Annotated in this window: 53 protein-coding genes and 2 pseudogenes (1 of these 55 running past the window's edge); 42 read left to right on the top strand and 13 right to left on the bottom strand. The window is 67.4% G+C overall.

Annotation, left to right across the window (positions count from 1 at the left end; genetic code table 11):
- Both LOZ83_RS13415 and LOZ83_RS13410 read left to right on the top strand, forming a co-directional pair.
- Window positions 1–107, top strand: the 3' portion of a protein-coding gene (locus LOZ83_RS13415; RefSeq protein ID WP_236790853.1) for a dihydrolipoamide acetyltransferase family protein. 1114 nt of this gene lie to the left of the window's left edge; the window shows 107 of its 1221 coding nt (coding positions 1115–1221); its start codon lies off the left edge, out of view; its stop codon occupies window positions 105–107.
- Between the two features lie 157 nt (window positions 108–264).
- Window positions 265–1248 (top strand): dipeptidase, encoded by a 984-nt coding sequence (locus LOZ83_RS13410; protein ID WP_236790852.1) that lies wholly within the window; start codon window positions 265–267, stop codon window positions 1246–1248.
- Between the two features lie 13 nt (window positions 1249–1261).
- Here the strand turns inward: LOZ83_RS13410 and LOZ83_RS13405 are convergent, their stop codons facing one another.
- Window positions 1262–2866, bottom strand: a complete 1605-nt coding sequence (locus LOZ83_RS13405; RefSeq protein ID WP_236790851.1) for a carboxylesterase/lipase family protein — start codon at window positions 2864–2866, stop codon at window positions 1262–1264.
- Window positions 2867–3016: 150 nt separating this feature from the next.
- On the bottom strand, window positions 3017–3913 hold the full coding sequence (locus LOZ83_RS13400) for a LysR family transcriptional regulator (protein ID WP_236790850.1): 897 nt from the start codon (window positions 3911–3913) through the stop codon (window positions 3017–3019).
- Window positions 3914–4203: 290 nt separating this feature from the next.
- On the opposite strand from LOZ83_RS13400, the gene LOZ83_RS13395 reads away from it, so the two are divergent.
- The 6 genes from LOZ83_RS13395 to LOZ83_RS13370 all read left to right on the top strand — a co-directional run bounded on the left by LOZ83_RS13395 (window position 4204) and on the right by LOZ83_RS13370 (window position 10720).
- A complete protein-coding gene (locus tag LOZ83_RS13395) occupies window positions 4204–5550 on the top strand; it encodes an amidohydrolase family protein (RefSeq protein ID WP_236790849.1) in 1347 nt (448 codons plus the stop codon).
- Window positions 5551–5586: 36 nt separating this feature from the next.
- Entirely contained in the window at window positions 5587–6102 is a 516-nt protein-coding gene (locus LOZ83_RS13390) for a cupin domain-containing protein (RefSeq protein WP_236790848.1), read from the top strand.
- Between the two features lie 25 nt (window positions 6103–6127).
- Window positions 6128–7498 (top strand): MFS transporter, encoded by a 1371-nt coding sequence (locus LOZ83_RS13385; RefSeq protein ID WP_236790847.1) that lies wholly within the window; start codon window positions 6128–6130, stop codon window positions 7496–7498.
- A gap of 28 nt (window positions 7499–7526) precedes the next feature.
- Entirely contained in the window at window positions 7527–8465 is a 939-nt protein-coding gene (locus LOZ83_RS13380; RefSeq protein ID WP_236790846.1) for a fumarylacetoacetate hydrolase family protein, read from the top strand.
- A 15-nt stretch (window positions 8466–8480) separates the two neighbouring features.
- Window positions 8481–9482 (top strand): amidohydrolase family protein, encoded by a 1002-nt coding sequence (locus LOZ83_RS13375; protein ID WP_236790845.1) that lies wholly within the window; start codon window positions 8481–8483, stop codon window positions 9480–9482.
- Window positions 9483–9598: 116 nt separating this feature from the next.
- Window positions 9599–10720, top strand: a complete 1122-nt coding sequence (locus LOZ83_RS13370) for a helix-turn-helix domain-containing protein (RefSeq protein WP_236790844.1) — start codon at window positions 9599–9601, stop codon at window positions 10718–10720.
- 20 nt (window positions 10721–10740) lie between these two features.
- On the opposite strand, the gene LOZ83_RS13365 is transcribed toward LOZ83_RS13370, so the two are convergent.
- Complete coding sequence (locus LOZ83_RS13365) at window positions 10741–11307, bottom strand: hypothetical protein (RefSeq protein WP_236790843.1); 567 nt, start codon at window positions 11305–11307, stop codon at window positions 10741–10743.
- A 544-nt stretch (window positions 11308–11851) separates the two neighbouring features.
- On the opposite strand from LOZ83_RS13365, the gene LOZ83_RS13360 reads away from it, so the two are divergent.
- From LOZ83_RS13360 to LOZ83_RS13330, 7 genes and pseudogenes are all read left to right on the top strand, one after another.
- Window positions 11852–12793, top strand: coding sequence for an ABC transporter substrate-binding protein (locus LOZ83_RS13360; protein ID WP_236790842.1), 942 nt, complete (start codon window positions 11852–11854; stop codon window positions 12791–12793).
- Between the two features lie 52 nt (window positions 12794–12845).
- Window positions 12846–13826, top strand: coding sequence for an alpha/beta hydrolase (locus tag LOZ83_RS13355; protein WP_236790841.1), 981 nt, complete (start codon window positions 12846–12848; stop codon window positions 13824–13826).
- A 102-nt stretch (window positions 13827–13928) separates the two neighbouring features.
- Entirely contained in the window at window positions 13929–14372 is a 444-nt protein-coding gene (locus LOZ83_RS13350) for a cupin domain-containing protein (protein WP_236790840.1), read from the top strand.
- Window positions 14369–15217 carry an ABC transporter ATP-binding protein gene (locus tag LOZ83_RS13345; protein WP_236790839.1) on the top strand — a complete coding sequence of 283 codons (849 nt, stop codon included), beginning with the start codon at window positions 14369–14371 and terminating at the stop codon, window positions 15215–15217. Before LOZ83_RS13350 ends, LOZ83_RS13345 begins: the two co-directional genes overlap by 4 nt.
- 74 nt (window positions 15218–15291) lie before the next feature.
- Window positions 15292–16011, top strand: coding sequence for an ABC transporter permease (locus LOZ83_RS13340; protein WP_236790838.1), 720 nt, complete (start codon window positions 15292–15294; stop codon window positions 16009–16011).
- On the top strand, window positions 16008–16793 hold the full coding sequence (locus tag LOZ83_RS13335; protein WP_236790837.1) for an ABC transporter permease: 786 nt from the start codon (window positions 16008–16010) through the stop codon (window positions 16791–16793). Before LOZ83_RS13340 ends, LOZ83_RS13335 begins: the two co-directional genes overlap by 4 nt.
- A gap of 33 nt (window positions 16794–16826) precedes the next feature.
- Window positions 16827–16995 (top strand): annotated as a pseudogene (locus LOZ83_RS13330) (cupin); the annotation flags it as partial.
- Window positions 16996–17190: 195 nt separating this feature from the next.
- Here the strand turns inward: LOZ83_RS13330 and LOZ83_RS13325 are convergent.
- Together LOZ83_RS13325 and LOZ83_RS13320 are read right to left on the bottom strand one after the other, a co-directional pair.
- Entirely contained in the window at window positions 17191–17964 is a 774-nt protein-coding gene (locus LOZ83_RS13325) for an IclR family transcriptional regulator (protein WP_236790836.1), read from the bottom strand.
- Window positions 17961–18410 (bottom strand): nuclear transport factor 2 family protein, encoded by a 450-nt coding sequence (locus LOZ83_RS13320; protein ID WP_236790835.1) that lies wholly within the window; start codon window positions 18408–18410, stop codon window positions 17961–17963. The genes LOZ83_RS13325 and LOZ83_RS13320 overlap by 4 nt, the downstream gene beginning before the upstream one ends.
- Before the next feature lie 227 nt (window positions 18411–18637).
- Here LOZ83_RS13320 and LOZ83_RS13315 point away from each other — a divergent pair, with 227 nt between their 5' ends.
- From LOZ83_RS13315 to pqqE, 23 genes are all read left to right on the top strand, one after another.
- Window positions 18638–20767 carry a hydantoinase/oxoprolinase family protein gene (locus LOZ83_RS13315; RefSeq protein WP_236790834.1) on the top strand — a complete coding sequence of 710 codons (2130 nt, stop codon included), beginning with the start codon at window positions 18638–18640 and terminating at the stop codon, window positions 20765–20767.
- A 7-nt stretch (window positions 20768–20774) separates the two neighbouring features.
- Window positions 20775–22934 carry a hydantoinase B/oxoprolinase family protein gene (locus tag LOZ83_RS13310; RefSeq protein ID WP_236790833.1) on the top strand — a complete coding sequence of 720 codons (2160 nt, stop codon included), beginning with the start codon at window positions 20775–20777 and terminating at the stop codon, window positions 22932–22934.
- Complete coding sequence (locus LOZ83_RS13305; RefSeq protein WP_236790832.1) at window positions 22931–24037, top strand: iron-containing alcohol dehydrogenase family protein; 1107 nt, start codon at window positions 22931–22933, stop codon at window positions 24035–24037. Before LOZ83_RS13310 ends, LOZ83_RS13305 begins: the two co-directional genes overlap by 4 nt.
- Before the next feature lie 12 nt (window positions 24038–24049).
- Complete coding sequence (locus LOZ83_RS13300) at window positions 24050–25504, top strand: aldehyde dehydrogenase family protein (RefSeq protein WP_236790831.1); 1455 nt, start codon at window positions 24050–24052, stop codon at window positions 25502–25504.
- Window positions 25505–25533: 29 nt separating this feature from the next.
- Window positions 25534–26394 (top strand): LLM class F420-dependent oxidoreductase, encoded by an 861-nt coding sequence (locus LOZ83_RS13295; RefSeq protein WP_236790830.1) that lies wholly within the window; start codon window positions 25534–25536, stop codon window positions 26392–26394.
- A 163-nt stretch (window positions 26395–26557) separates the two neighbouring features.
- On the top strand, window positions 26558–27028 hold the full coding sequence (locus LOZ83_RS13290; protein ID WP_236790829.1) for a nuclear transport factor 2 family protein: 471 nt from the start codon (window positions 26558–26560) through the stop codon (window positions 27026–27028).
- Window positions 27025–27405 carry an EthD domain-containing protein gene (locus tag LOZ83_RS13285; protein WP_236790828.1) on the top strand — a complete coding sequence of 127 codons (381 nt, stop codon included), beginning with the start codon at window positions 27025–27027 and terminating at the stop codon, window positions 27403–27405. Before LOZ83_RS13290 ends, LOZ83_RS13285 begins: the two co-directional genes overlap by 4 nt.
- A complete protein-coding gene (locus LOZ83_RS13280) occupies window positions 27405–28223 on the top strand; it encodes an ABC transporter ATP-binding protein (RefSeq protein WP_236790827.1) in 819 nt (272 codons plus the stop codon). The genes LOZ83_RS13285 and LOZ83_RS13280 overlap by 1 nt, the downstream gene beginning before the upstream one ends.
- On the top strand, window positions 28223–28936 hold the full coding sequence (locus LOZ83_RS13275) for an ABC transporter ATP-binding protein (RefSeq protein WP_236790826.1): 714 nt from the start codon (window positions 28223–28225) through the stop codon (window positions 28934–28936). The genes LOZ83_RS13280 and LOZ83_RS13275 overlap by 1 nt, the downstream gene beginning before the upstream one ends.
- 2 nt (window positions 28937–28938) lie before the next feature.
- Window positions 28939–29844 carry a branched-chain amino acid ABC transporter permease gene (locus LOZ83_RS13270; RefSeq protein WP_236790825.1) on the top strand — a complete coding sequence of 302 codons (906 nt, stop codon included), beginning with the start codon at window positions 28939–28941 and terminating at the stop codon, window positions 29842–29844.
- Complete coding sequence (locus LOZ83_RS13265; RefSeq protein ID WP_236790824.1) at window positions 29841–30899, top strand: branched-chain amino acid ABC transporter permease; 1059 nt, start codon at window positions 29841–29843, stop codon at window positions 30897–30899. Before LOZ83_RS13270 ends, LOZ83_RS13265 begins: the two co-directional genes overlap by 4 nt.
- 57 nt (window positions 30900–30956) lie before the next feature.
- Entirely contained in the window at window positions 30957–31787 is an 831-nt protein-coding gene (locus tag LOZ83_RS13260; protein WP_236790823.1) for a patatin-like phospholipase family protein, read from the top strand.
- 48 nt (window positions 31788–31835) lie between these two features.
- Window positions 31836–33164 (top strand): ABC transporter substrate-binding protein, encoded by a 1329-nt coding sequence (locus LOZ83_RS13255; RefSeq protein ID WP_236790822.1) that lies wholly within the window; start codon window positions 31836–31838, stop codon window positions 33162–33164.
- Between the two features lie 17 nt (window positions 33165–33181).
- A complete protein-coding gene (locus LOZ83_RS13250) occupies window positions 33182–33985 on the top strand; it encodes an SDR family NAD(P)-dependent oxidoreductase (protein WP_236790821.1) in 804 nt (267 codons plus the stop codon).
- 173 nt (window positions 33986–34158) lie between these two features.
- Window positions 34159–35550, top strand: a complete 1392-nt coding sequence (locus tag LOZ83_RS13245; protein ID WP_236790820.1) for a DNA-binding protein — start codon at window positions 34159–34161, stop codon at window positions 35548–35550.
- Window positions 35551–35584: 34 nt separating this feature from the next.
- On the top strand, window positions 35585–37753 hold the full coding sequence (gene katG / locus LOZ83_RS13240) for a catalase/peroxidase HPI (RefSeq protein ID WP_236790819.1): 2169 nt from the start codon (window positions 35585–35587) through the stop codon (window positions 37751–37753).
- A 153-nt stretch (window positions 37754–37906) separates the two neighbouring features.
- Entirely contained in the window at window positions 37907–38368 is a 462-nt protein-coding gene (locus LOZ83_RS13235; protein WP_236790818.1) for an MSMEG_3727 family PQQ-associated protein, read from the top strand.
- 12 nt (window positions 38369–38380) lie between these two features.
- On the top strand, window positions 38381–40075 hold the full coding sequence (locus LOZ83_RS13230) for a PQQ-dependent dehydrogenase, methanol/ethanol family (RefSeq protein ID WP_236790817.1): 1695 nt from the start codon (window positions 38381–38383) through the stop codon (window positions 40073–40075).
- Window positions 40076–40118: 43 nt separating this feature from the next.
- Window positions 40119–40214 carry a pyrroloquinoline quinone precursor peptide PqqA gene (gene pqqA, locus LOZ83_RS13225; RefSeq protein WP_112273585.1) on the top strand — a complete coding sequence of 32 codons (96 nt, stop codon included), beginning with the start codon at window positions 40119–40121 and terminating at the stop codon, window positions 40212–40214.
- A gap of 77 nt (window positions 40215–40291) precedes the next feature.
- Entirely contained in the window at window positions 40292–41179 is an 888-nt protein-coding gene (pqqB, locus tag LOZ83_RS13220; RefSeq protein ID WP_236790816.1) for a pyrroloquinoline quinone biosynthesis protein PqqB, read from the top strand.
- Window positions 41180–41182: 3 nt separating this feature from the next.
- Window positions 41183–41869, top strand: a complete 687-nt coding sequence (pqqC, locus tag LOZ83_RS13215) for a pyrroloquinoline-quinone synthase PqqC (RefSeq protein ID WP_236790815.1) — start codon at window positions 41183–41185, stop codon at window positions 41867–41869.
- A 5-nt stretch (window positions 41870–41874) separates the two neighbouring features.
- On the top strand, window positions 41875–42168 hold the full coding sequence (gene pqqD, locus LOZ83_RS13210; protein ID WP_236790814.1) for a pyrroloquinoline quinone biosynthesis peptide chaperone PqqD: 294 nt from the start codon (window positions 41875–41877) through the stop codon (window positions 42166–42168).
- Window positions 42161–43294 (top strand): pyrroloquinoline quinone biosynthesis protein PqqE, encoded by a 1134-nt coding sequence (gene pqqE / locus LOZ83_RS13205; protein WP_236790813.1) that lies wholly within the window; start codon window positions 42161–42163, stop codon window positions 43292–43294. The genes pqqD and pqqE overlap by 8 nt, the downstream gene beginning before the upstream one ends.
- Here pqqE and LOZ83_RS13200 read toward each other — a convergent pair.
- Complete coding sequence (locus tag LOZ83_RS13200; RefSeq protein ID WP_236790812.1) at window positions 43240–44295, bottom strand: sodium:calcium antiporter; 1056 nt, start codon at window positions 44293–44295, stop codon at window positions 43240–43242. The genes pqqE and LOZ83_RS13200 overlap by 55 nt on opposite strands.
- Window positions 44296–44508: 213 nt before the next feature.
- Between LOZ83_RS13200 and LOZ83_RS13195 the strand changes: the two genes are divergently transcribed.
- From LOZ83_RS13195 to LOZ83_RS13185, 3 genes are read left to right on the top strand one after another with little or no spacing between them, the layout of a single operon-like run.
- Window positions 44509–45861 carry an iron-containing alcohol dehydrogenase gene (locus tag LOZ83_RS13195; RefSeq protein ID WP_236790811.1) on the top strand — a complete coding sequence of 451 codons (1353 nt, stop codon included), beginning with the start codon at window positions 44509–44511 and terminating at the stop codon, window positions 45859–45861.
- Window positions 45862–47199, top strand: a complete 1338-nt coding sequence (locus LOZ83_RS13190; RefSeq protein WP_236790810.1) for a sensor histidine kinase — start codon at window positions 45862–45864, stop codon at window positions 47197–47199.
- Complete coding sequence (locus LOZ83_RS13185) at window positions 47193–47843, top strand: response regulator transcription factor (protein WP_308190212.1); 651 nt, start codon at window positions 47193–47195, stop codon at window positions 47841–47843. The genes LOZ83_RS13190 and LOZ83_RS13185 overlap by 7 nt, the downstream gene beginning before the upstream one ends.
- A gap of 155 nt (window positions 47844–47998) precedes the next feature.
- On the opposite strand, the gene mftM is transcribed toward LOZ83_RS13185, so the two are convergent.
- From mftM to LOZ83_RS13150, 7 genes are all read right to left on the bottom strand, one after another.
- On the bottom strand, window positions 47999–48859 hold the full coding sequence (gene mftM, locus LOZ83_RS13180; RefSeq protein WP_236790809.1) for a mycofactocin oligosaccharide methyltransferase MftM: 861 nt from the start codon (window positions 48857–48859) through the stop codon (window positions 47999–48001).
- On the bottom strand, window positions 48856–50352 hold the full coding sequence (locus LOZ83_RS13175) for a VWA domain-containing protein (RefSeq protein WP_236790808.1): 1497 nt from the start codon (window positions 50350–50352) through the stop codon (window positions 48856–48858). The genes mftM and LOZ83_RS13175 overlap by 4 nt, the downstream gene beginning before the upstream one ends.
- Before the next feature lie 2 nt (window positions 50353–50354).
- The gene (locus LOZ83_RS13170; RefSeq protein ID WP_236790807.1) at window positions 50355–51374 is read right to left on the bottom strand and encodes a MoxR family ATPase; all 1020 of its coding nucleotides are present in this window, start codon (window positions 51372–51374) and stop codon (window positions 50355–50357) included.
- A gap of 56 nt (window positions 51375–51430) precedes the next feature.
- Entirely contained in the window at window positions 51431–52723 is a 1293-nt protein-coding gene (gene mdo, locus LOZ83_RS13165) for an NDMA-dependent methanol dehydrogenase (protein WP_236790806.1), read from the bottom strand.
- Window positions 52724–52905: 182 nt separating this feature from the next.
- Window positions 52906–53265, bottom strand: a complete 360-nt coding sequence (locus tag LOZ83_RS13160; RefSeq protein WP_236790805.1) for a DUF779 domain-containing protein — start codon at window positions 53263–53265, stop codon at window positions 52906–52908.
- A complete protein-coding gene (gene adh / locus LOZ83_RS13155; RefSeq protein WP_236790804.1) occupies window positions 53265–54782 on the bottom strand; it encodes an aldehyde dehydrogenase in 1518 nt (505 codons plus the stop codon). The genes LOZ83_RS13160 and adh overlap by 1 nt, the downstream gene beginning before the upstream one ends.
- A gap of 77 nt (window positions 54783–54859) precedes the next feature.
- Complete coding sequence (locus LOZ83_RS13150) at window positions 54860–56086, bottom strand: GAF domain-containing protein (RefSeq protein WP_236790803.1); 1227 nt, start codon at window positions 56084–56086, stop codon at window positions 54860–54862.
- Window positions 56087–56185: 99 nt separating this feature from the next.
- Here LOZ83_RS13150 and LOZ83_RS13145 point away from each other — a divergent pair.
- Window positions 56186–56957: pseudogene (locus LOZ83_RS13145) on the top strand (AMP-binding protein); the annotation flags it as partial.

Raw genomic sequence — 56957 nt, 5'->3', positions numbered from 1 at the left:
CGCTGGTGTTCGACCACCGTGTCTGTGACGGCGGCACCGCCGGCGGTTTCCTCCGTTTCGTCGCCGACGCGATCGAAGCCCCGATGTCCGCGATGGCCGAGCTTTGATGGGGACGCCGAAGCGACTTCCCGATGCGGTCGCCTGGGTGTATGGCCGCAAGCGACTATCGTCGCGACGGGTGTGGCGTTCGTTCGACGGTTGATGCTCGCAGCCCGGTCGTGCCGTTGGATACCGTCTTCTCGCCGAGAGTAGGAGCACGCGACGATGAGCGTTGAACTCGATACCCAGCAGACCGAGATGCTGGTGTGGGAACAGCATTGCTGCCTTCCGCTGGACCCGGACACCGACGTCGACGAGCTGTGGCGTTACGCCGAGGCGGGGGCGTCATTCGTGTCGGTGAACGTCGGTTACGCGCCGCACGATATCGCCGACACGATCCGAGTGCTGTCCGCGTTCCGCCGGCACGTGCTCACGAACCCTGATCGGTACCTCATGGTCAACTCGGCCGAAGATGTGCTGACGGCGCAGGCGACCGGGCGTCTCGCGGTCGCGTTCGACCTGGAGGACACGCGTCCGCTGGGTGGCCGCGTCGACACCGTGCAGACCTACTACGACCTCGGCGTCCGCACCATGCTGCTCACCTACAACCAGCGAAATGCCGCTGGTTCGGGCTGTTACGACGACCCTGACGGTGGTCTGACGGAATTCGGCCGGGAAGTCGTGGCGGAGATGAACCGGGTGGGCATGGTGGTCGACGCGACTCACTGTTCCTATCGCACGTCGATGGACATCTTCGCCGCCTCGACGGCGCCCGTGGTGCTTTCCCATTCCGCGACGCGGGCGGTCCATGACGACCAGCGCAATGTGTGGGACGACCAGATCAAGGCCTGCGCCGAGACCGGTGGCGTCATCGGGATCAACGGCGTTGGGGTCTTCCTGGGCGCGAACGATGCGAGCACCGAAGCGCTCATGCGCCACCTCGATCACGCCGTCGATCTCGTCGGCTGGGAGCATGTGGGACTCGGCCTCGACTTCTGTTTCGATGCCGATGATCTCAACGAGGAGCTGGCCCGGAACCCCGACTTGTTCCCGGCGAGCTACGCGCGATGGGATCGCATCGAGTTCATCGAGCCCGAGCGACTGCCGGCCATCGCCGCCGCATTGGTGGATCGCGAGTATCCGCCCGAAGCCATCCGGGGGATCCTCGGTGAGAACTTCCTTCGCGTGGCCCAGAACGTGTGGCACTGATCGACTGCGCGACTCACCCGGCCGCACCCGAGACATCGTCCCAGAACGTGGCGTGGTGCCGGTCGCCGAAGTTCTCGATCTCCCGGGATTCCGGGACGGTCAACAGCATCGCGTTGTCGCGCACCGCGTCATAGCGATTCCAGGCCGGGTACTGCGACGCCGGCGAATTCGGGGTTCCGTGACGCGCGAACGTGGACCAGTAGTGGACCATGGTCGAGGCCAGTCGAAGATCCTCGCCCTCCAGGGGAACGGGAGCTCCACTCGCACCCCGGAATCCGGGGAACAGGTATTGGAGATCCTTGGTGTGGGCCGAACCGTAGGGAAAGGACACCGGCGGCCACGGGGTCGCCGTGTGCGGGGCGTCGAACTCGTAGGAGTAGACGTCCTCGACGAACCGGCGAAGGACCCGGTTGACCCGCTGGTTCCCCAGGCTGATGACACCGCAGTCGCCGATCGCGGCGGACATGGCTTCGCTCGCGGAACCGTAGTCCTCCGGACGGTAGGTCTTGGCCACATCCTCGAACCGATCCGGGCTGACGGAGCGCCCGAGCAGCATGTCGGGCAGGGTGGTGAGCGCCTGCGACAAGATGGGGCCGTACGACTCCGCCGGAACGGGTTGCCCCGTGCTGAGTTCGAGCATTCCCTGGAACCAGTGGAATTCCGTTCTGGTCGTCCCGTTGATCACGGGTACCTGATGGAACCTCCCACTGGTGAACAGATCGGCCATCGGTTCGGGGAGCACACTGCCATCGACGGTGTGGCCGATCTCGTACTTGCCGGCGCCGAAGGTGCCCTCGGGCAGCAGATTCGCCGCCAGCAGGTCGGAGGTCTGCAGCGCGCGCAGTTCCTCGCTCGTGTGGCGAGTCGCGCCGGCGTCCCGGGCGAGGTCGAGTCCCGTCTGCTCGAAGTCGCGGGTCCCTCGCGTCGCCACCAGCGGTGAAGCACCTCCACTTTGGACGATCGCCTTGTGGAAGAGTCCCGCTGAGGCGGGCGACATCAGATGACACCACACGCTGATGGCGCCCGCGGACTGACCGAAGATCGTCACATTGGCCGGGTCTCCACCGAAACCGGCGATGTTGTCCCGGACCCATCGCAGAGCCGCCTGCTGGTCCATGATGCCGTAGTTGCCGATCTCGTGGTCCTCGGCATTGATGGCCGGGTGGGAGAAGAAGCCGAAGACGTTGATCCGGTAGTTGAACGAGACGAAGACCACCCGGCCGTCCTTGACCAGGGCCGACGGATCGTGGTCGTTGCTTCCGCCGATGAAGAGCCCACCGCCGGGGATCCACACCATGACGGGAAGTTTCGCACCCGCATCGACCCCTTCGGGAGCGTAGACGTTGAGGTACAGGCAGTCCTCGGTATTGCTCGAGAACCCGAACCCTGGATACGAAATGTTGTTCTGGGCGCAGACACTTCCATAGGCGAACGCGTCGCGCGGCAGCCGCCAGCCCTCCTGCGGAGCCGGTGGACGCCACCGGTGGGCGCCGACGGGGGCTGCCGCGTACGGGATGCCCAGGAAGCGGTGCATGCCGTCCAGGACCAAGCCGCGAACGGGTCCGCTCGTCGTCGGCACCGTCGATTTCGGTGCCATTTCCCAATAGGTGTGTCCCATGACCGTCTCCTCGTTGATTCGGCTTGCCGGGTGCCCGCGACGAGAGCGCGGGAGGGCAGCGCATGGCTCATTCGGTGGAGGAGATTGCGCGCGGCGGCGACCGCGACGACGCTACCGGCCCGAAAGCGGTCTGTCGAGGACGGGCCGTCGTCAGTGTGCCAGCTCGGCGAGCCGGGCCCGGGCCACGTCGACGATCGCGGTGACCGCGGCGGCGGGACGGCGCCCGGCGCGGGTAGCCGCGACGAGGTGCCGGTTCAGCCGAGGTGTGAAGGCGACGGCGTCGAGCAGACCGGCCGACAGGTCGTCGCGGATGAAGGTAAACGGCAGTACCGACAAATACTCGCCTCGCACGGCCAAATCCCTTATCGCGTGTATCGAGTCGATCTCGAGTCCGAGCGAATGCGAGGTCTCGTCCAGGCCCAGCCGGTGCTGCACGAGATAACGAAATCCAGGGGTCAGCGCGAGCCGGAAAGAACGGATGTCATTCGCTTCGACGGCATCGCCCAGGTCGCTCGGCAGCGCACCCTTGGCCGCGACGAGCAGCATTTCATCCAATGCGATATCGACGACGTTCAGGCGCGGTTTTTCGCCGGTCTGCGGTGAGCGGGTGAATATTCCGACGTCCAGCCGGCCCAGGTCCAGCCATTCACTCAGGAACATCGGCAGTGCTTCCACGATCTCGATCCGGAGCTTGGGGTGCTCGGCCGCGAACCGCGCGCTCAGGTACTCGGCCAGTGCGGGCACGAGCGACGGGGAGAGGCCGATCGTGACGGTTCCGAGCAGTTCGGAGGCGGCTTTGCGGACAGCCGGCCCGATGTCGTCGACATAGTTCAGCAGGAAATGGGACATCTCGTCGAGGCGCTGGCCCGCCTCGGTGGGGCGGATGCCTTCCGGGACTCGCACCAGAAGCTCGACGCCCAGTTCGTGTTCGAGCGCTCGAATCTGCTTGCTCAGGGCGGGCTGACCGATGTGCAGTTTGCGTGCCGCCTGACTGAAGCCGCCCTCGCGGACGATCGCGACGAAATACTGGAGCTGCCGGATCTCCATGACGCCGCTCCATTCCGGGCCGTATTCACCCGATTCGGTTCGAGAAATTATACCACTGTCTATTCCTGTGCGGAATAGCCGGTATCGCGAATGGGCATTTGGGGCGGCCTGCGCATGGTGCTAACCTCAGTTCGGTTGCTGGTTCGAGTGGCGGCGAAACTCAACTTCATTCCTCATCATGCAGCGTCGCGCGAAAGGAATCGAACTTCATGGGTAGTGGCTCCGACGATTCAGCTATGAGCGGCCGCCTGCGGGCACTCGTCGACCGGCATGCTTCGTCCGGTCCGGCCGTGGACGGCGATCAGCAGATCCTGCTCAAAGGCGGCACCATCCTGTCGATGGACCCGGCGGTGGGCGATTTCGCCGTGGGCGACGTCCTGATCATCGGTGACCACGTCGCCGAGGTCGGCGAAGCCATCTCCGCTCCAGCGGCCACCGTCATCGACGCGCGGGACCGCATCGTGATGCCCGGGTTCTGCGATCCGCACATCCACTGCTGGGAAGGCGTACTGGGGCGGATCATCCCGGAAAACGTGCCACAGACCACCGAGGACCCGGTCGGTGGGGCTCCCATGTCGAGCCGCAGCTACATGTATGCGGCACATCGGCTGTTCGGCCCGGCCTGCCGGCCCGAGGACATCTACGCCGGGACGCTCATCTCGTTGCTGAACGCCCTCAACGGCGGCATCACCACTGTCGTCGACAACATGCACAATGCCCGCTCCCCGGAACATTCCGACGCCGGCGTGGCGGCCCTGTTCGATGCCGGCCTGCGCGGTGTCCACGCCGTCGGGCGTCCTACGTCCGGCAAGTGGGCCGGGACGTTCCCGGCCGACGTGTACCGGTTGCGCGATCAGTATTTCTCCAGTGACGACCAGTTGTGCTCGATGCGCCTGTACGCGCCCGGTAGTGACGATCTCACCGAGCTCATACCGGTCCGGAAGGAACTCGATCTCTGGTTCTCGTTCGACAGTGGAATCGGCCGCCAGCCTCTCGAGCAACTGTACGAGGATGGCTCTTTCGACGGGCGAGAGGCGATCAACCATGGCAACTTCGTGTCTCCCGAACAACGGAAGCTGATCGTCGGCAACGGCTCGCAGGTCAATGTCTGCCCCCGAATCGAATCGCAGTTCCGCTACGGCCGGATTCCGTACAACGAGTGGGTGGAGTCGGGTCTGCGCCCGGGGATCAGCAACGACAACCCGATGACGTACGGGATCGACATGTTCAGTGAGATGCGGGCGCTGTATCTGTTGCAACGCGTGGACGAGCACCGGGACGGCGCGCAGTCGGCGTCGCTGCGGGAAATCATCCTGTCCGCCACCCAGCAGGGGGCGGACAACTGCGGTGTGGGTGCCGTCGCGGGTTCGCTGACTCCGGGGAAGAAGGCCGATATCGTCCTTCTCGATGTCGGAAGGACTCAGCTCTTCCCGCGCAACAACATCCTGTGCTCGGTCGTCCAGGGGGCGGATATCGGGTGCGTGGACGCGGTTCTGGTCAATGGCCGTCTGGTCAAATGGGACGGTCAATTGCTCGGTGTCGATCTCGAAAATATTCGAAACGTGGTGCAGGAGTCTCACGACTATCTGCTGAGCGCCGTCGACTGGCCACACCAGGCAACCGACTTCGACGACTGACGGCGCGGTGAAATCTCACCCAGGAAAGGTGTGTTGATGGCGTTCAAGTTCAGGCGCGTCGTGACGGGGCATGACTCCGCGGGCAAGGCTGTCGTCAGGTCGGACGACCTCGTCGACTCGGAACCGCGGCTGCCCGGCTACGAGGCGAAGGTGGCTTGGTGCACCAATCAGTTCCCACCGAGCAACGACGGGGAACCGCTCGGCAACAGTGATCCCGGCCCGTGGGGCACGCGCGTTCTTTTCCGGGTGGCGGAAATGATTCCCGGGGAAGCGGCGGGGACCAACATGCACCGCACGGAGACCCAGGACGTCGCCGTAGTGATCTCCGGTGAGCTCGAGATGGTTCTGGACAGCGGGGAGGTCGTGGAACGTCTCACCCCGGGCGACGTCGTGGTCCAGCGGGGCACCATGCATTCCTGGGTCGCTCGCGGGGAGGAGCCGGTGCGGATCCTGTTCGTCCTCATGGACGCGCCGCCCGCGCGGGTCGGTGACGATGTCCTCCACGAGGATCTTTCCGTCTTCGACGGACAGCTGCGCCCGATGCCCCAGTGAATTCACGTTGAAGGAAGTTGTTGCAATGACGCAATCATCTTCGGCCGAGTCGGCTCGGCTCGCCAAACGGAACATCCGCTTGGGCTCACTCGGCGCGGCGCTCGAATACTACGATTTCGTCGCTTACCTGTACGTGGCGACGCTGATCGGAAAAGCCTTTTTCCCGGCCGGCACCTCGGACACCCTCAGGCTCGTCCAGACCCTCGGGGTCTATTCGATCGGCCTGGCGATCAGGCCGATCGCGGGAATCCTCATCGCCCGGGTCGCGGACCGGGTGGGCCGGAAGCGGATGTTCATCCTGACCGTCATCCTGATGTCGGCGGCCACCCTGGCCATCGGGTTGCTGCCCACCTACGAGCAAGTGGGCTGGCCGGCGCCGGCTCTGCTCATCCTCACGCGGGTCGCCCAGGGGTGCGCCGTGGGTGGCGAACTTCCCGCGGCCGCTGTCTTCGTCACCGAGCACGCACGTCGTGACGGTGTGGCGAGGGCCGGCGCCTTCCAGCAGATGACCGCATACAGCGGGTTCCTGCTCGGCGCCGCCGCGGCGTTCCTGTCCGGTCTGGTCGCAACGCATCTGGTACCGGGTATGCCGTCGCTGGCGTGGCGGCTTCCCTTTGTCGTCGGTGGTGTGCTGGGACTGGTGACCGCCTATCTTCGCCGCAAACTCGACGAAACCCCGCTGTTCAAACAACAAGTCGCGGACGAGCATCGCCGGCCCTCCTCACCGGTGGGCGAGGTGGTGCGCAACCATCGCAGGCCCGCGTTGTTCGCCGCTTTGATCGTCGTCGCCCTGACGCTCACGAACGGAACGTACTTCACGTTCTGGCCCACCTATCTCCAGGCATCGCTCCATCTGCCGGCGACGACGGCGCTGATCGCGAGTCTCATCGCGATCGCGGGCGCGATGGTGTCGATGCCCATCTGGGGCCTGATCGCCGATAAGTACGGGTGGCGCCGGGAATTGCTCCTGGCGGCGATATCGACGGCGTTGACCACGCTTCTTCTGCTCGCCGTCCTACCATCGCTGCCCAAGGGATCCGGTCTCGTCATCTGGATTCAGCTGCCCGCCGCGCTCGCGGCCGGGGGAATCGTGTGCGCTGTCCCCGGTCTTGTGTCGGCGATCTTCCCGACCGAAATCCGGCAGACCGGCTATTCGGTGTGCTACAACCTCGTTGTCGCCCTCCTCGGCGGCTTCATTACGGTGATACTGGTGGAGCTGGTGTCGAGCCTCGGTCTTGCCGCGCCGATGTACGTCGTGCTCGTCGCTTGCGCCTTGACTCTTGGTGCGGCCCTTGCCGTTTCGCGCATTCCCTTGTATCTCGGCCGTGGCTCCCAGCCGGGTATCGCCACGAGCGGCGATCCCGCGGGGGCCAGTGACCCGGCGGTCGCCGGATGACTTTCGTTTCCCTGAGGAGAGATGAACCATGCGTTTCGTGACCTACACCGACGGTCCGTCCGATCGGCTCGGCGTGCTCAGCGGTGACCAGATCCACGCGCTGCCACCGGGACTGACCCTGCGCGCGCTGCTCGGCGATGACGGCGAACGCCTGCACGAGGCCGGCGAGCAGGCCCTTCGTGACCCGCACGATGTGGTGTCCCTCGACGGCGTCCGGCTGCGAGCCCCGATTCCCGACCCGCCCACCGTCCGGGACTTCATGACGTTCGAGCAGCACGTCGCGGGTGCGGTCAAACTCGCCGGCCCGGACGTCGTGGTCCCGCAGCGGTGGTATGCCGCGCCGACGTTCTACTTCACCAATCCCTACGCGGTCATCGGCCCACATGACGACGTCCCGGTGCCGCCCGGCAGCTCCCTGTTCGATCTCGAACTGGAGGTCGCCGCGGTGATCGGGCGCGGCGGCCGCGATATCGCCGCCGACGACGCGGAGCGCCACATCGCCGGGTACTGCGTGCTCAACGACTGGAGCGCGCGCGATCTGCAGTTCGCCGAGATGGAGGTCCGGCTCGGGCCGGCCAAGGGAAAGGACACGGCGCTGACTCTCGGGCCGATGCTCGTCACCCCGGACGAGCTGGCGCCGTACCGCTCGGGCACCGCCTTCGATCTGGAGATGACAGCCGCGATCAACGGCGAAGTCCTCGGCACCGACCGCTGGAACGCGATGCATTTCTCTTATGCGCAGATGATCGAGTACGCGAGCCGCGGCACCGAAGTGCGTCCCGGCGACGTCCTCGGCTCGGGGACCTGCGGCGGCGGCAGCCTCGCCGAGCTGTGGGGCAACAAGGGTTTGGACGCCCATCCGCCACTGCGGCCCGGTGACACCGTCACGGTCTCGGTCGACCAGCTCGGCAGCATTACGTCGAGGATCGTCGCCTACCCGGGTTCGCCCGCCGGTCTCGCCGGCTGAGAGGAGGCATTGCCCATGACGGAACCAAGTATCGCCGGGGCCCCGGTCACGGCGGTGGACGTGCACGCCCACTATCTCGCGACGGAGATGCCCGAGCTGCCGGGCGCTCCTCGTATCGTCCTGGACGAGTCGGGAGACGGCCGGATCGTCCGGGGAGACACCGTCCTCCAGCCTTTTCCGTCCACAATGTACGACCTCGCGGCGCGCCTGCGTGAGATGGACGGGGCAGGGGTATCGCACCAGGTCCTCTCACCGCCGCCGGTGATCATGGTGCACGCCTGGTCCGCGGATCCCGCGTACGCGCGTGCCGTCAATGACTCGATCGGAGCCGCCTGTGCGTCGTCGGGCGGCCGGCTGCTGGGGCTCGGGTGTGTGTCCGGGGCCGACCCGGCCGGTGAGGTGAGCCGGTGCCGGGAGATGGGTCTGCGCGGCATCGAAATCGGTACCCGGCAGGGAGAATTCGATCTGGACGCGCCTGAGCTGAAGCCCCTGTGGGCGGCTTGTGAGGACGCCGGATTGGGTGTCTTCGTGCACCCGATCGCCCAAGGCCGGGGGGTTCTGCGCCGGGCCGGCCGGCTGGTGGAACTGGGCATAGGGATGCTCGCGGACACCGCCATCGCGGCGTCGGCGCTCGTCCTCGGTGGTGTCCTGGAACGCCATCCCCGGCTGCGTGTCGCCCTCGCACACGGCTGTGGCGCCTTTCCGTGGACCTATCCGCGGTTGCGGATGGGTGCGGAGTTCGCCGGCGAGGGCCGTCCCGCGAGCTGGGAGGCGCTTGTCCGCCGGCTCTACGCGGACACGCTGGTGTTCGACCCGGAACACCTGCGCCTGCTCGTGCACCGGCTCGGCGCGAACAGGGTGCTGCTCGGCAGCGACACCCCCTACGTGGCCGATCAGCTCGCCGGGCAGGTGCGCACCGTCGACGAGGCGCTGGCGTCCGGTGCCTTGCCCGCGGGGTCCCGCCGAGACGTGTTGGTGCACAACGCCCTCGAATACCTCGGGCTGCCACGGACGTGACCACATAGGACACTGTTCCGATAAAGCACGATCACGTGGCGTAGTCGCAGTCGGCGGAACCCGTCACTGTCGGTTCGGAACTGCCATCGTGGCGTCAGATCGCATACAATGATCGGATGCAGGCACTGCTCCTTCGGCTCTCGGAAACGGATGGGGCAGCGTCGGCGATGCGGGTGATCGCCTTCTTCGACATGCTGCTGGAACGCAGAGCCAGCCCGCGCGCATTGGTGCAAGCGACCGCCGGTCTCGCGCAATGCGTCGTGGGATGGCGCAGAAGCAACGGGACCGTCATCCGATTGGCGCCCAGTGCGGCCGAAAGCCGGCAGATCAACTTTCCGCCGTGTCCTTCCGCCGAGCTCGAGCTCGGCGACCACGGAGTCGTCTGGCTCGAGCGTGTGGGCGCCCCCGAGCCGTTCGACGAGCTCGTCCTCGAGCGGCTGGCGCTGGTGGCCGGAGCCTTGAGTTCCGGCCCGTCTCCTCGTGCTGGCGACCGTGAAGAGGTCGACGCGACGCGATTGCTGCTGGACTCGACGCGCTCCGAGGACGCGCGCGCGGCGGCTGCGCGTGCCCTCGGTCTGCGCGTCGGTCGCCCGGTCATTGTCGTCGCCGTACGGCACTGCACGAAGCGCGATCCGTCGGTCTGGGCGCGTGATCTCGCCGAACAGTGCTGGCCGGCGGACCGCGTGCACGTGACGAGCCAGGACGGGCTCGCCGCCGTGGTCGTGCAACAGGTCGTGACGTACGACACAGTGGAAAACAGTTTGACCGAGCACATCACCCGCAGGACACCGGCCGAATCCGGGCTGGAACCGGATCTGCGTGCGGGAACCGGCACGCCGCGGCCGGCGACCCAGGCTCACCTGTCGTGGGAAGAAGCCAAGACAGCCTTGCGATTCGCCGGCGCGACGCGGGCGGACGTCGTCGTGTCGTACGAACGTCTCGGATCGCTGAGCCTGCTCGCCCGGATCCCGACAGCCGTGCTGTGCGAGGACCCGGGAGTGCGGGCCATCGCCGAGTTGCGGGCCAAACCGAGTGGGGCTGACCAGTTGGGGGTGTTGCAGGCGTTCTGCCGGACGGGCTCACTGCGCCAGGCCTCGGCCGAGCTGCACCTGCATCACAGCACGGTCGCCAGTCACCTGACGCGCATCGGCGCCAAGGTGAACTGGGACCTGCACACACCCCTCGGACGCCTTTCGGCGCTCACGGCGCTCTACGCCGAGCACCTCTGCAATTTCTAGCGGGCGCCGATCGAAACCGCCTACCAACCGCCGCCGTCAGCAGGCTTCGTGCCCGCGGGAAGTTCGATGTAGACCGATTCGGACGGATAGTAGTACTGGCGGATCGGCTGGAGAGCGCCCGGAATGATGTTCATGACCGTGGTGTCCTTGAGTGCGCGCAGGCCGTGGATATCGTGGGGCGGTTCGGGAAGGACACTCACGTCGCCGTCGGTCATCAGCCGCTCCTCCCGAAGTGACAGCTGCGCCACATTGGGGATGTCGCCGTTGTCCAGCCGGTTGTAGGTCCGGTACAGAATGCTGCCGCTGTACACACCGACCACCTCGGGGAGGCCGTGATTGTGAATGGGAATGATCGTCCCGCTCTTCACGGTATTGAAGACAACCCCGAGCGACCCGTCGTAGTACAGGACACGGGACCCTTCCGTGTGCGCGCTTTTCCGGAAGTAGGTCACCAGCGCCGGGTCCTCGTCGGCCAGGATGGGGCGAAGCGCTGTCATGCACGTTTGCATGGCCTCGGCCACGGCATCGCCGTATCCACCGTGCTTCTTGGCGACGTCGACCAGCGCGAGCACCACATCGTCATACATCACGAAACTCCCTTGTAGTCGTACCGTATGTGCGCTGCCGGATTACCTCGATCCGCCCGGCGACGCGCCGGGCGGCCATCGGCTCATGTCGTCCATCGTGCCTCGCCGGCCTGCCGGGCAGCACCCGACGATCGTCGTCGATCTGCCGCGTCAACGGCGACGACCGTGCGTGCCACGGCGCTGGTGTCCGGCGGTCCGCACAGTCGTCGGTCTGCGATCCCCGGATCACCGACATGCGTCGGGTACTCACCATCGGCCACCTGATGCAATTCTTACTGCGGGCCGCGCGAAGATCTGCGACCGGTCATTCTCTTCAGGCCTGCCGGCCGACAACACCGCATGCCAACGACGTCAGAAGTGTGGAGTGAGAGAACCGATGATGCGAAAATTTGGACGGAGGCCGGGTATCCGATCGGCCCGGCGAGCCGCGACAGCGTGTGTCGCGCTCGTGGCATTGACTGTCAGCGGGTGTGCGAGTTCTGGTAGTGGAACGGCTCCTGGCACGGTCCGCGTAGGCCTGTCCCAGGGCTTCATCCTCAACCAGATGACGACGATGCTGGCGCAGGGACTCGGCTACTATCGCGAGGTCGAGGACAAGTTCCACACCAAGATCGATCTGGAAGTGCAGGCCACCAACACGATCGGCCAGTCCGCCTTCTTCGGCAACAGTATCGACTTCTATCAGGGCAGTATCGCCGGGCTGCTTCCGCCGGCCTCCAAGGGCCAGGACGTCTCCAGCATCTTCACCCACTACACGGGTACCGCGACGATCATGATCGGCGCCACGAAGTACAAGGACAGTCGCGGCACGAACGTGAGTGCCTACAACGGAAGCCACTGGTGCTTCACCACCCTCGGCAGCAACAGTGACCTCACCTCCCGGTACGTCGCCAAGGATGCCGGCCTGGACTGGTCCAAGCAGTCGGCCATTTCCGTCGGCAACACCGGCGCGCTGCTGCCGACGATGCAGGTCGGCCGATGCGATATCGCCGCGATGGACACGAACTCCGCGGCCGCGGCCATCGCCCAAGGAGTGGGCTACCTCGTCCAGAATCCGCTTTCGCCGGCGAATCAACAGCGCATCTTCGGCGGATTGGTACCCGGACTGGTCACGTGGGCATCCGACAAGTTCACCTCGCGCTATCCGGAATTGACCCAGGCGATCGTCGACGCCCAGCTGCGCGCCGTGCTGTTCCAGCAGCAACATGAGGCCGACCCGGCCCAGATCTACGCCGCGCTTCCCAAGAGTTTCACGGAGAAGACCAGTGCGGAAGAGTTCGCCGCCGGGTGGGGTCTCTTCGCCCCTGGAATCGACTCGAACACGGGTGGCGCCGAACCGTCGCAGGTCGAAACCTCGATCGCGCTCGGGAACGCGGTGGGCGCGGACGTCAAATCGGTTCCGGAAAAGACGTTCGACAACAAGTTCGTGCGGCAGGCGTATCTGGATCTGAAGGTTCAGGTGCCTCCTTCGCTCGCGGACAAGTAGCCTGCGGATCGACTGTCGAGGCTTGTCCGACTACTGATCAGAAGGGATTTGGATGAACCGGCGCTTCGACGGTGATCTCGCCGCCGCGATGAGCTACAAGCTCGACGCGGAACTCGCGGCAGGATTGAGCTACATCGCTGAGCTGGACTTCAACGACATACCCGCCGCGCGGATAATGGAAGCCAAAATCATGGCTGTCATGCCGCCTGTCGACACGACCGGCGTATCCGTTCGCGATGTCGAGATCCCGGTGGACAACGGTGGCAGCACCATGAAACTCCGGCTGACGACGCCGATCGACGCCCACTGGCCGATGCCGGTGATCTACAACCTGCACGGCGGCGGATTCTGCTGCGGCAACATCGACGCCGAGCACGGCAGGGACGTCGAATTGGCCAAAGAGGTGGGTGCGATCGTGGCGACCGCCGCCTACCGCCTGGCGCCGGAAAATCCGTACCCGACCTCATTGGAGGACTGCTACGCGGGCCTTTGCTGGCTCGCCGAGCACGCCGGTGAGATCGGCGCGGATGCCGACCGGGTCGCGCTCCACGGCCGGTCGGCCGGTGGTGGGCTCGCGGCGGCGCTGACGCTGCTGGCGCGAGACCGCGGCGGGCCCGGGATCTGCTACCAGTTCCTCAGCGTCCCCGAACTCGACGACCGGTTGGACACGCCGAGTATGAGACGGTTCGTCGACACACCCCGATGGAACCGGACGAAGGCCATCCTCAGCTGGAAGTACTACCTGGGCGACCTCGCCGAACCGGGATCCGCTGATGTTCCCGCTTACGCGGCACCGGCGCGGGAAACGAACTTCGCGGGACTGCCCCCGGCCTACATCTCGGTGATGCAGTTCGATCCGCTGCGCGACGAAGGCATCAGGTACGCGCAGAAGCTGCTGGAAGCGGACGTTGTCGTCGAGTTGCATCTGTACCCGGCCACGTTCCACGCCTCCTCCATTATCGCCGCCGCGGAAGTGTCGCAACGCGAGCTGGCCGAGGAGGTCGCGGTGCTTTCGCGCGCGTTGAACGGATAGTGGCTTCGATATCAGCTTCTGAGCACGGTAGGAAGAGTGGAAATGCCGACATATTGGAACAACTCTCAGAACGATGTCCGGCCCGACGGGACGAGTTTTCGGATGGCCGTCGGAAATGAATGCGCGCTCTACGTCATCCGCCGGGATCCCGGGTATCACACGCGGCCGCACGCACACGACTACGAGCAGATCAGCTACATCGTCGAGGGTGAGATGTGGACCTTCGTGGGCGAGCAGCCCTATCACCTGAAGGCGGGTGACTTCCACCGGGTTCCCCGTAACGCGATCCATTGGTCGTGGAACCGCGGCAGCGTGCCCTGCCTGACCATGGAGGCGGCGAGCCCGCCGCCGCCGGCCGAGATGCTCGACAATCAGGAACTCGGTGAACAACTCGGGCTGCGTTGCACGCGGCTCCACGGCGAGAGCGAGATCGCGGCGGTACGGCCGTCGAACGGGCTCTTTCAGATCGACGCGGCACGGCACGGCATCGACGTCGCGGCCGTCGAAACCCTGCCTCCCGTCAACCGGACAGGAGATGGCGCATGACGCCAAGAAGTGACGCCGGCAACGGTGCCGGCCGTTCGCTGGAACTTGATCGCGTGACGCAGCGCTACCCGTCATCCACGAACGACACCACTGAGTTCGTTGCCATGCAGGACATTTCGCTGGAGATCCCCGCCGGCCAGTTCGTCTCGGTCGTGGGGCCGACCGGCTGCGGGAAATCGACCATGCTCTCGGCGATCTCCGGCCTGCGCCCCGCCTCCGATGGGCAGGTGAGAATCGGGGGAGAGGTGGTCACGGGGATCCGCAGTGATGTCGGGTTCATCTTCCAGCAGGACGCGCTCCTTCCGTGGCGGACCGCACTGCAGAATGTCGAGCTGAGCCTGAGGTTCCGCGGCCGGCCGAAATCCGAATCGCGCGAACGGGCTCGTGAATGGCTGGCCCGGGTCGGTTTGCTGGATTTCGCGGACCGGTATCCGCATCAACTGTCCGGTGGTATGCGCAAGCGGGTCGCCGTCGCCTCGACGTTGGTCTATGAGCCGGACATCTTGCTCATGGACGAGCCTTTCAGCGCCCTCGACATCCAGACGCGGACATTGATGGAGAACGATCTGCTGCACGTGTGGGACGAGGCGGGGAAGAACACCGTACTGTTCGTCACCCACGATCTCGAAGAAGCGATCGGCATGTCCGATCGGATTCTGGTGCTGACCGCGAGTCCCGGCCGGCTTCTCGGCGACTACAAGATCGACCTGCCCCGGCCGCGGGATCTGCTCGAGGTGAAAATGACGGAAGAGTTCACGGAACTCTACCGTGCTATCTGGAAAGACCTCGAAGGCGAGGTTCTTGCGGCGAACAAGCTACGGATTCCGGATGCCGTCGGCAACTGAGACGATGAAGTCGAAAGAGGGACGGACGAATGCGGAAAAGATGGCTGAATCGTTCAGCCACGTTGGTGCTGGTTGTGGCGTTTTTCGTGGTATGGCAGTACGCCGGTCAGGCCAACGTCGCCAACAAACTGACGATCGGCACTCCGGCCGAGGTATTCCGCTGGATCGGTGATTGGTCCAGTGGCACGTACACGGACGGCTGGTCCGACCTGTGGACCACGCTGCAGGAGGCGCTTCTGGGATACCTGCTCGGCACTGTGGTCGGGGTGTCCCTGGCCGTGCTGATCGCCGGGGTTGATGTGCTCGCCCGGCTGGTGATGCCGTTCGTGGCGGCCGCGAATGCCGTTCCGAAGATCGCCATGGCGCCGTTGTTCGTCCTGGCCTTCGGCACCACCGTCGCGTGCAAGGCGTACTTCGTGTCGAGTCTCGTGGTCTTCATCAGCTTCTTCGCGGTGTTCAACGGCCTGCGTTCCATCAACCGGCGCTATCTGGATCACGTGCAGATCCTGGGTGCGAGCCGGTGGTGGACGGTCCGGGAGGTGTACGTCCCGGCGATCGTGGGCTGGCTCATCACCAGTCTCCGGCTCAGCTGGTCATGGTCACTCGCCGCGGCCGTGTTCGTCGAATATCTCAGCTCCAACGAAGGTATGGGTCACATCGTCCAGAGTGGACAGGAGAGCTTGGACGCGGCGACCGTCATCGGCGCTCTGATGATCATCGCCGTCGTCGCGGTGTGCGTCGACGCGGGCCTTGTTCTCGTCGAGCGGCGTGCTAAGGAATGGAGGCCCGCATGAGCACCACTCGTCTCAATCGTGTCGGAAGTGGCTGGGCGCTACTGCTCGCGCGGACGGCATTGGTCGTTGTCGTGGTGGCCCTGTGGCAAGTCGCCGCCGACCAGGAATGGGTCAACGCGAACTTTTTCTCGTCGCCGAGCGACGTGTGGCATTCACTGGGCTCGCTGTCGGCGAGCGGCGACCTGTGGCGTGCCTTGGAGAGCACTGTCGTGGTACTGGCGATCGGCTGGGTTCTCGGGGAACTGGCAGGTCTTGCCTTGGGTATCGCGATCGGTCTGTCGAAAAGGCTGAACGATATCATTGGACCGATCATCGTTTTCGCGAACGCGGTTCCGCGTATTTTGCTCCTGCCGATCTTCGTGGTGTGGTACGGATTCGGCTACGAGCCCAAGGTTTTGCTCGTGGTCGCGGTGATGGTCGTCTTCGTGGCCCTCAACGTGGCGGCCGGCGTTCGCGAAGTGGACGGCCTGCTCGTCCAGAACATGCGTGTGCACGGCGCGAATGCCTTCGACCTGCTGCGGCACGTGTTCTTCCCGGCCGTGTCGCTGTGGGTGACGAGCAGTGCGCGGGTGACCGTCGGTTACGCGCTGCAGGCAACGATTGGATCGGAGCTACTGGGCGCGGAGTCCGGCCTGGGTTCCCTGATCTCGCATGGCCAGGTGTCGTTCAGATCGGACCAGATCATCGCGGTGCTGTTGGTCGCGGCGGCACTCGCGGTGTCCGTCGACCTGCTGCTGGCGACCCTGGAACGGCGGGCAGTCCGGTGGATGCCCAAGACGTAACTTGGGCGTTTCTGTTCTACAGAATCTGGCGTTCTGTGGCGGTGGCAACGGTTGCGTGGCTTGGCGGCGCAGGCCGTGATCTGGTGCCGGGGGGCGTGGGGGTGAGCGGCGGGCGATCGCGCTTGCGAACCCGAGTCTGGGTGGGCGGCCGTTCGCGACGCCGACGTTGTGGGCGGTGATCCAGTATTTGATGCCGGGGGAGGTCGAGTTGGCGGTGGTCATCGGCCAGCCCGTGCGGCGCACCCGGGAGTGGTTGACCATTGTGCGGAACCCCCGGCGGGGTCGGCCACACCCGCGACCCGAAACGCTACCTCCTCGGCGGAGAAACCGTCACCGCGGAAATCGATGGCCTCGGCCAACTCCGCAACCAAAGACGCCTGGATCGGCTTCGCTGTAGTCAGAGTGCTCCGGCGATCTGTCGCGCCGCCCACGCGAGACTTTCGGAGATGACGATCATGTGCTTTCGCGGCATCCTGGAACGCGGTCCGGAGGCAGCCATCGCGGCCAGCGCACGGCCGGAGGAGTTCCGGATCGCGACGGCGACGGCCGCGACATCGGGCTCACCCTCACCGAGGGACATGGCGTAGCCCGCCCGCCGAACCTTGGTCAGTTCGGCTTCCAGTTCGGTCAGGTTCGTGATCGAGTGCTGCGTCCGCGACGGCAGATGCGAATCGCGGTGGAGCGCCCGGAACTCAGCCGGTTCCAGGTCCGCCAGAAGCACCTTTCCGCCGGAAGAGCAATGCGCGGGCATCGACAATCCGACGCGGGAGGTGGTTCGCAATGCCTGCGTACACTCGGCCGCCGCGATGAACTTGACATTCTTGCCCTGCAGCACCAGAAGTTGCGTGGTCTCGCGCAGTTCACGGCTCAGGCGCTCGAGATACGGACGGGTTACCGCGAGTACGTCGGCGTCGCCGAGCCCGCCGAAGCAGGCTCGCCCGGCCGTCCCGCCCGAGTAGGCATGGGTTGTGGGGTCCTTCTCCGCGAATTTCCGGTAGACGAGCGCGGAGAGCAGCCGGTGCGCGGTCGATACGGAGATGCCGAGTTGACTGGCCACATCGGACACCCGCACCGATGAATGCTGGCCCAGCATCATGACGATCCTCAGCGCGTTGTCGACCGACGTCATCGGCGGGCCGCTTTCGCGCGAGATATCAGCCCGGCCGGTCATGAACGGGTCGCCTTCGTGACCGCCACCGGATCGAGGTAGAAGACCGTCCAATCGCGGATCAGTCCGTCGTCGAAGAGGATGAGGTGCCCGACCCGCGAGTCCACCTGGCGGCCCGTCGCCCGGGCGATCGCCCGCAACCGCAGGCGGATCGCCAGGCCCTCGTCGCCCGTGAAATACCGGATCTCACGCAGATCGATCGACCGGAAGGTCTGTGAGAAGGCGGCGAAGAAGCGCTCGATCCCGTGGACGCCGACCCAGTCACCGGGAAAGGGGACCCGCGGCCCCTGATGCATGACGACCTCGGGATGCAGGTGCGCCGCCATCTCTCCGAAATCGGCGCCCACCTCGGCGCCGCCGGCTGCCACGTACCGGGTCTCGGCCGCGAAGAAACTGTCGAGGGTGGCCCTGAATCGCTGACCGTCGGAGCGATCTTCGTGATGGCTCATGGCATCTTCCCTCGTTCCTCCGCCCGGGCATCGTCGCCCGGGCCACAGCAAGGCGGTCGATCGGAGTGTAACCACGCCCTTCCGGCCACCGGCAGGCCATTTTCCTCATAACGGAAAAGAATATCGACACCCCGGAATGGCTGCGGTTAGCTGCGATCTCGGACCCTCCACCACACGGTCGCGCGCGACAGCGACGCACACAAGTGACCCGCATCAGGGAGCGCAGTATGGACCCAGCCAGCGAGCAGCTGTATGTCGGCGTCGACACCGGCGGCACCTTCACCGACCTGGTCGTGATGGATGCCGCCGGGCGCATCCACACGAACAAGGCGCCGACCACACCCCATGCCCTAGAGGAGGGCGTCTTCACCGCGCTCGAACTCGTCGCCGCGGACCGGGGCGAGACCGTCGAGGAGATGCTCGGCAAGGTCGAGAGCTTCGGCCACGGCACGACGCAGGCGACGAACGCGCTGATCGAGCGGAACGGCACCGCGACCGGGCTGATCACCACCCAGGGGTTCGGGGACACGCTGATCATCCAGCGCCTGATGGGCTTCACCGCCGGGATGCCCACCGAGACCCTCAGCCAGTTCAAGAGCAGGAGCTACCCCCTGCCGATCACCCCGCGGCAGTTGATCGCCGAGGTGCCGGAGCGGGTCGACCAGGCGGGGAACGTCCTCGTCCCCCTCGATGAGCCGGCCGTCCGTGCCGCCGTCGAGCAACTCGGCCACAACGGCGCCAAGTCCTTCGCCGTGTGCTTCCTGTGGTCGTTCCGGCATCCCGAGCACGAGCGACGCGTTCGCGAGATCATCCGCGACATCGCGGGCGATGGCGCCTACATCAGTCTTTCCAGCGAGGTCAGCCCGGTGCTCGGCGAATACGAGCGCACGGCGACGACCGTGCTGAACAGCTACCTCGGGCCGACCGTGGCGAAATATCTGGAGCGGCTGGAAAGTAGTCTCCAGGCGCGCGGGCTGCGGGGCCGGTTCAGCGTGCTCAACAGCATCGGCGGTGTGATGAGCGCCCGCGATGCCGCGTCACGTGCCGTTCTCCTGCTCGCCAGCGGGCCGACGGGCGGTGTGATCGGCTCGCGGTATCTCGCGTCCGAACTGGGGCACGCCAACGTCATCACCACCGACATGGGCGGAACGAGCTTCGATGTGGGGCTGATCGTCGACGGTCGCCCGGTGATCTCGGGGGTGACCGAGGTCGGCAAGTACCACGTGTCGGCCCCGATGGTCGACATCACCGCGATCGGCGCCGGAGGCGGATCCATCGCCCAGGTCGCCGGCGGGAAGCTGCTGGTCGGGCCGGAGAGCGCCGGTGCCTTCCCCGGTCCGGTCGCCTATCGCCGCGGGGGCACCCGTGTCACGGTCACCGATGCCGACCTGGTGCTGGGCATCATCGACCCCACGACGTTCCTCGGCGGCCGGATGAGCCTCGACCCCGAGGCGGCCGAGGCCGCGATCCGCGAGCAGATCGCCGAACCGCTCGGTTTGAGCACCTTCGAGGCGGCCGCCGGCATCCGCCGGATCGTCGACGCGAAGATGGCGGACACCCTGCGCGAGCTCACCGTCGGGCGGGGCATGGATCCCCGCGATTTCGTGCTCTACGCCTATGGTGGCGCCGGTCCGATGCACTGCGCCGGGTTCGGGGCGGAGCTGGGCGTCCGGCAGATTCTGGTGCCGGCGACCTCGATGGCGCACTCGGCCTACGGGGCGCTCGCTTCGGACATCCACCATTCCGCCGAGATCTCTCAGTTGGTCCGGACCACTCCGGGCAACGCGGAGCCGTGGCTCGACCTCGACAGCGCTCACATCGCCGCGGTCTTCGCGGAACTCGAGCGTGGCTGCCGGTCCAAGCTGAGCGAGAACGGCGTGCCGGACGATCAGATGGTCATCCAGCGAAGTGCCGACGTCCGCTACCGGAGCCAGACGCACGAGCTGATCATCCCGATCGGCGACGGCCCGTTCGACGATGCCGCCACGCAGACGCTCATCGGGGATTTCGAAGAGACCTATGAGCAGACCTACGGCCGTGGGGCGGCGTTCCGCGAGGCGGGCATCGAGCTCACGACCTTCCGGGTGGAGGCCGTCGGTCACACCCCGAGCCCTGCCTTCGCGGTGCACGCGCCCGAGTATCACGCCGAAGTCGAGCGGGCGACCCGGCCGGTCTACGACGTCGTCAGCGGCGGCTGGCTCAAGGCGACGATCGTGCCCTGGCCGGCACTGCGCACCGGCGACCGCATCCCCGGCCCGGCCGTCGTCGAGCACCCGACAACGACGGTCTACGTCGACGCGAACCAATGGGTCTCGATCGACGCCGTCGGCAATCTCCTGATCACCCTGGCGATGTGAGGTTCCCATGCAGACGAATGCTGCCGGAAGCAGCGTGGAGATCGACCCGATCACGTTCGAGGTCGTCCGCCACCGACTGTCCGCTATCACCGAAGAGCAGGCGATCACGCTGCAGGCGGTTTCCGGATCGCCCGTCGTCACCGACGCCACAGACTTCAATGTCGGCACCTATCTGGCCGACGGCTCGATCGTGACGATGGGCCCGCAGGTGTTGTTCCACTCCGGCTCGATGGCCAGTGTGGTCCGGAACATCGTCAAGGACTTCTCCGAAAACCCGGGGATTCGCGAGGGCGACATGTTCGTCCTCAACGACCCCTATCGGGGTGCCCTGCACCAGCCCGACGTCTCCGTGGTGGCTCCCGTTTTCCACGAGGGGGTCCACGTCGCCTGGGTGGGATGTTGCGCGCACCAGCTCGACATCGGCGGCATGAACTTCGGCAGCTGGTCGATCAAGGCGCGGGACATCCAGCAGGAGGCGATGCTGCTGCCGGGCGTGAAGCTCGTCGAGGGCGGTCTGATCCGCGAGGACCTCTGGCAGATGATCATGGGCATGACCCGGCTGCCGATGGCGGTCGGGCTCGACCTCAAGGCGATGATCGCCGCGAACACGGTCGCGGGCCGCCGGCTCGTCGAGTTGTGCGACCGCTACGGGGTCGACCGGGTCCTGCGAGTCATGGAAATGGAGATCGACCACTCCGAAGAGCAGCTGCGCGACCGGCTCCGGACCCTGCCCGACGGCACCTTCCGCGCCATCGACTACCTCGAGCACGACGGTCACGAGAACCGGCTGTACGAGTACCACCTCGCGCTCACCAAGTCGGGCGATGAGCTGATCTTCGACTTCGCGGGCACTTCGCCGCAGGCGCCCGGATTCATCAACGCCACCTATTCCGGTCTGGTCGGCGGCGTCTTCACCGCTGTGCTGCCCATCCTCGGGTCGGGCCTGCGCTGGAACGAGGGGCTGCTGCGCCCGTTGACCATCCGCGCCCCGAAGGGAAGCGTCGTCAACGCCAATTGGCCCGCGCCGGTGTCCTCGGCGACGATCGGGTCGATCTGGGTGGTCACCAATGTCAGCGTCGCGGCCCTGTCCCGGCTCGCCGTCGTGTCGGCGGAATCGGCATCCGACGCGACCGCGGTGACGAAGGGTTCGATGACCGCGCTGGTGCTCTCGGGCAGCAATCGGGACGGCCAGCCATATGGCAACTTCTTCCTCGATTCGACCGCGGGGGGCGGCGGGGCGTACCACGATCACGACGGACTGAACGCCTCCGGCGACTTCTGCGTGCCCCGGCCGGCGATCACCAATGTGGAGAGCCACGAGGCGACCGGCCCGGTGCTGTACCTCTATCGCGCGCTCATCGCGGACTCCGGGGGACCGGGGCGCCAGCGGGGCGGCGCGACGGTGGGTCTGGCGTTCACCCCGCACGACGTGGACAGCCTGGAGACCATGATCGTCGGCCACGGCGTCGAGGTGCCCAACAGCGTCGGGCTGTTCGGGGGTTACGAAGGTTCCTGCAACCGCAACGAGGTCCTGAAGAGGGTCGACGGGCTGTCCCCGGTCGGCAGGGTCACCACGTTCGCCGAGCATGACGGGTGGCAGGGGGAGCGGGTGTCCCTGGGCGCGAAGCCGGGCTTCTTCACCTTGAACCGCGGGGACGTGCTCGCCTACAGCTTCCAGGGCGGAGGCGGGTTCGGCGACCCGATCGACCGGGACCCGAAGGACGTGGCGGCCGACGTCGTCGACGGCTATGTCAGCGTCGGGCACGCGGAGGACGTCTACGGGGTGGTCGTGGACCGCTCCGGTGCGATCGACGCATCGGCGACCACCGCACGGCGCTCCGCGATCCGGGCAGCGCGCATTGGGCGAGTGCCGGCCGCGACGGCGTCCGACGAACCCGTTCCGGGGACCCGGACGCTGACCCCGTCGCTCTTGCTGAGCGATGACGGCGATGTCGTATGCCGGTGCCGCCATTCGTTCGGGCCTGGCTTCGACTGGACGGCGCGAGCGGTGCGGCGCACGGTCGAACCCGAAGCGCACGGGCCGTATGTCCGGCTGCATGCCGAGCTCGAACTCCGTGAGTTCGTGTGCCCGTCGTGCGGGACCCTCCTCGGGTGCGAGGTCGCCCGGATCGGCGCGCCGGACCTGACGACTGTCGAGCTGCGATGACCGGTCGGACTTTCCGCGTCGGGACACGCATCGTGACCGGCGTCGGGTCCGTGGCCACGCTTGCCGACGAGATCGCCGCGTTCGGGCCGGAACGCGTCGTGGTCGTCGCGGACCGGGGGCTGTCGACCACCGGCACGCTGGACCTGGTCTTCGACGCCGCCGAGCAGTTGCGGGCGGCGCCGACCATCCTCGTCGATCCGGACCCCAGCCTGGACGACGCCGAGCGGTTGGCCGCCGAGGCGCTCGAGTACAACGCCGGCGCCGTGGTCGCGGTCGGTGGCGGCAGCGCGCTGTGCGCCGCGAAGGCGGTGGCGATCCGGCTGACCAACCCCGGGCCCCTCCTCTGTTACGAGGGAACCGGCCGGGTGCCGCGGCTTCCCGCGCCGACGATCGCCATCCCCACAACGGCCGGCAGCGGAAGCGAGGTGTCGAACGCGCTGGTCCTGCACCAGCGTGGCCGCACGCGCGAAATCGTCATCCGCGGGCCCGGCTGCGAGCCCACTGTGGCGCTGCTGGACGGGAATCTGGTTGTGGGGCTGCCCGACAAGCCGCTGCTGTACGCGGCACTCGACGCGCTGTCGCATGCGATGGAGGCATTGTGGACCCGCGGGCGGACGTTCTTCACCGACTCATTGGCCGAGTTCGCCGTGGAAACGATCCTGGAGGATCTCCCGCGTGCCCTGAAAAAGAGGGACCCGGAAGTCCTGCAGCGGTTGCTCGAGGCGAGCTGTGCCGCCAATCTCGCGTGCGGCAACACGGGCCTCGGGCTCATTCACGCGCTCGACTGCGCGCCGTCGGTGCACCTGCAGCACGGCTACCAGAACGGTGCGCTGCTGCTGCACGTCGGGATGTTCAACCGGGCGGTGATGAACGCCCGGCACCTGCCCTATCTCGACGCGGTCGAGGCGCTTTTCACGGAGATCGGCTTCGCCGGGCGCTTCCAGCCCGGCGATCTCGATCGCGACCACGGCGCCGCCATGGTCGCTGCCAGTGAGGGGCATCCGTTCCGGGCGAACAACGCGCTGGCGGCGACCGATGAGGACCTCATCGGGATCCTGACCGCCGCGGGCGTGCCATCCGATCTCGGCATTCGCCGTAGCTGACCTGGAGTGATCGTGACAGACACCATCGAAACCCGCCCGATGCTCATCGGGGGCCGGTTCCGGCTCGCGTCCGATGGCGCGGCCATCGACGCGGTCAACCCGGCGAACGGCACGGTGATCGCCAAGATCCCGCACGCCACGGCCGAGGACGTCAATGACGCCGTCTCCGCCGCCAAGGACGCCTACCCCCTGTGGCGGCGGCTCGAGCCGCCGCAGCGGGCGAGCGCGCTGATCAAGCTCGCGGCCGCGATCGAGGCCAGCGCCGAGGAGTTCGCCCTGCTCGACGTCGCGGACAACGGCAGCCCTATTCGCGAGATGCGCAACGACGCGGCTGTCGCGTGCGCCCAGCTGAGGTACTACGCCGGCTTGGTTCTGCACACGCGGGGAGAGACCATCCCGACCTCGTTCGACCGGCTCGACTTCACCACACGTGAGCCGTACGGCGTCGTGGCGCGGATCATCCCGTTCAACCACCCGCTGATGTTCGCGGCGTCCAAGATCGCCGCACCACTCGCCGCGGGCAACACGGTGATCGTGAAGCCGAGCGAACACACCAGCCTCTCCGCGCTCCGGCTCGCCGAGCTCGCCAGTGAGATCTTCCCGGCCGGGGTCGTCAATGTCGTGACCGGTGAAGGCGCCACCACCGGTGACGCGCTGGTCACCCACCCGGACATCCGCCGGCTCGCGTTCATCGGCGCGGCCGAAACGGGCCGGGCGATCCTGGCGCGAGCGGCGAGCGTCGCGGTCAAGACGGTGTCGCTCGAACTCGGCGGCAAGAACCCCCTCGTCATCTTTCCCGACGCCGATCTCGACGTCGCTGTGGACGCCGCGGTCCGCGGCATGAACTTCACCTGGCAGGGGCAGTCCTGTGGCTCGACGTCGCGGCTTCTCGTGCACCGGGACGTCTATCGCCCGCTACTCGACAAGCTCGCGACCACAATGGACGGTCTGCGCTCGGGCGTGCCCGACGACCCCGAAACCGAGACCGGCGCCATTGTGAACACTCGCCAGCTGGAGAAGGTGCGTCGCTACATTCAGCTGGGCCGCGACGAGAACGCCGAACTCCTCGTCGGGGGAACCACGCTGACAGAGGGAGAATTCGCCGGGGGCAACTACCTCCGGCCGGCCCTGTTCGCCGACGTCCGGCCGGATTCCCGGCTCGCCCAGGAGGAGATCTTCGGCCCGGTGCTCGCCGCGATGCCGTTCGAGACCTACGAAGAGGCCGTCGCGATCGCCAACAGCGTCCGCTACGGCCTCACCGCCGGCGTGTTCACCCGCGAGCTGGCCACGGGACTGCGCTTCGCGCGCGATGTGGAAGCGGGATACGTCTGGGTCAACGACGTGTCACGGCATACGCCGGGGACGCCGTTCGGGGGCTTCAAGGACAGCGGTCTCGGCCGCGAGGAGGACATCGAGGAACTCCTCGCGTACACACAGGTCAAGAACGTCCACGTCAGCTTCGCATGACCGAGGCCATTCGCGAGAGGCAAGAGAAAATGGAACTCGGTCTGCACATCGGGGACTTCACGTGGCTCGGCGGTCCGGCGGAACTCGGGCCGCGCCTTGCCCGGCATGCCCGTGACGCGGAGGCCGCCGGGCTCACCCGGATCACCGTCATGGATCACTTCTGGCAGATCCGGGGCGTCGGCCCCGAGGAGAACGAGATGCTCGAGGCGTACGCGACCCTCGGCTTCCTCGTCGCCCACACCGAGAAAGTGCGGCTCCACTCGCTCGTCACGGCTGTCGTCTTCCGCGAGCCGGCGCTGCTCGCGAAGCAGGTCTCCACACTGGACGTCCTTTCCGGAGGGCGGGTGGGGCTCGGCATTGGCGCCGCGTGGAACGAACAGGAGTCCCGGGGACTCGGCTTCCCCTTCCCCGGCGTCCCCGAGCGGTTCGGCCGGCTGGAGGAGGCCATCCAGATCTGCTTGCAGCTGTGGTCGGACTCCGAGGAGCCCTACGAGGGCACGTACTACCACCTCGGACGGACGCTGAGCGCTCCGCGCAGCCTCGCCCGGCCACGCCCGTACCTCATGATCGGGGGCAGCGGGGAGCGCCGGACACTGCGGCTCGTGGCGACGTACGCGGACGCGTGCAACATCAGCATCGCCGCGGATCCCGCACGCAAGCTGGACGTGCTGCGCGCACATTGTGAGGCGGCCGGGCGGGACTACGACGAGATCGAGAAGACGACTCTGATCCCGATAGGACCGGAGACGACGACGGACGAAATTGTGCGCCAGGCGGCCGAAATGGGGAAGCTCGGGTTCACCGTGGCCTATGTGATCGCGAGCGGAATTCCCGAGCCCGGCCGGATCATCGACCTGCTGGCAGCCGCGATCCCGCAGGTCACAGGCTGAGGTGAGGCTGACACCGGCGGTGAGTGCGTCTCGCGCAGAACGCGAAAACAACGCGGTGCCTTTCCTCTATGCGGGAAGCCTTGATGTCTTCCCGTTGCCGATTGCTTAGCATCGACCGGATCGCAGAACTGCTCACGACGAAGTGATTAGCCCGGAGGATTCCATGCGCCCAGGCCCCGCTCCCGGAACCGAACGCGTAGCCCCCACCGCGGTGCTCGACAAGTTCTACGACGCCGAGATGCGCTACATCGCGGCCGGAGGCGCCCGCGGTGGCGCGTCGTTCGACGAGATGGCCGCCTGCCTGCATCCCCAGGCCGTCATGCACATGGGCCCCTCCGTGCCGTTTCCCGGTGACTGGGCGGGGATCGACGGAGTCGAGCGATTCTTCGCCGTCCTCTCCGAAACCTGGTCCTCAATGGTCATCACCGACGTGACCTACTTCAGCCGCGAGGACGGGGTGGCCATCAGCATGCGGGTGGCGCTCACCTCGCGGGCCACCGGCCAGACCGCGCACGCACGACTGGCCCAGTTCATCACGTTCGATGCCGGGCTCATCCGTGACTTCACCGTCTTCTACCTGGACCCGTTGCGGCTCAACGAAGTCGTCGGCGCGACCGAGGGGGTGCGGCAGTGATCAAAGTGGTCTGCCTGTTCAAGAAGCGAGCCGGGATGTCCACAGCGGAGTTCCGGGACTACTACGAGAACCACCACATCAGGATTTTCGACGGGCTCATGAAGAACCCGGGAATCAAACGCTATGTGCGCCGGTACCTGACGCCGATCGCGGACCCGACCACCGGCACCGTCCACTCGTCGGGATTCGACGTGATCATGGAGTTGTGGATCAGTGATCGCGAACTCTTCGAGTCCCAGTTCCAGAGCGCGCAGGAATCGGAGTTCCGCACCCTCGTCGCGGCGGACGAGGCGCGGCTGTTCGACCGCACGGAGATGTACTCCCACATCGTCGACGAGGTGGAGAGCGACCTGAGCCAATTGAGGGGAGGTGCGTGATGTCCATGGTGGTGCCTGCCCGGCCGAAGATCGAGGCGACCGTGGAGAACGCCGTCTTCGTCGTGGACGACGTCCATCTCTCGTTCGGCGGGATCGTCGCCCTCAATGCGCTCACCTTCAGCGTCACGAAGGGCGAACTGTGCGCGGTGATCGGCCCGAACGGCGCGGGCAAGAGTTCGCTGTTCAATGTCATCAGCGGTGTGTACAAGCCGAGCCACGGCAGCGTGCGCTACCGGGGTGAAGAGATACTCGGCAGGGCTCCTCATCAGATCGCCGCACTGGGCGTCGGCCGCACGTTCCAGAACCTGGCCGTCGTGCCTGCCATGACCGTGCTGGACAACGTCCTTCTCGGCGGCCATCTTCGCTACCGCGGCCCGCTGACCGTGCTCGGCGGAGTCCTCCGGCTGCGCGGTGAGGTCAAGGCGGAACGGCGGTTACGGACCGACGCGCACGAGCTTCTGGAGCGGATCGGGCTCGCCCACCTTGCCGGCGAGGAAGTTTCGAGCCTGTCCTACGGATGGCAGAAGCGCGTCGAGATCGCCCGGGCGATGATGTCGAAGCCTTCGCTACTGCTGGTCGACGAACCGGCCGGCGGGCTGACGCAGGACGAGGTGCACGAGCTCGGGGCGCTGCTCCGGGGCGTGCGGGACGAGTTCGAGCTCACGATGCTCCTCGTCGAGCACCACATGGGCCTGGTCACCTCGTTCGCCGATCGCTGTGTCGTGATGAGCGCCGGCGCCCTCATCGCCGACGGGCGGCCCGCCGAGGTCGTCCGCGATCCGGTGGTCGTCGCCGCTTACCTCGGAGAGGACGACTGATGGCCGCCATCCTCGACGTCACGAACATGCGTGCCGGCTACGGCTCGATCCGCGTCATCCACGGGATCTCCTTCCACGTCGATCCCGGCGAGATCGTCGTGATCCTCGGGGCCAACGGTGCCGGCAAGACGACGATGATGAAAGCGGTTTCCGGCATCATCCCGGCCCAGGGCGACATCACGTTCGACGGGACCGCCTTCACCCGCCGGACCTCGACGGACAAACGCGCGGGCCTGGGCATCGCGCATGTTCCGGAAGGCCGCGGCACCCTCACCGACCTCAGCGTCATCGACAACCTGCGCGTGGGCGGATACACCCGTCCACGCGCGGAGGTCGCCGAGTCCATCGAGCGCTGGTTCGACGTCTTCCCGCGCCTGCGGGAACGCCGCGATCAGGCGGCAGGGAGCCTGAGCGGTGGCGAGCAGCAGATGCTCGCCGTGGCTCGCGCGCTGATGGGCAAGCCGAAGCTCGTCCTGCTCGACGAACCCTCCATGGGCCTCGCCCCGCTGATCACCGCCGAGCTCTTCGCGGAACTGCGGAAGATCAATCAGGAGACGGGCACCGCGCTGCTCGTCGTGGAGCAGAACGCGAAGCGTGCCCTCGCGATCGCGGACCGGGCCTACGTCATCTCGACGGGCCAGCTCGTGATCGAGGGCGACGCCGATGAATTGGCCTCCGACGACGGTGTCCGCGCGGCCTACTTGGGAGTCTAGACATGGAACTGCTGCTTCAGCGCATCATCGACGGAGTCGGCGACGGGATGATCTACGGCGCGATCGCGCTCGCCCTCGTTCTCATCTACCGCGTGACGGGACTCGTCAACTTCGCCCAGGGCGAGATGGCGATGTTCGCCACCTTCATCGTCTGGTGGATCACGCGACCGGACCGTTTCCTCGGATTCATCGGCGACCCGCAATTGCGCATGGCGGTCGGCATTTTCCTCGGGCTGGGAATCGGATTCGTCATCGGCGTGGTCTGCGAACGGTTCATCATGCGTCCGTTCGAGAAACGCCCGTACATCGACCAGGCGATGGTCACGATGGGCATGTATCTCGGGCTGAGCGCGCTCGCCGCCTACATCTTCAGCGTTCAGCCCGTCGCGATGGAGTCGGTCTTCAGTGCGGGCGGGATTCCCCTCGGCGGCGCGAACCTGACGTGGTCGACCATCGGCCTGATCGTCGTCTTCACGTCCCTGAGCCTGTTGCTGCGCCTGCTGTTCACCCGGACGCGATTCGGTCTGGCGATGCGGGCCACGACGAACAACGCGGTCTCGGCGCAGCTGAGCGGTATCAACGTCAAACGCACCCTGATGCTCGGCTGGGGGCTGGCCAGCGCGGTCGGCGGGGTGGCCGGCGCGATGCTCGCACCCAAACTGTTCCTGAGCCCGTTCATGATGCAATCGGTGCTGCTGTATGCGTTCGCCGCGGCCATCCTCGGCGGCCTCGACAGTGTGCCCGGCGCGATCGTCGGCGGCATCCTGGTCGGTCTCACCCAGCACCTCGCGGGCGGCTATCTCTTCGGCTCCGAGCTCGCGCTCGCCGCCGCCCTGCTCCTCATCCTCATCGTCCTGCTGGTGCGCCCACAGGGCCTCTTCGGCAAAGTGAAGGTGGAACGGGTATGAACGCGCCGGCGAAACCCTTATGGCGCAGGCGATCCTTCGGCGGGTGGATCGCCGGGGCGGCCGTGGTTCTCCTGCTCGCCGCGCCCTGGCTCACCAGCAGCGTGAACCTCGGCATGTTCGGCCAGGTGGCCAGTGACGCCGTCGCGGTGATGTCCCTCGCGCTGCTCACCGGACGTCTCGGCCAGTTCTCCCTTGGCCAGGGCGCGTATCTCGGGATCGGTGCGTACACCGCGATCCTGCTGACCAATGCCGGGATGTCCTGGTTCCTGGCGGTTCTGCCCGCGGCACTCATCACCGGCGTCATCGGGGGTGTCGCGGGTCTGCCCGCGCTGAGAATCAAGGGCATGAAACCGCTCGCCTTGATCTCGCTCGGGATAGCGATCGTTTTCCCGCAGTTCGTCCTCAAGTTCTCGGACTTTTCCGGTGGGGCACAGGGGTTGGCCGCCACACAGCCGATCCCGAGCGTGTTCGGTTTCAACCGCGCGGTCTCCGCGTATTGGACGGTCGTCGTCGTCGCGGTCATCGTCTTCGTTCTCGGGTGGACGCTCGTCACGAGCCGCACCGGACGAGCGTTCGTCGCCGTCCGGGATCAGGAGATCGCTTCGCGGACATTGGGAATCAACACGAATCTCACCAAGGTCGCGATGTATGCGTGGACCGCCGCGATCGCGGGCATTTCCGGCTGGATGTTCGCGATGGTGAACCGGTACGTGGCGCCGGCCGATTTCACGCCGCTGCTTTCGATCAGCCTCGTGCTCGGGATGATCATCGGTGGGGGCACGGGGAACATCGTGATCGGTTCCGTGGTGGGCGGGCTCTTCCTGGTCTATGTCCGCGACTTCGTGCCGACCATCGGGTTCGATCCGACGCTCACCCCGTTCGTCTACGGCGTCATCCTCATCCTTGTTCTGCTGTTCCTTCCCCGCGGGGCGGCGGGACTCCTGCAGGACATCCCGAAGCGGATACGACGTCGTCGCACCAGGAGCGAGCCGCCTGTGGCGCCGACGAATATCGACCAGAAAGCATCTCTCACCGGGCAGTCGAGCTCCCGGTAGAACCTCTCCGGCAATTCTTTTTCCCGGGTGATTTCGTCAAGCGGAAGGAACTCCGAAGTGAGCGACAAAAAAGACAAGGCTCTTGTGCTTCCCGGTGGGGGAGTGCTCGGGATCGCGTGGGAGACCGGCCTGCTCGCCGGGCTCGAAAGCCAGGGCGTGGTGGTGACGGACGCCGACTACATTCTGGGTACGTCGGCGGGAGCGGTGGTCGCGGTGCAGTCCCAGACCACGCCGATGGAGAAGCTGTATCAGGACCAGGTCGACGGGACCGGGGCTTATGAGCCGCCCATCACCGACGTGGACGTACCCCATCTGCTCAAGGAGTGGAAGGACGTCGTCGAGAACACGGCGGACGCGGTCGAGTGCCGCAAGATCGTGGGTTCCTGGGCGCTCGAATACGATCGCGTGCCAGAGCCGGAACGGCGCGTCATCATCGAGTCCCGCCTGCCCATCCATGAATGGCCGGAAAAGCTGATCGGCGTGACGGTGATCCAGGCCGACACGGGCGAGTTCAAGGTCTGGGACAAGTTCTCGGGCGTGAGCCTGGTCGACGCGGTCGCCGCCAGCTGCTCGGTTCCCCATGTCTGGCCGGCCGTCACCATCGACGGCAAGCGGTACTACGACGGCGGCCTGCGTTCGAACACGAACGTCGACAAGGCGGAGGGCTACGCCAAGGTCCTGGAGATCAGGTTCATGCACCTGCCGGACCAGCCGGATGTGCGAGACATCTCGGGTACGACCGACGTCTACAAGATCGAGCCCGACGAGGCCTCGACGAAGGCCCGCGGTGGCAACCCGATGAACCCCGACCTGCGGTCCGCGCTGGCGGCGACCGGGTACGAGCAGGGCGTGCGGATCGCGGACGAAGTGCGTGCTTTCTGGTCCTGACCGAAGCCTGCCGAATACCTACCTTCACCTCAACGAGGAGGACGAACAATGATTCCACGCACCAGGCGGTGGACCGTGACGGCGGTCGCCGTCGTCGCGAGCGCGGGGCTGCTGTCCGGCTGCAGTGGGGCCGCCGTGGGCGGGTCCACCGGCGGCAGCGCCTCCGGCATCATCGACACCGGCAACTGCCCGCAGGGCTTCGACACCATGGGCATCACCGACGACACCGTCAAGATCGGGCAGTCGGCCGCCTTCTCGGGTTCCGCGGCCAGTCCGATCCCGCTCGGGTTCGCGGCATATGTCGCCATGAAGAACTCGGAGGGTGGATTCGAGTTCGGTGACGGCAAACGGCGCAAGGTCGAACTCACCGCGCTCGACGACGGTTACGAGCCGGCCCGTGCCCGGTCCAATGTGGACAAGCTGGTCAACGGGGACAAGGTGTTCGCCATCGCCAGCATGTACGGCACGCCGACGAACCTCGCCGCCCGCGAGGTGAACGCGGAGGCCTGCACGCCCAACGTGTACTCCAACACCTCGAACGACGAACTGGGCAACCCGGCCTATCCGTGGACGCTGGCCCCGGTCGGCCCGCCGAGTTCGGAGGACGCCATGGCGTCCGTGAAGTTCATCGTGGGCAAGAACCCGAACGCGAAGATCGCCGTGCTCTATCAGAACGACGACTTCGGGAAACTGCTCCTCGCCGCGTTCAAGGATCAGCTGAAGACGACCGGCGCGACCCTCGCCGCCGAGCAGACGTTCAGCCCGAGCGACTCGGCCGTCTCGGCGCAGATCACCACGATCGCCGGCTCGGGCGCCACGGACTTCGTCATGTTCGCGGGCGCCGGCACGTATCAGTTACAGGCGCTCGAGTCGATCGCCCAGTCGAACTGGAAGCCGGAGACGAAGTACCTCACGGGGTTCCAGTCGAGCTACCTCGACCAGCTCAGCCCGGCCGCGGCGCAGAACGTCTTCTTCTCGATCTGGGCGAAGAACCCGAACGACCCGGACGCGGTCGCGCGCGACCAGGGGCTCCAGACTTTCCTGGAGTGGTACAAGAAGCAGCCCGGGGCGGCCGCGCTGAACCCGGCCTTCGGCACCTACGGGTGGACCTCGGGGCAGTTGCTCGACCTGACCTTCAAGGCGATGAAGACGCCCACGCGAACGGCGCTGATCGACGCGACGCGACATTTGACCTACACCGGCCCGAGTCTGATGCATGAAGGGATCACTTGGTCCATGGACTGGCCGCACAACCCGTACGGGATGGTCAAGGAGTACGTCATGGGCTACGACCCCGGTGGCGCGGCCGGCCGGAAGTTCAAGGAGATGACGCTGATCGACCTGACCGGCCAGATCACCTACCGCAAGTACAGCTGATCGAGAAGCGGAGCATCATGGGAAGGCTGGACGGCAAGACCGCGATCGTCACCGGAGCGGGACGCGGGCTCGGCAGGGTGTACGCGCTGCGGCTGGCTTCACTCGGCGCGGACGTCGCGGTGGTGGACAAGAGCTTGACCTCCTTCAAGGAGTTCCAGGCCGAGGCCGACCTGATGACCGCCGGCTCGACGGTCGAGGAGATCGAGAACCTCGGCCGCCGGGCCCTCGGTTTCGAGTTCGACGTGGCCGATCGCGCGGCCCAGGAAGCGATGGCCAGGGCCGTCTTCGAGGCCTGGGGGCGGATCGACATCCTCGTCGCCAACGCGGGCGGCGGATCGAGTACGCCGATGGCCACGCGCGCGTCGGACCTTCCGACGAAGGATCTCGAGCTGGTGATCGAACGCAATCTGTACGGCACGATCTTCTCGGTGAACGCGGTCGCGCCGTACATGAAACAGGCCCGGGCGGGCAAGATCGTCACGATCAGCTCGGGATCGGGTGGCCAGGCCGATCCGGCGGGCAGCTACGCGCATTACGGTACGGCGAAGGCGGCCATCGCCATGTACACCCGGTATCTCGCCCAGGATGTCGGCGAGTACGGGATCCGCGCGAACTGCCTGGCTCCGGGGTACACCGACACCGGTCGCCTGCTCCAGCTCTCCGCCAACGCTCCCGGCACGGCTCACCAGAACGCGTTGCGGCGGCACGGAACTCCCGAGGAACTGGCGAACGTCGTCGAGTTCCTGACCACCGACCTGTCGAGCTTCGTGACGGGTGCGGTGATCCAGGCGGACGGCGGCACGGTCCTCGGCGCCGTCTGAGAGTCGGCAAGCCACGTGCGCGGCCCCGCGAGGATACGTAAGGTGTGAGCTATAGACGAATCAAGGCAGACGCGCGAAGCAGTGCCCAGTCCGCCATAGGCCAGGCCCGGACCCCGCGCGGACCACGCGCTCGTCCTCGTGCGTTGGGATGGACCAAAGGCGGTTCCCCAACGATGAAGAACGCACATCGGTTCGAGCCCATGGCGGCGAGCCCCGGAAGCGGCACGGTGTTCGCGGCGTGGGAACGGTTCGTGCAGGGCGAGGATCAGGTGCCGGGCGTCCGGCCCCTCGTCGCGATCTCGTGGCACCGCTGCCGCGAGCGATACCAGGTCGACCCGCACCTGACCGAGGCCCCGGTGGCCGTCGCGGAGCCCGACCATGTGCCCGATCACGATGTCGTGTTCGCCGAGCTGGGTTTCCGTGCCGCGTTCGTGGCCCATGAGGTGGGCAACCTCGGTGGCGTCGTCACCGTCGCCGACGCCACCGGCCGGATCCTGGCCGAGTGGGGTGACCAGGCGACGCTCGCCAGAGCCGTCGACGCCAATCTCGCGCCCTGGTTCTGCTGGTCCGAGTGCGCGGCCGGGACGAACGCGATGGGCACGGCGCTCGAAGCGCACGGCCCGGTCCTGATCAGCGGCGCGGAGCACTGGTGCCAGGCGTTCCACAACTGGGTCTGCGCGGGCATCGCGGTGCGCGATGTGGTGACGGGGGAGCCGATCGCGGTCCTGAACCTGTCGTGCTGGCGCAAGCAGCTGCCCGCGTCCGCGGGCGGGTGGCTGACGAACGCGGTCGCCCAGACCCAGCGCACGCTGAAGCGCCGCGCCCGCGACAGCGGCGCCGAGCTGGTCGCGGCCTACACGCAGGCCAGGGCGCGCTCCGGCACGCCGCTGGCCGCGATGGACACCGCGGGCAAGGTGGTGATCGCCGACGACACGGCGAGCGTGCTGATGGGCGTCCCGCCCTCCACCCCGGCGATCGACTCCACGCTGCGCTGGAACCCGGGGCTGCCGGAACTGATCGGGGTCGCCCGGTACGCCGGTAAGCAGGCGGCCCACAACCCGGACTGGGTCGGCTCGACCCAGATCTTCACCCATCTCGCCGACGAGCCGACGCCGATCAGCATCCGGCCGGTCTTCTCGTCCGGGCACCTGATCGGCAGCCTGGTCGCCTTCGGCGCGTCCGACGGGACGCAGCTGCCCCGGGCGGCGGATCCGGCGCCCACCCGGGAGCCGCGCCGGCTGGTCGCCATCCGCGACAACCGGATGGTGCTGCTGCGGTTACCCGAGGTTTCCTTCGCCGAGTCGGAGGGGAACGACGTGTGGCTGTCCACGGCTCAGGGCCGGCTGCGAGCCGCCGCCCCCAGCCTGGACAAGCTCGACAGTGAGCTGGCCGATGCCGGCTTCCTGCGAGTGCACCGCCGGTATGTGGTCAACCTCAGCCGCATCCGGGAGATCGAGCGTGGCCTCAAGGGAGAGCTGCTGCTGATCATGGACGGCCACGCGAACGAAACGGTGCCGGTGTCCCGGCGGAACGCGCCGGCCGTGCGCCGCGCGCTGGACATCTGAGGTCCAGCACACGCTGTTCCTTGGAGGGATCGCAATGTCTGAGAGTCCGCGCAACCGCGACTGGTGGCCGAACCGGCTCGGCTTGTCGGTGCTGCGCAAGCATTCCCCCGCGGCCGACCCGATGGGAGCGGACTTCGACTACGCGGCCGAGTTCGACACCGTGGATCTCGACGCGCTGGCCAGGGACATCGACGAGGTGCTGACCACGTCGAAGGAGTGGTGGCCGGCCGATTTCGGCCACTACGGGCCGCTCGTGCTCCGGATGGTGTGGCACTGCGCGGGGACGTACCGGATCGAGGACGGCCGGGGTGGCGCGGCTACCGGCATGCAGCGCTTCGCGCCGCAGAACAGCTGGCCGGACAACCGCAATCTGGACAAGGCGCGGCGGCTGCTGTGGCCGGTGAAGAAGAAGTACGGCCGCAAGATTTCGTGGGCCGACCTGATGGTGTTCGCGGGTAACCGCGCACTGGAGACGATGGGGTTCACGACGTTCGGCTTCGGTGGCGGCCGGGTCGACGTGTGGGAGTCCGACGACGACGTCTACTGGGGCCCGGAGCACGTCTGGCTCGGCGACGAGCGGCACACCGGCGTCCGGGAGCTGGCGAACCCGCTGGCCGCGGTCCAGATGGGCCTCATCTACGTCAACCCTGAGGGCCCGAACACCGTCCCGGACCCGCTCACCGCGGCCCGGGACATCCGCGAGACGTTCCGGCGGATGGCGATGAACGACGAGGAGACCGTCGCGCTGATCGCGGGCGGGCACACGTTCGGCAAGACCCACGGCGCGGCCGACCCGGACACCTACCTGGGCCCCGAACCCGAAGGCGCCGGCATCGAGCAGCAGGGCCTGGGCTGGAAGAGCGGCTACGGTCGCGGCAAGGGCGCGGACGCCATCTCCAGCGGGCTGGAGGGGACCTGGACGCCCACTCCGACGAGGTGGGACAACAGTTTCTTCGAGACCCTGTTCGGCCACGAGTGGGATCTGGAGCTGAGCCCGGGCGGGCTGTGGCAGTGGATCCCCCGAGGTGGGGGAGGAGCCGGCACCGTGCCGGACGCCCATGACCCGTCGAAGACGCACGCGCCGACGATTCTCACCACGGACCTCGCACTGCGACTCGACCCGGTCTACGCGCCGATCGCGCGGCGCTTCCTGGAGCACCCGGACCAGCTGGCGGACGCCTTCGCCCGCGCCTGGTTCAAGCTGACGCATCTGGACCTGGGCCCGATCCAGCGCTACCGCGGACCGCTGGTCCCCCGGGAGAGGCTGCTCTGGCAGGACCCGGTCCCCGCCGTCGACCACGATCTCGTCCAGACGGCCGAGATCGCCACGCTCGAGCAGCGGATCCTCGCCTCCGGACTGCCGCTCGCCCAGCTCGTGACGACCGCATGGGCGTCGGCCTCGACGTTCCGCATCAGCGACAAGCGGGGCGGGGCGAACGGGGCGCGCCTCCGGCTCGAACCGCAGCGCGGCTGGGAGGTCAACGACCCCGGCACGCTGAGGCCGGTGCTGCGCGCCCTCGAAGAGATCCGGGAGACCTTCAACAGCTCCCCGGGGCGGACGAAGATCTCGCTGGCCGACCTGATCGTGCTCGCCGGGTGCGCGGCCGTGGAGCAGGCCGCGAGGAACGCCGGTCACGACATCCACGTCCCGTTCACCCCGGGCCGCACGGACGCGACGCAGGAGTGGACCGATGTCGAGTCATTCGCCGCGCTGGAGCCGGCCGCGGACGGATTCCGCAACTACCAAGGGAAAACGCTCCGGCTGCCGCCCGAACACCTGCTGGTCGACCGGGCGAACCTGCTGAACCTGACCGCGCCCGAGATGACCGTCCTGGTGGGTGGCCTGCGCGTCCTCGGCGCCAACCACCGGCACTCGCCGCTGGGTGTCTTCACCTCCCGGCCCGGTGTGCTGACCAACGACTTCTTCGTCACCCTGCTCGACATGAGCATCGAATGGCGGCCGGCGGCCGAGAACCCGGAGATCTTCGTGGGCCGCGACCGCGCCACCGGGGAAGTCAGATGGACCGGTAGCCGGGTCGATCTCGCCTTCGGCTGGAACTCCGAGCTGCGTGCCGTCGCGGAGGTCTACGCGAGCGACGACGCGCGGGAGATGTTCGTGCGGGACTTCGTGGCCGCGTGGGACAAGGTCATGAACCTCGATCGGTACGACCTCCAGCGGCGGGCCACCGGGTCCGAACGGTAGTTGTTCGAGGCTGAACGGCAAGCGTCGCCGGGCATCCGCGAGCGGCGTAGCGTGCCATTCGACGACCATTCCGCGGGCCGGACACCGGCGCGGAAAAAGGCCGGGTCATATTCGGAGTGCTTTACCTGATCAGGGGTGAGGAGGTACGGCCCGATGACGACGATGAAGGATCGATCCGATCTGCTCCACAGCCTCGGGTTGGACGCACAGAACAAAGCAGCGCTGGGCAGCGTGCTGGGAACCGGGAACATCGCGCAGGCCACCGAGGGGTCGGGTGGTCGCATGCAGGCCACGATTCGGATCAACCCGGACGAGCTGGTTTTCGATCCCTCCATTCTGGTCATGCCGCATGGCGGGGATATCGAACTCGAACTCGTCAATGACGACCGGAACACGCACTGCGCACTTCTGCCGAGCAATGGCGATCGAAAGTTCATCTGGCTGGTCAACCATTCGCGGGGGCGGGCGAAGCTCAACCTCGACGGGCCCGGCTACTACTGGTTCGGCTCGCCCACGGGCAACGACGAGGGCCGGGGACTGACCGGGGCCATCGTGGTGCTCGGGGACGCGCCGCCGGAAGCCCGCCTCGACCGTCCCGCGCAGCCGCGGCCGTAGAGAGGAGACGAAATGACCGTCGAGTACGTGGACGCCGGCGAAGCCGTCGACCAGGGAAACCTGAGCGGCAAGGTCGCGGGCGGGGAAGTCGCGCCGCCGGTGACGGCCGGCGTCAACTACGAGCGCATCCTCAACGCCCGCCAGGAGCCGCAGAACTGGCTCACCTACTACGGCGCCTACGACGGGCAGCGCTACAGCACGCTGGACCAGATCAACACCGGGAACGTCAAACGCCTCGGCCCGGCATGGATCTTCCAGGCCGGCACGACCGGCCTGATCGCGGGCGCGTCGACCTACTCGTTCGAGGCCGCCCCGATCGTCGTCGACGGGATCATGTTCCTCTCCGGCTGGGACGGCTGGGTGTGGGCGCTCGACGCGAAGACCGGCGTGGAGATCTGGCGGTACAAGCACGCGGTTCCCTTCGACGTGTCCCTGTGCTGCGGGAACGTCAACCGCGGGGTGGCCGTCGCGCAGGGGAAGGTCTTCTTCGTGACCGCGAACGCCCGGGTGCTCGCGCTCGACGCGACCACCGGCAAGCCGGTCTGGACCAAGACCTACGGCGACGTGCGGGCCGGCGAGAGCGCCACGGTGGCCCCGCTGGTCGTGAAGAACATGGTCATCGTCGGCAGTTCTGGCGGCGAGTTCGGTGTGCGCGGCCACCTCGACGCGTTCGACGTCGAGACCGGCGAGCACCAGTGGCGTTGCTACATGGTGCCGAAGCCCGGTGAGCCGGGCTCGGAAACCTGGCCCGCCAACGGCGACGCCTGGGCGCGGGGCGGCGCGAACTGCTGGGTCACCAGCACGTTCGACCCGGAGACGAACCTGCTGTATGTGGGCACCGGTAACCCGGCACCCGACTTCGACGGCGAGGTCCGGGAGGGCGACAACCTCTACACCGACAGCGTCGTCGCCGTCGACGTGGACAGCGGGCAGATCCGCTGGCACTACCAGTGCACCCCGCACGATCTGTGGGACTACGACAGCATCGCCGAATGCATCCTGTTCGAGAAGGACGGGCGCAAGCTGCTCGGGCACTTCGACAAGAACGGCTACTTCTTCGTTCTCGATCGCACGAACGGCGCGCTGGTCCAGATCACTCCCTTCGTGGACCGCATCACCTGGGGGGCGATCACGAGGGACGGCCAGGTGACACCGAAGGTGTACCCGGAGAAGGAGGGCGAGCCGGTCCACTTCTACCCCGGTCCGGCCGGTGCCAAGGAATGGACCCACGCGTCCTACAGCCCCAAGACAGGGCTCTTCTACGTCCCGGTCCAGGACACCGGCGCCACGGCCACCCGGCGGCGCCGGGAGTTCAAGGAAAGCATCCCTTATTGGGGCGCGGGCGTAGCCGTGGACATCGGCGACATGGCGGGGTCCATCAGCGCGTTCGACGGCGCCGGCGAGGAGAAGTGGCGCTGGCGCAACGAACTCCCGATGTGCGCGTCGACGCTCGCCACCGGTGGCGACCTGGTGTTCGCCGGTGAAGCCTCCGGCGAGCTCAACGCCCTCGACGCTCGTACCGGGGAACTGCTGTGGCAGTTCCAGTGCGGCAGCGGCCACCACAGCAGCCCGACCACCTACATGGTCGACGGGCGGCAGTACATCGCCGTACCGGTGGGCTGGGGCGGCTGGGCCGAGGGATTCCTGCCCGGCATGCTCGGCGCGGGGCACGGCAGCGCCCTGATCGTCTTCGCCCTGCCGGAATAGGCATCGCGCTCGGCGGCAATTCGGCCTGAGAGGAGGTGAATCCATGGAGTCCGAGCTCGCTGTGTGGGAGACGCCCGAGTTCGACGAGATCGGAGTCGCACCCGAGGTGACCATGTACGTCGCTCAGTTGGAGGACTAGCCGGCGGGAAGAGGGCGCCAGACCTTCGGGTCCGGCGCCCTCCGACGGCCCAGAGCGACGACGGAGGGAACGCGACGATGTTGGTGCGTGTGCTGGGTTCGGCGGCGGGGGGCGGCTCGCCGCAGTGGAATTGCGGCTGCCCGGTGTGCACCGCGGTCCGCGCCGGCGATGGCCTGGCGCGCACGCAGTCGTCGATCGCCGTCAGTGCCGACCGGCACCGGTGGTTCCTGCTCAACGCTTCGCCCGACGTCCGCACCCAGATCGAGGCCTTCCCCGGCCTGCACCCGCGCGACGGTGACCGGACCACGCCGGTGGAGGCGATCCTGCTCACCGACGCCGAGTTGGACCACACGCTGGGCCTGCTGTTGCTGCGCGAGGCCCGCGCCTTGACGGTCTACGCCACGCCCGCGGCGCACAAAACGCTGTCCGACGGCTCGGGGTTGCTCCGCACATTGGAGCGCTACTGCCCGGTCGAGTGGCGGGCTGTGGACCCCGGCGCGGAGATGTCCTTGGCAGAAGGGCTGTCCTGCCGGGCGTTCGACGTGCCCACCACCAAACGCGCCCGGTTCGGGTCGGGGCCGGACCACGGTCGTGTCGTCGGCTACCGGCTGACCGACAAAGCTGGCGGGACGCTGGTGTACTTACCGGCGGTGCAGGAGCTGACGCCGCCGGTGCGGGCGGAGATCGAGGGCTGCGGCTGCCTGTTGATCGACGGAACCTGTTGGCACGACGACGAACTCATCCGGCTCGGCCTGGCCGGGAAGACGTCTCGGGACATGGGCCACCTCCCGATCGACGGCCCGGACGGCAGCCTGGCCCAGCTCCCGTCGCTGGCCGTGCGCCGGACGATTTTCGTGCACATGAACAACACCAACCCGATCCTCCTCGGCGGCACGCCCGAGCGGCGCGCCGTCGAGGACAGCGGCATGGAGGTGGCCATGGACGGTCTCGAGGTGGAGGTGTAAGCCGTGACAACGACGGTCACAGACGACTTCGTCGAGGCGTTGCGCGCCCACTCGCGGCGCTACCACGACGCGCACCCGTTTCACGTCCGGATGAACGCGGGCCGGCTCGGTCCGGGACAGATCCGGGGCTGGGTGGCCAATCGCTTCTATTATCAGGAGAACATTCCCCGCAAGGACGCGGCGATCCTCTCCAACTGTCCCGACGTCGAGGTCCGCCGCCGCTGGATCCGCCGGATCGCCGACCACGACGGCGCCGTCGCGGGCGAGGGCGGCATCGAGGCGTGGTTGCGTCTGGGCGAGGCCACCGGCCTGACCCGCGAGGAGGTCCGGGATCACCGGCATCTGGTCCCCGGCGTCCGGTTCGCTGTGGATGCCTATGTGAACTTCGCCCGGACCCGGCCGTGGGTGGAGGCGGTGGCGTCGTCGCTCACCGAACTGTTCGCCCCTGACCTGATGGCCCGGCGGCTGGCCGCCTTCGAGCGGTGGTATCCGTGGATCGACCCCGAGGGCCTCGCCTACTTCCGCGCCCGCCTCGAGCAGGCTCCCCGCGACTGCGAGCACGCACTCGAAGTGGTCACCGCGCACTGCCTCTCCGCCGAGTCCCAGGCCCGCGCCGTTGACGCGTTGTCGTTCAAGTGCGATGTCCTGTGGAGCCTGATGGACGCCATCGACCAGGCCTACCCGGAGTGACCACAATGGACTCGAAGACCCGGCGTGAAGTGTCCACATCAGACCGTCCCCGGCTGGCGCGGCATGTCCGCCTGACGTTCAGCGAGGCGCGGCAGCGGCACATCCTGCTGCACCCCGAGACGGTGGTGGTGCTGCGCGGCAGCGGCGCGGCCATCCTCGAACTGTGCGACGGGCGGCGCACCGTGGCCGAGATCGAGACCGAGCTGCGCAGGCGCTACCGGGACGTCCCCGATGACGAAGTGCGGCGGTTCCTGACCGGGCTCGTGGCCCGGCGCTGCGTGGAGATCACCGATGGATAGCCCCTTCGGGTTGCTGGCCGAGCTCACCTACCGCTGCCCGCTGGCCTGCCCGTACTGCTCGAACCCGCTGAACCTGGGGGACTACGCCGACGAGCTGGACACCGGCGAGTGGCGGCGGGTGCTGCGCGAGGCCCGCGATCTCGGGGTGCTGCAATGCCACCTGTCCGGTGGGGAACCGCTGGCGCGCCGCGACCTCGCCGAGATCGTGGCGCAGGCGCACGATCTCGGCCTTTACACCAACCTCGTCACCAGCGCGTTCGGGCTGTCCCGTGCGAAAGCCGAGCAACTGCGGGCAGCCGGGCTGGATCACGTGCAGGTCAGCATCCAGGCCGACGAGCCCGCCCTGTCCGACCGGATCGCCGGGACCCCGTCGTTCCACCGCAAGATCGAGGCCATGCGCGTGGTGAAGGCGCTGGGCTGGCCGCTCACCGTGAACGTGGTGCTGCACCGGCAGAACATCGACCGCGTCGCCGACGTGCTCGCGCTGGCCGAGCAGGTCGGGGCCGACCGGGTGGAGCTGGCCAACACCCAGTACTACGGCTGGGCGTGGCGCAACCGTGCCGCGCTGCTCCCGAGCCGGGCTCAGCTCGACGCGGCCGAGGTCGTCGTGCGGGCCGCCCGGAACCGGCTGCGGGACCGCATGGAGATCATCTACGTCCTCCCCGACTACTACAGCCGGTACCCGAAGCCCTGTATGGGCGGCTGGGCCGCCCGGCAACTGACCGTGACGCCGAATGGCGACGTCCTGCCCTGTCCGGCCGCCCAGTCCCTGCCGTTGCCGCGGGCCAGCGTGCGCGAGGACCCGCTCGACCGGATCTGGGCCGAGGCCCCGGTGATGACCGCGTTCCGGGGCACGGACTGGATGCCGGAACCCTGCCGGAGCTGTGACCGCCGAGAGCTGGACTTCGGCGGGTGCCGCTGCCAGGCGTTCCAGCTGACCGGCGACGCCGCCCGCACGGATCCGGTTTGTCACCTGTCGCCCGACCACAGCCTGGTCAGCCAGGCGGTCGAGGCCGCCAACGCGGACTCGCGGACCGGCGATCGTCCGCTGATCCCTCGCCCGCACCGGGCTCAGTCCGTTTCGACCGGTGCGCCCCCGAAGACGGCGAAGCTGAGGACCCAGTAGGCGATGTAGAGCGCGAGCAGTACGAACCCGTGCCAGCGCCGCAGCCGGCGGGTGTAGAGCATGTACGCCGCGAGGCCGGTCATGCCGACGAGAACCGGGAGGTGCCAGGACAGCACGTCTTCGCCGATGACGATGCTGCCGCCTGCGAGCAGGATGATGCCGAGCTTCGCGGTAACGCCGAACACGACGCTGCCGATGACGTTCCCGACTCCGATTTCCGGCGCGCCTTTCCGGGTGGGTTCGACGGTCAGGATTATGTCCTCGAGGGAGAGCACGAGGGTGACGATGGTGGCGCCGAACAATGCTCCCTGAATGTGGTAATCCTCCAGCGCGCCTTTCGTGCCGAACGTCATGATGGCGGCGCCGGCGACGAGACCGGCGAGCGCGACGACAGCGAGTCCGATCGAGGCCCAGCCCGGAATCGGGCGTCCTTTGGTGAACGGCATCGTGACGACGAATGGTGGCCGGTCGGTGGGCGGGTCGGGGACGCTGTGGCTCCCGGTTCCGCCGGAACCTCCACCGACCTCCAGTTTTTCGAGTATCTCCGCATTGCGGAAGACCGGGGTGCTCCGTTTGAGCTCTCGCTTGGCCACGTAACCGACGAACAGCACGAACAGGATTACGAGCAGCGCGCCGTAGAGCGGGGTGAGCGGCCCGAAGACGACGAAGGGGATCAGCACGAGCGGCGCGGCGGCGAACAGCGCGATGTACGGGCGCGGGACGTTCACTTTCGTCGGAGAAATGATCGCGGCGAGCGCGAGCACTATGCCGATCATCGAGATCGCCGTCCCGAAAACGGTGCCGAGGGCGACGTCGCTGAGATCCTCCATGTTCAGTGCGACACCGAGCGCGACGTCGTCGAATTCGATTCCGGTGAAGACGATCGCGAGCAGGAATATCGAGATTCGCAGGCCGGCGGCGGCGCCGACGAGATAGATGATCAGCTTCTGCGCGCTGTAGATCAGCAGTACCGCACCAGCGATGAAAATCAGTATCGACATGGCACTGACTTCTCTTTCCGAGAATGGCCGAAAAAGGTCCGTGCTGAGTTCGCTGCCCCCGGTATTCGATCGTCTCACGGCTGTTCCGGTTCGGCCACCCGGCCGCGGCCGGGGACCTCTCCGATCGGGTAGGTGCCGGTGGGCCAGGCGGACGGTAGGCGGGCCGTCACCATGGCGGTAGCGTCGAGGCGGTCGCACGACGAGGAGCGCCCGATGCCACGACTGTCCGACCTGCCGAAACTGCCCGGCGCCGTGCCCGGCGGGGTTCTCGTCGACGACCGTCCTGACGTACCGTGGACACGGTCGCCGCATCGCCGCGGGGACCGCGAACCGCGGGAGGGTGCCGTGCCGGGCCGTGTCCTCGACCAAGGTGAAACGCTGACCGGGCCGGGTATCGCGAAGACCGGGACCGAGCCGGCCGGACTGGCCAAGTTCCATGTACCGGAGGTGGTGTTCGGCCCGGGTTCGCTGGCCGAGCTGGGGCACGCCGCGCTGCGGGTGGGTGCCCGCAGGCCGTTCCTGGTCAGCGATCCCGGTCTGATCGAGGCGGGCTGGGTCGACGAGGCGGACAGTCACCTGCAGCTGGCCGGGCTGCGGCCGGTCGTCTTCTCCGGCGTGACCCCGAATCCCAAGGACCACGAGATCGAGGCCGCCTACCAGCAGTACGCGGCGGCCGGCGCGGACGTGATCATCGCGGTGGGCGGCGGATCCTGCATCGACGCGGCGAAGGGGGTCGCGATCCTGTCCGGCAACGGCGGCACGATCCTCGGCTACGCCGGGGTGGACCGCGTCGTGCAGCCCATCCCGCCGCTGGTGATGGCGCCGTCCACGTCCGGCACCGGCGCGGACGTGTCGCAGTTCGCGGTCATCACGGATACCACCCAGCACACGAAGATCACGATCATCAGCCGCACGCTGGTGCCGGACATCTCGATCATCGATCCGCGCCTGCTCATCACGATGCCGGACGAGCTGAACGCCGCCACCGGCCTCGACGCGCTGACCCACGCGGTCGAGTCGTTCGTCTCCCGCGCGCACAACCCGCTGACCGACCAGCACGCCCTGCACGCGGCCACGCTGATCACCCGCAACCTGCTGGGCACGATGGTCCATCCGAAGGCGGCGGAACCGCGGATCGCGATGGCGCAGGGCGCGCTGGAGGCCGGGATGGCTTTCACCAACGCGATCCTGGGCATCACGCACGCGATGAGCCACCAGGTCGGTGGACTCCTCGACGCACCGCACGGCGTGCTGAACGGTGTGTTGCTGCCGCACGCGATCCGGTTCAACGCGGCCACCGATCCCGAGCGGTTCGTCCCGCTCGCCGCGGCGACCGGCGTCGACGTGACGGGCCGGCCCGCGGCCGAGGTGGCCGAGGCGTTCGCCTGCCGGGTGCGTCAGCTGGCCGACACGGTCGGCGTGCCGCGTGGCCTTTCCGCGCTCGGTGTCACCGAGGCCGACATCGGCACGCTGGCCCGCACGACCTTGCAGGACGCGTGCCTGGCGACCAACCCGCGGGAGGCGAGCGCGGCGGATGTCGCGGCCCTGTTCCGCCAGGCGTTGTAGGTGACGGCGACGGACAACGATCTGGGTGCGCTGACGGGCGTGCGCTCGGGAAAGCGGTCCTTCTATCCGGAATTCGTGCGGACCGCAGCCCGGCTGGAACGCGCGGTCGAGGCACTGGACCGGATCTCGCGGGCGCTCGTGCGCACGGGGGAGGGGCCGCGAGCGCTGGTCGAGGCGGTCGTGCGGGCGGCGGCCGAACACGTCCAGGCCGACTGGCTGCTGTTCGCGGTCGCCGATGGCGCGCTGCGTGCGGCCAGGCCGCGGTTTCTGTTGCTGGCGGGGGACACCCTCGTCGACGACGAGCGGCTGTTCCCCGCGGACGCCCTCGCGCACCTGCGCGTGTTGCGGTCGAGACCATGGGAGGCCGGCGAACCGGCCGAGACCGGCGTGCGGGTGCCGATGACACTGGACTGCGAACCGGTCGGCGGGATCGCCGCGCGGCCCGCGCCGGGAATGGACGTGGCCGACACGGACCTCGCGGTTCTCCGGGTGCTCGCGAACCAGGCCGCGGTCGCGTTGCACAACTCGTTCCTCGTGCACGCCACGATGCGGCTGCGCGGCCGCACCGAGCAGCTGTCGGAGGCGGCCGAACAGCAGGCCCGCGACCTGGCCGCGCGCAACGCCGAACTGCAGGAGACGCAGCGCAGGCTGTTCGAGGCGATGCAGCGGCAGGCGCTGGACGACGAGCGGCACCGGATCGCGCGCGAACTGCACGACAGCGTCACGCAGGATGTGCTCTCGGCGGGCATGATGATCGAGATCTGCCGCGCGGAACTGGCCGAGTCGGATGGCGCGGTGGCCGGCAAGCTCGTCGAGGCCAAGGAGTTGACGCGGCACGCGGTGGAACGCCTGCGTGCGGCGATCTACGCGCTGCACCATTCGGATGCCGAGCCCTCGGGTTCGCTGCCGGTGCTGCTCGAACGACTGTCCACAGTGCACCTGCCGACGGCGCTGCAGGTGAGCGTTTCCGTGCACGGCGAGCCGGTGCCGCTGCCTGGCGAGGCCGAGCATTCGCTGTTGCGGATCACCGGCGAGGCGCTGTTCAACACGGTGCTGCACACGACCGCCGCGCGCGCCCGGATCAGGCTCGACTACCGCGCCGAGTCGATCCGGCTGTCCATTTGCGACGATGGCGACGGGGATCCGGTGGCGCTGCGCCGGATGCTGCGGCTGTCCTCGGCGACGGACCTCGCGGGCGCGCACCGCGGGCTGGCGAACATGCGGGCGCGCGCCGAGGAACTGGGCGGGACGCTGTCGATCCGGCGGTCCCGGATCGGCGGAATCCAGTTGCTGCTGACGATTCCGCTTCCGCTGCCGGACCGGGGAGGGGCGTGGTGATCACGGACGCGCGCACGTTGCGGATCGTGCTGGTGGACGACCACGCGATCGTCCGCCAGGGCCTCAAGTCCATTTTGGAGCGTGAGCATGACATCACGGTGACCGGCGAGGCGGCGACCGCGGCGGAGGCGCGTGCGGTGGTGGAACGGACCCGGCCGGATATCGTGCTGCTCGATCTGAAGCTGTCCACCGGTTCCGACACCGAGGGCCTCGACGTGTGCGCGGAGCTGACCGCGCGTTATCCGGACGTCGGGGTGCTCGTGCTGACCACGTTCCTCGACGACGCGCTGGTTGTGGAGGCGATCCACCGGGGCGCGCGCGGGTATGTGATCAAGGATGTGGACACGACCGGCCTGGTGTCCTCGATCCGGGCCGTGGCACGAGGCGAGAGCGCGTTCGACTCGCGGTCGATGTCGGCGATGGTGCGCTCGATCCGCACCGCGCCGGAGGAGCCGGTGCTGACCGCCCGCGAGCAGAATGTGCTGGAACTGCTGGCCCGCGGCCTCAGCAACCGCGATATCGGTGCGCGGCTCTACATCTCGGAGACGACGGTGAAGTTCCACGTCCGCAACATCATGCGCAAGATCGGCGCCTCCAGCCGCGCCGAGGCGGTCTACGAGGCCAGCAAGATGGGCCTGATCTGAGTACCTGGTGGGCCCTGGCTCCGGGATCGCCCAGAATCCGGTGGACACACCGAACACGGCGGCGACCGTGCCCGAGCGCGGCCGCCCACACCGCGGCGACGAGCTGGCCGCCCGCGCCAGTGGGCACGTAACAGGTCCGCGCGATCGCGCCGACGTCAGGCCGGCCGCCGGTCGAGGATTAGCCAGCCGCCGTGGAAGGTGGAGACGCGGTGGCGCCAGCCGGTTTCCTCGCCGAGGCGGGTCAGGGTTGCCAGGTCGAATCGGCGCACGTGGCCGTAGTCGGCGCTCGGCACGTCCTCGAACGGCACGGCGACGACCACTTTGGACCGGGCGAGGCGCATCGCTTCCGTGAGGACCGCGTGGCCCCGTGCGGGATCGAGGTGTTCGAGCAGGTGGACCACGGTCACGGTGTCCACAACGGAGTCCGGCAGGGGCACGCGGGTGGCGTCGCAGACCAGGGTCCGCAACGCCGTTCCCCGGGCCGCGGCGACGGTGCCGAGCAAGCGCATCGCGCCCCCGACGATGTCCGACGCGGTCACCGTCATCCGGGGCCGCGCGGCCAGCAGCAACGGCAGGAAACCGAAGCAGGAACCCAGATCCAGCACGCTTCCCGGCCGCACCAGCCGCAGCACCCGCGCGTACACGGGCGCCATCTCCGCGATCAGCGGCGGCGCGCCACGCGGATCAGCGAGGTGCGCGAGCGTGTTGCGGTAGAACATGGTCCAGGCCAATCGCGGATCGGGCAGGGTGCTGCGCACGACGCCGGTGAACACTCGCTCGAAAATGTCCGGCCCGCACAGCCAGCCGGGGTTGAACAACTCGTCCATCAGCAACCCGGTGAGGCCGTTGTCCAGCTGGTCGGGCCGCAGGCAGTGGCTGATCTCGATCCGCCGTCCGGCGCGGTGCAACCGGAAATGCGCGGTGCGGACGACCGCGGGCCGGCCGTCGTCCTCGGCGCGCACTACGCGCACCCGATCGTCGAGGTACTCGTCGAGCGGGTCCAGGGTGGCGGTCATCGCGCCACCAGGTCGAGGGCGGCTCTGTCCAAACCGGACAGATCGCGGACGATGCGAACCTTGCCGCAATACTCGGCGTAGGCGGATAGGTCGCAGCCGCCGAGGCCCCACGAGTAACGCGGCTCCGGGGTGAGCCAGATCGTCTCCCGCGCCCGCCGGGAGATTTCCGCGAACGCGGTGAGGTTCGGGTCGTTGCCGTTGCCGCGACCGTCTCCGAGCACCAGCACCGTGGTGCGGCGCGTGACCGCCGACGAGTGCTCAGCGAGGAACTCGCCGAACGCCGCGCCGTAGTTGGAGTTCGCGTCGACGTCGAGCACGTCGCCACCGAAGATCAGGCCGAGCGCGCGATCGACCGGGTACTCGGCGAACAGTTCGGTGGTCTCGGCGATCCCGTCCACGAACGCGAAGGAACGGACCTGTGCGAACAGGTTCTGCAGCCCGTGCACCAGATGCAGGGTGAACCGCGCCGTCGCCCGCACCGACAGGCTCACGTCGGCGAGCACCACCAGTCGCGGCCGGTCCTCGGCCCGTTTCACCGTGACCGGGCTGAACGGGATGCCGTCGAAACGCAGGTTGCGGCGCATGGTCCGGCCGGGATCGACGCGACCCGCGCTGGCGATCCGCCTGCGATGGGTCAGCGCGCCTCGCAGGGACGAGGCCAGCCGCCGCAACGACTCCTCCAGTTCCGCGCGTTCGTTCTCCCCGGTGGAGTCCACTTCGGACACTCGACGCTCACGCGACTCGACGACCTTGTTCTCCAGCTCCAGCAACGCTTCCAGGTGCCGCTTGAGCGCTTCCGGCAGGTTTTCCAGTACCCCGGCCAACCGGTGGCGCAGTGTCGCGGCATCGTCCTCGTCGTCAGCCTGGTCCAGCCAGCCGAGTAGCGTGTCCTGCTCAGCGACGGTCAGCTCCGCGTCGACTTTCGTGCCGGTGTCTCGCGACAACCGGCCCGGCACGCCCGCGCCGTGCAGCCGGTCGGTGTCCAGCTGCACCCGGTAGCCCGCGTCACCGGACACGGTGTTGTCCTTGGAAAACATGATCTCGTCCGTCATCGAGGCGAGGTCGATCTTGTTCGCCTCCTGGTGCAGATTGTATTGCTGTGCCAGGTCTGCCGGATCGAAGTAGTCCCGGATGTCGCTCGGCTTGCCGTGTTCGTGGCCCTGTTGCGGGGTTTCGCTCGGTTCCTCGGACAGCGTGAAACTTTCCAGCGCGCCTTCGTCGGACAGATCGTCGTGCGTGTGCCCGTGACCGTGGCCGTGTTCAGCCGGGCCGACGCGTACCAGCGCGAAGAAAGCGTCGAAGATCTCGTCGAACGCCGCGTCGTCGCGGTGGTCCTTGACCAGCGCGAGCCGGAGCGCCTCCTTGAGCACCCTCCGGTCGGCGAGAATTCCCGGCTCCGCCGCGCATCGCAGGGCATCCACGGTTTCGGGCACCGAGATCCGGACGTCACGCAACCGCAGCAGCCGGACGAACCGGTGCAGACTCGCTTCCATCGCTAGGACCGGCGGCCGAACGAGCGGCTGCCCCGGTCGGCGCTCACCTTCGGCGCCTCGTGCGTATGTCCGTGTCCGTGGCCATGCCCGTGGAGCGTCTCGGGCACCTCGGCATTCGGGTCCACCAGCCGCGGCAGCGCGTCCAGCGCCTTGCGCACGTCCTTGTCGTACTTGACGACCACCGACACCGTATCCGACAGCACCGGCGCCGTCAGCTCGTCCACCCCGAGCACCGCGAGCGTGCGTGCCCAGTCGATCGTCTCGGAGATGCTGGGCGCCTTGCGCAGTTCCAGCTCGCGCAGGCCCCGCACGATCTCCACCAGCTGCCGCGCCAGCGCCTCGGTCAACCCGGTGTCCTTGCTACGCACGATATCCAGCTCGCGCTCTGCAGACGGGTAGTCGAGGAAAAGGTGCAGGCACCGGCGTTTCAAGGCGGCCGCCAGATCGCGCGTGTTGTTCGACGTCAAGATCACGTACGGGCGGTTGCGGGCGACGAAGGTTCCGATCTCGGGCACCGAGATCTGGTACTCGCCCAGCATTTCGAGCAGGACCGCCTCCAGTGCCTCGTCGGCGCGGTCGATCTCGTCGATCAGCAGCACCACGGGTTCCTCTGAGCGCACGGCCTCCAATAGCGGCCGGGCGGCGAGGAACCGTTCGGAGAAGAAAACGCTTTCCTGTGCGCCGATCCGGTCCACCGCGTCGTGCAGATCCGGCGCGTCCGCCACCAGCTGGCCGATCTTTTCGCGCAGGATCTGGGTGTACAGCAGCTGTTTGCCGTAGTCCCACTCGTAGAGTGCGCTGGCCTCGTCCTGGCCTTCGTAACACTGCAGGCGCAGCAACCTGCGGCCGGTGGCGGCAGCGAGCGACTTCGCCAGTTCCGTCTTGCCGACGCCGGCCGGTCCCTCCAACAGCACCGGCTTTTCCAGCCGGGTCACCAGGAACACCATCGTCGCCAGCCGCTGGTCGGTCAGATAGCCTTGCGCGGCAAGCGCTTTCCCGGCTTCCTCGACGGAGTCGAACACCCGGCTCTCCCTTCCCTAAACCGGGGGCGGGCCACGCGGCCCGCCCCCGGTGGCAATCAGCTGATCAGGTCGTCGAGGTCGCCGTTGAGGCAGTGGTCGACCACGGGGCGCACGGTCTCGAACGTGCATTCCTTGGCATTGCCGGGAGTGCAGGCGTCGCCGAGCACGTGCCGGGTGATGCGGTCGACGTCCTCGTCGTCGCCCTTGATCACGGCGGCGTTCTCGTAGTACTTCGTCGGGCCCGTGCCGAGCCGGTTCTTCGAATAGCTGGACTGCGTGACGTCGGTGAACCTCTCCGGGATACCCACATCGCGCAGCAACCGGATCGCGGCGTTGAGTGCGGCGTCGGCGGCCTGCACGTCCGTCAGGCCGTGTGTGTCCACGCCCATGACCTCGGCGATGTCGGCGAACCGCCGGTACGCCACCGGCATGTTGAACGCCCACACGCGAGGCAGGGCGATCGCGTTGTTCAGGCCGTGATGCGTGTCGTAGAAGGCGCTGACCGCGTGTGAGATCGAGTGGATGATGCCGAGCCCGCCGGAGTTGAACGCCTGAGCGGCGATGTACTGCGCGTACATCATGCCCTCGCGGCCGGACAGCTCCTGCGGGTTCCACGTGGCCTGACGCAGGTTCTCCGCGGTGAGCTTGATGGCCCGCAGCGCGTTGCCCAGCGAAGGCTCGAAGTTCAGCCGGGACACGTACGGCTCGGAGGCGTGCGCGAGCACGTCGAAACCGCATTGGGCGGTGTAGTCGACCGGGCAGTCGTAGTAGAGCACCGGGTCGTCGACCGCCAGGGTGGCCACCGAGGCGTCGTCGAAGGCCACGTACTTGTGGGGGTTGTCCGGATCGGTGGTGGTGTCGGTGATGACGTAGGCCCAGGACGTCTCCGAACCCGTGCCGGCCGTGGTGGACACCGCGATGTGGGGCGGGTTGCGCGGGTTCTCGGACTTGTTGAAACCCTCGAAGTCGTTGACGTTGCGGCCATCGTGCGCGACCGAGATCCGCGCGCCCTTGCACGCGTCGTGGGACGACCCGCCACCGATGGACACGAAGCTGTCACAGGAGTTCTCCTGGTACAGCTGGACGGCGTCCATCACGTTGTAGTCCTTGGGATTGGACTCGACCTTGTCGTAGAGCACGACGTCGAGCCCGTGGTACTTCATCGACTCGGTGATCTTGTGGACGATGTCGGAGCCACGCAGGCCACTCGTCATCACCAGGGTCTTCTTGAAGCCCAGTTTGAGCGCCTCCGGCCCGATCATCTCGTGCGCGCCAGGGCCGAGCAGTGCCCGCGGGAACGGGTGGAACTCCTTGATGGGGAACGGCTTCAGTAACTCGTCGACCTGCATGACCGCATGTGTCCTTCCTGCGCGACGGCGACTGTGGTGACGCGCACATCGACGCTATCCGTGGTACCGCGCGCCGCGAAACGCACAACCGGCCGGGTATCGCCCTGACCGATCGGACAGGTGCCGTATCTACGAAAAGGGCCCGGACACGCGATGCGTGTCCGGGCCCTTTTGGCCGGTGTTCAGTTGTCCAGCGCGGCGAGTTCGTCGTCGGTCAGCAGCCGGGAGCGGATCAGGAAACGCACGCCTTCGGGCGCTTCCAAGGAAAACCCGCTCCCTCGCCCGGCGACCACATCGACCGTGAGGTGGGTGTGCCGCCAGTAGGCGTACTGGTCCGCGCTCATCCAGAACGGTGTGCCGTCCCCGACCTGCCCGAGCAGGACGTCGGAGTCGCCGACCCGGAACTCGCCGTCGGGATAGCACATCGGGGCACTGCCGTCGCAGCATCCGCCGGACTGGTGGAACATCACGGGCCCGTGCTGCTCGACCAGCCGTCGCAGCAGCGCCACGGCGGCCCCTGTCATCGAGACCCGTTGGGACATCAGAAGAAACCGAGCTTCTTGGCCGAGTAGGACACGAGCAGGTTCTTGGTCTGCTGGTAGTGCTCCAGCATCATCTTGTGGTTTTCGCGGCCGATACCGGACTTCTTGTAGCCGCCGAACGCCGCGTGCGCCGGGTAGGCGTGGTAGCAGTTCGTCCACACGCGACCGGCCTTGATGCCGCGGCCCAGGCGGTAGGCGGCATTCCCGTCGCGGGTCCACACGCCGGCGCCGAGACCGTACAGCGAGTCGTTGGCGATCTTGAGCGCCTCGTCCACCGAGTCGAACGTCGTCACCGACACCACCGGGCCGAAGATCTCCTCCTGGAAGACCCGCATGTTGTTGGTGCCACGGAAGATCGTCGGCTCGACGTAGTAACCGCCAGGATATTCGGCGACATCCCGGGCACCGCCGCCGGTGAGCACCTCGGCGCCTTCGGCCTTGCCGATGTCGATGTAGGACAGGATCTTCTCGTACTGGTCGTTGCTCGCCTGCGCGCCGATCATGGTCGACGGGTCGAGCGGGCTGCCGCCGGTGATGGCCTTGGTCCGCTCGATACAGCGCCCGATGAACTCGTCGTAGATCGCCGAGTGGACCAGCGCGCGTGACGGGCAGGTGCAGACCTCGCCCTGGTTGAGCGCGAACATCACGAAGCCTTCGACGGCCTTGTCGAGGTAGTCGTCGTCGGCGTCGGTCACGTCGGGCAGGAAGATGTTGGGGCTCTTGCCACCCAGTTCCAGCGTCACCGGGATGATGTTTTCGCTGGCGTACTGCATGATCAGGCGGCCGGTGGTGGTCTCACCGGTGAACGCGACCTTCGCCACGCGCGAACTGGACGCCAGCGGTTTGCCCGCCTCGACACCGAATCCGTTGACCACGTTGAGCACGCCGGGCGGGAGCAGGTCGGCGATCAGCTCGACGACCTTGAGGATCGAGGCCGGGGTCTGCTCGGCCGGCTTGAGGACCACGCAGTTCCCCGCCGCGAGCGCGGGCGCGAGCTTCCACGTTGCCATCAGGATCGGGAAGTTCCACGGGATGATCTGGCCGACCACACCCAGCGGCTCGTGGAAGTGGTAGGCGATCGTGTCGGCGTCGATCTCGGCGATGCTGCCTTCCTGGGCCCGGATCGCGCCGGCGAAGTAACGGAAATGGTCGACCGCCAGCGGCAGGTCCGCGGCCAGCGTCTCGCGGACCGGTTTGCCGTTCTCCCAGGTCTCGGCGACCGCGAGCTCCTCGAGATGGTCCTCGATCCGGTCGGCGATCTTGTTCAGGATGTTCGCGCGTTCCGTGGTCGACGTCGCGCCCCACTTCTCCGCGGCCGCGTGCGCGGCGTCGAGAGCAAGGTCGATGTCAGCCGCCGACGAGCGCGCCACCTCGCAGAACACCTTGCCGTCGATCGGCGACGGGTTCTCGAAATAGCGTCCCTCGGCCGGCGCGACCCAGTCACCGCCGATGAAGTTCTCGTACCGGCCGGCGAAGCTGACGACACTGCCGTCGGCACCGGGTTTGGCGTAGGACATGGAAGCACTCCATTCACTCGATCACCTCGGTGTGATGGGTGCCACCGTGCCTGCGCGAGGTTGGGAAAACGTTGGGATCAGTCGCTCAACGCCGCACGCAGCCGAGCGGCCGCGATGCCGCGGCGGCCGTCGCCGGGGGAGAGCAGGCGGTAGGCGTGTTCGTGCACTTCAAGGTCGAACGGATGCCGCTCGCCGTGCAGGAGCGCCAGATCAGGGCGGGTGGAGGAGAGCACGGCCTCGCGCACGGCGACCTCCAGATGGTCCCGCCACCGGGCGATCCCCGGCGCCTCCGAAGCGGGCAGCAGAGCGGCGGTGTACCGGTGCACGGCGGTGGCGGTGTCGCCGGCCTTGAGTGCGTCCAGGACGACGGTCGCGTCACAGATGATCGGCGCGGTCAGCGTGTAGCGCCTGCTGGACAGCGCGCCGCGCAATGTCCGGCGCAGGTGGGAGGCCTCCGCGCGCAGGGTCGTGGTGGTGACGGACTGGTCGCCGTAGAGCGCTTCGCGGAGCGCGTCCGGCGAGAACCCGGCAGGTTCGAGAGCCAGCAGAGTGAGCATCTCCAAGTGCTTGGGGGACAGGCGCAGGCGCGCCCCCTCCAGCGTCGCGCGGCCGGGGCCGAGACAGGCCAGTTCGATGCCCTCGCCCGGCGCGGTCGCGGGCAACCGGGACTCGATGGCCGTGACCAGCGTGCGCACCGTGGACATGGCCAGCGGATGCGATCGGTCCCAGGTGGTCGACAGGTCCAGCACGCCGAGCGGGCGGCCGTGTGCGTCGCGGATCGGGGCGCAGTAGCAGACCCAGCCGTGGAGGGCGGCGACCAGGTGTTCGGCGGAGAAAACACTGGCCGGGCGGCCTGTGCGCAGTGCGAGCGAGAGGGCGTTGGTGCCCATGTCCGGCTCGTCCCAGCGTCCGCCAGGCGCGAAGTTCACCTGTTCGGCCTTACGCCGCATGACTCGTCCGCCGCAGGTCCACAAGATCGTGCCGGACTCGTCGGTGACGGCCGCGACGAACCCGGCGTCGTCGGCGATGCTGCGGAGCTCGTCGGCCAGCGCGGTGACCGGGGCGCGCAGTGGCGAGTCGATCCAGCGCGGGCGCACTTCGTCGTCCGCGGCGGGGGCGCTGTTGCGGGCGGGGTCCACAAGGGACACCGAGCGGACCCACGATTCGGCCACTTCGCTGCGCAGCGCCAGGCTTTCCGGGCGCGCTCGAACGGGCACCCAGCGGGACCATTCTCGTTCGAGTGCCGCCCGGCGCTGGTGGAGTGCGCTACCCTCTGCCATCTTCGTGACCTCGTCGTCGCTCATACCTGGCGCCCTTCATAGTGCCGGACGCGCGGCGCGCACGCACCTACCTGACCGGACAGGTGCCAACCTCTTGCCAACGCGGGGTGACGAAGCTTCCCGGCCATGACGGATCGTGAGGCGTTCTGGGCTGTGCAGGCGGAGCGGTTGTCGTGGGATACGCGGTGGTCTCGGGTGTTGGATTGGTCGGGGGCGCCGTTCGCGAGGTGGTTCGTGGGCGGGAAGCTGAATGTGGCCTATAACTGTGTGGATCGGCATGTGGAGGCGGGGTTCGGGGGTCAGGTCGCGATCCATTGGGTGGGTGAACCGGGTGATACCCGGGATATCACCTATGCCCAGTTGCGGGATGAGGTGTGCCGGGCGGCGAATGCCCTGTTGTCGTTGGGGGTGGGGGCGCGGGATCGGGTGGCGATCCAGTTGCAGATGATTCCGGAGGCGATTGTGGCGATGTTGGCGTGTGCCCGGATCGGTGCGTTGCATTCGGTGGTGTTTGGGGGGTTTTCGCCGACGGCGTTGCGGTCGCGGGTGGATGACGCGCAGGCGAGGGTGGTGATCACCTCGGATGGGCAGTATCGGCGGGGGAAGGCCGCCCCGATGAAGGCCAACGTCGATGAGGCTTTGGAGGGGGCCGAGTCGGCGGAGAAGGTGATTGTGGTGCGCCGTACCGGGGCGGCGGATATCCCGATGGTCGAGGGTCGGGATGTGTGGTGGCACGACCTGGTCGACACCCAGTCCCCCACGCATGTTCCGGAGGCGTTTGATGCGGAGCATCCGTTGTTCATCCTCTACACCTCCGGTACGACGGGGAAGCCGAAGGGGATTCTGCACACCTCCGGCGGCTATTTGACCCAGGCGGCGTATACCCATCATGTGG

It is taken from the genome of Amycolatopsis sp. GM8, assembly GCF_021653975.1.
Lineage (GTDB): Bacteria > Actinomycetota > Actinomycetes > Mycobacteriales > Pseudonocardiaceae > Amycolatopsis_E.
This window is presented reverse-complemented; position numbering and strand designations above follow the sequence as displayed.

What these genes read in the sequence shown, in the direction of transcription:
- LOZ83_RS13380 (WP_236790846.1), top strand. Translation starts at nt 7,527, where the DNA reads ATGCGTTTCGTGACCTACACCGACGGTCCGTCCGATCGGCTCGGCGTG.
- LOZ83_RS13305 (WP_236790832.1), top strand. Translation starts at nt 22,931, where the DNA reads ATGACCGGTCGGACTTTCCGCGTCGGGACACGCATCGTGACCGGCGTC.
- LOZ83_RS13390 (WP_236790848.1), top strand. Translation starts at nt 5,587, where the DNA reads ATGGCGTTCAAGTTCAGGCGCGTCGTGACGGGGCATGACTCCGCGGGC.
- LOZ83_RS13355 (WP_236790841.1), top strand. Translation starts at nt 12,846, where the DNA reads ATGAACCGGCGCTTCGACGGTGATCTCGCCGCCGCGATGAGCTACAAG.
- adh (WP_236790804.1), bottom strand. Translation starts at nt 54,782, where the DNA reads ATGTCCTACGCCAAACCCGGTGCCGACGGCAGTGTCGTCAGCTTCGCC.
- LOZ83_RS13310 (WP_236790833.1), top strand. Translation starts at nt 20,775, where the DNA reads ATGCAGACGAATGCTGCCGGAAGCAGCGTGGAGATCGACCCGATCACG.
- LOZ83_RS13410 (WP_236790852.1), top strand. Translation starts at nt 265, where the DNA reads ATGAGCGTTGAACTCGATACCCAGCAGACCGAGATGCTGGTGTGGGAA.
- LOZ83_RS13195 (WP_236790811.1), top strand. Translation starts at nt 44,509, where the DNA reads ATGCCACGACTGTCCGACCTGCCGAAACTGCCCGGCGCCGTGCCCGGC.
- LOZ83_RS13270 (WP_236790825.1), top strand. Translation starts at nt 28,939, where the DNA reads ATGGAACTGCTGCTTCAGCGCATCATCGACGGAGTCGGCGACGGGATG.
- LOZ83_RS13275 (WP_236790826.1), top strand. Translation starts at nt 28,223, where the DNA reads ATGGCCGCCATCCTCGACGTCACGAACATGCGTGCCGGCTACGGCTCG.
- mdo (WP_236790806.1), bottom strand. Translation starts at nt 52,723, where the DNA reads ATGCAGGTCGACGAGTTACTGAAGCCGTTCCCCATCAAGGAGTTCCAC.
- pqqA (WP_112273585.1), top strand. Translation starts at nt 40,119, where the DNA reads ATGGAGTCCGAGCTCGCTGTGTGGGAGACGCCCGAGTTCGACGAGATC.
- LOZ83_RS13255 (WP_236790822.1), top strand. Translation starts at nt 31,836, where the DNA reads ATGATTCCACGCACCAGGCGGTGGACCGTGACGGCGGTCGCCGTCGTC.
- LOZ83_RS13175 (WP_236790808.1), bottom strand. Translation starts at nt 50,352, where the DNA reads ATGGAAGCGAGTCTGCACCGGTTCGTCCGGCTGCTGCGGTTGCGTGAC.
- LOZ83_RS13385 (WP_236790847.1), top strand. Translation starts at nt 6,128, where the DNA reads ATGACGCAATCATCTTCGGCCGAGTCGGCTCGGCTCGCCAAACGGAAC.
- LOZ83_RS13400 (WP_236790850.1), bottom strand. Translation starts at nt 3,913, where the DNA reads ATGGAGATCCGGCAGCTCCAGTATTTCGTCGCGATCGTCCGCGAGGGC.
- LOZ83_RS13405 (WP_236790851.1), bottom strand. Translation starts at nt 2,866, where the DNA reads ATGGGACACACCTATTGGGAAATGGCACCGAAATCGACGGTGCCGACG.
- LOZ83_RS13295 (WP_236790830.1), top strand. Translation starts at nt 25,534, where the DNA reads ATGGAACTCGGTCTGCACATCGGGGACTTCACGTGGCTCGGCGGTCCG.
- pqqD (WP_236790814.1), top strand. Translation starts at nt 41,875, where the DNA reads ATGGACTCGAAGACCCGGCGTGAAGTGTCCACATCAGACCGTCCCCGG.
- LOZ83_RS13365 (WP_236790843.1), bottom strand. Translation starts at nt 11,307, where the DNA reads ATGTATGACGATGTGGTGCTCGCGCTGGTCGACGTCGCCAAGAAGCAC.
- pqqE (WP_236790813.1), top strand. Translation starts at nt 42,161, where the DNA reads ATGGATAGCCCCTTCGGGTTGCTGGCCGAGCTCACCTACCGCTGCCCG.
- LOZ83_RS13245 (WP_236790820.1), top strand. Translation starts at nt 34,159, where the DNA reads ATGAAGAACGCACATCGGTTCGAGCCCATGGCGGCGAGCCCCGGAAGC.
- LOZ83_RS13235 (WP_236790818.1), top strand. Translation starts at nt 37,907, where the DNA reads ATGACGACGATGAAGGATCGATCCGATCTGCTCCACAGCCTCGGGTTG.
- LOZ83_RS13160 (WP_236790805.1), bottom strand. Translation starts at nt 53,265, where the DNA reads ATGTCCCAACGGGTCTCGATGACAGGGGCCGCCGTGGCGCTGCTGCGA.
- LOZ83_RS13265 (WP_236790824.1), top strand. Translation starts at nt 29,841, where the DNA reads ATGAACGCGCCGGCGAAACCCTTATGGCGCAGGCGATCCTTCGGCGGG.
- LOZ83_RS13345 (WP_236790839.1), top strand. Translation starts at nt 14,369, where the DNA reads ATGACGCCAAGAAGTGACGCCGGCAACGGTGCCGGCCGTTCGCTGGAA.
- LOZ83_RS13325 (WP_236790836.1), bottom strand. Translation starts at nt 17,964, where the DNA reads ATGACCGGCCGGGCTGATATCTCGCGCGAAAGCGGCCCGCCGATGACG.
- LOZ83_RS13280 (WP_236790827.1), top strand. Translation starts at nt 27,405, where the DNA reads ATGTCCATGGTGGTGCCTGCCCGGCCGAAGATCGAGGCGACCGTGGAG.
- LOZ83_RS13290 (WP_236790829.1), top strand. Translation starts at nt 26,558, where the DNA reads ATGCGCCCAGGCCCCGCTCCCGGAACCGAACGCGTAGCCCCCACCGCG.
- LOZ83_RS13150 (WP_236790803.1), bottom strand. Translation starts at nt 56,086, where the DNA reads ATGAGCGACGACGAGGTCACGAAGATGGCAGAGGGTAGCGCACTCCAC.
- LOZ83_RS13320 (WP_236790835.1), bottom strand. Translation starts at nt 18,410, where the DNA reads ATGAGCCATCACGAAGATCGCTCCGACGGTCAGCGATTCAGGGCCACC.
- LOZ83_RS13230 (WP_236790817.1), top strand. Translation starts at nt 38,381, where the DNA reads ATGACCGTCGAGTACGTGGACGCCGGCGAAGCCGTCGACCAGGGAAAC.
- mftM (WP_236790809.1), bottom strand. Translation starts at nt 48,859, where the DNA reads ATGACCGCCACCCTGGACCCGCTCGACGAGTACCTCGACGATCGGGTG.
- LOZ83_RS13375 (WP_236790845.1), top strand. Translation starts at nt 8,481, where the DNA reads ATGACGGAACCAAGTATCGCCGGGGCCCCGGTCACGGCGGTGGACGTG.
- LOZ83_RS13250 (WP_236790821.1), top strand. Translation starts at nt 33,182, where the DNA reads ATGGGAAGGCTGGACGGCAAGACCGCGATCGTCACCGGAGCGGGACGC.
- LOZ83_RS13200 (WP_236790812.1), bottom strand. Translation starts at nt 44,295, where the DNA reads ATGTCGATACTGATTTTCATCGCTGGTGCGGTACTGCTGATCTACAGC.
- LOZ83_RS13360 (WP_236790842.1), top strand. Translation starts at nt 11,852, where the DNA reads ATGACGACGATGCTGGCGCAGGGACTCGGCTACTATCGCGAGGTCGAG.
- LOZ83_RS13370 (WP_236790844.1), top strand. Translation starts at nt 9,599, where the DNA reads ATGCAGGCACTGCTCCTTCGGCTCTCGGAAACGGATGGGGCAGCGTCG.
- katG (WP_236790819.1), top strand. Translation starts at nt 35,585, where the DNA reads ATGTCTGAGAGTCCGCGCAACCGCGACTGGTGGCCGAACCGGCTCGGC.
- LOZ83_RS13335 (WP_236790837.1), top strand. Translation starts at nt 16,008, where the DNA reads ATGAGCACCACTCGTCTCAATCGTGTCGGAAGTGGCTGGGCGCTACTG.
- pqqB (WP_236790816.1), top strand. Translation starts at nt 40,292, where the DNA reads ATGTTGGTGCGTGTGCTGGGTTCGGCGGCGGGGGGCGGCTCGCCGCAG.
- LOZ83_RS13315 (WP_236790834.1), top strand. Translation starts at nt 18,638, where the DNA reads ATGGACCCAGCCAGCGAGCAGCTGTATGTCGGCGTCGACACCGGCGGC.
- LOZ83_RS13350 (WP_236790840.1), top strand. Translation starts at nt 13,929, where the DNA reads ATGGCCGTCGGAAATGAATGCGCGCTCTACGTCATCCGCCGGGATCCC.